This is a genomic window from Arthrobacter sp. BB-1 (genome assembly GCF_006151685.1).
Lineage (GTDB): Bacteria > Actinomycetota > Actinomycetes > Actinomycetales > Micrococcaceae > Arthrobacter.
This window is the reverse complement of sequence record NZ_VDEV01000028.1, coordinates 1-55,492: the sequence shown is the minus strand read 5'-3', so window position 1 is coordinate 55,492 and position 55,492 is coordinate 1. Positions and strand designations below refer to the sequence as shown.

General features: G+C 68.3%; 55 protein-coding genes (1 of these 55 cut by a window edge). 24 read left to right on the top strand and 31 right to left on the bottom strand.

The annotated features are described in order from the left end of the window. Nucleotides 1-426, bottom strand: partial view of a PaaI family thioesterase gene (locus FHJ30_RS16010; protein ID WP_139030262.1) — the 5' portion only. 18 nt of this gene lie to the left of the window's left edge; the window shows 426 of its 444 coding nt (coding positions 1-426); its start codon is at nt 424-426; its stop codon lies off the left edge, out of view. 162 nt (nt 427-588) lie between these two features. Here FHJ30_RS16010 and paaZ point away from each other — a divergent pair, with 162 nt between their 5' ends. Next, nucleotides 589-2,700, top strand: a complete 2,112-nt coding sequence (paaZ, locus tag FHJ30_RS16005) for a phenylacetic acid degradation bifunctional protein PaaZ (RefSeq protein WP_139030261.1) — start codon at nt 589-591, stop codon at nt 2,698-2,700. 175 nt (nt 2,701-2,875) lie between these two features. Beyond that, nucleotides 2,876-3,271, top strand: a complete 396-nt coding sequence (locus tag FHJ30_RS16000) for a VOC family protein (RefSeq protein ID WP_240793732.1) — start codon at nt 2,876-2,878, stop codon at nt 3,269-3,271. Between the two features lie 85 nt (nt 3,272-3,356). Here the strand turns inward: FHJ30_RS16000 and FHJ30_RS15995 are convergent, their stop codons facing one another. From FHJ30_RS15995 to FHJ30_RS15985, 3 genes are all read right to left on the bottom strand, one after another. After that, on the bottom strand, nt 3,357-3,662 hold the full coding sequence (locus tag FHJ30_RS15995) for a hypothetical protein (RefSeq protein ID WP_139030259.1): 306 nt from the start codon (nt 3,660-3,662) through the stop codon (nt 3,357-3,359). A gap of 12 nt (nt 3,663-3,674) precedes the next feature. Then, nucleotides 3,675-4,790, bottom strand: a complete 1,116-nt coding sequence (locus tag FHJ30_RS15990) for a S1C family serine protease (protein ID WP_139030258.1) — start codon at nt 4,788-4,790, stop codon at nt 3,675-3,677. A gap of 211 nt (nt 4,791-5,001) precedes the next feature. Continuing rightward, nucleotides 5,002-5,610: a TetR/AcrR family transcriptional regulator gene (locus FHJ30_RS15985; protein WP_139030257.1), complete on the bottom strand. Its 609-nt coding sequence runs from the start codon at nt 5,608-5,610 to the stop codon at nt 5,002-5,004. A gap of 139 nt (nt 5,611-5,749) precedes the next feature. Here FHJ30_RS15985 and FHJ30_RS15980 point away from each other — a divergent pair, with 139 nt between their 5' ends. Further along, nucleotides 5,750-7,582 carry an MBL fold metallo-hydrolase gene (locus FHJ30_RS15980; RefSeq protein WP_139030256.1) on the top strand — a complete coding sequence of 611 codons (1,833 nt, stop codon included), beginning with the start codon at nt 5,750-5,752 and terminating at the stop codon, nt 7,580-7,582. Between the two features lie 4 nt (nt 7,583-7,586). On the opposite strand, the gene paaK is transcribed toward FHJ30_RS15980, so the two are convergent. Next, entirely contained in the window at nt 7,587-8,954 is a 1,368-nt protein-coding gene (paaK, locus tag FHJ30_RS15975; protein WP_171059103.1) for a phenylacetate--CoA ligase PaaK, read from the bottom strand. Nucleotides 8,955-8,960: 6 nt separating this feature from the next. Beyond that, complete coding sequence (locus FHJ30_RS15970) at nt 8,961-9,443, bottom strand: hotdog fold thioesterase (RefSeq protein WP_139030255.1); 483 nt, start codon at nt 9,441-9,443, stop codon at nt 8,961-8,963. A 268-nt stretch (nt 9,444-9,711) separates the two neighbouring features. Here FHJ30_RS15970 and pta point away from each other — a divergent pair, with 268 nt between their 5' ends. The 5 genes from pta (at nt 9,712) to FHJ30_RS15945 (ending at nt 16,365) form a co-directional block, all read left to right on the top strand. Further along, nucleotides 9,712-11,790, top strand: coding sequence for a phosphate acetyltransferase (pta, locus tag FHJ30_RS15965; protein ID WP_139030254.1), 2,079 nt, complete (start codon nt 9,712-9,714; stop codon nt 11,788-11,790). A gap of 62 nt (nt 11,791-11,852) precedes the next feature. Then, complete coding sequence (locus FHJ30_RS15960) at nt 11,853-14,576, top strand: LuxR C-terminal-related transcriptional regulator (RefSeq protein ID WP_205677053.1); 2,724 nt, start codon at nt 11,853-11,855, stop codon at nt 14,574-14,576. A 159-nt stretch (nt 14,577-14,735) separates the two neighbouring features. Continuing rightward, nucleotides 14,736-15,425 carry a hypothetical protein gene (locus FHJ30_RS15955; RefSeq protein ID WP_139030253.1) on the top strand — a complete coding sequence of 230 codons (690 nt, stop codon included), beginning with the start codon at nt 14,736-14,738 and terminating at the stop codon, nt 15,423-15,425. Beyond that, nucleotides 15,422-16,117: a DUF2306 domain-containing protein gene (locus FHJ30_RS15950; RefSeq protein ID WP_139030252.1), complete on the top strand. Its 696-nt coding sequence runs from the start codon at nt 15,422-15,424 to the stop codon at nt 16,115-16,117. The genes FHJ30_RS15955 and FHJ30_RS15950 overlap by 4 nt, the downstream gene beginning before the upstream one ends. Continuing rightward, the gene (locus FHJ30_RS15945; protein WP_139030251.1) at nt 16,114-16,365 is read left to right on the top strand and encodes a hypothetical protein; all 252 of its coding nucleotides are present in this window, start codon (nt 16,114-16,116) and stop codon (nt 16,363-16,365) included. Before FHJ30_RS15950 ends, FHJ30_RS15945 begins: the two co-directional genes overlap by 4 nt. A 31-nt stretch (nt 16,366-16,396) precedes the next feature. Here the strand turns inward: FHJ30_RS15945 and FHJ30_RS15940 are convergent, their stop codons facing one another. Further along, a complete protein-coding gene (locus FHJ30_RS15940) occupies nt 16,397-16,702 on the bottom strand; it encodes a hypothetical protein (protein WP_139030250.1) in 306 nt (101 codons plus the stop codon). A 137-nt stretch (nt 16,703-16,839) separates the two neighbouring features. Between FHJ30_RS15940 and FHJ30_RS15935 the strand changes: the two genes are divergently transcribed. Further along, entirely contained in the window at nt 16,840-17,994 is a 1,155-nt protein-coding gene (locus FHJ30_RS15935; RefSeq protein ID WP_139030249.1) for an acetate kinase, read from the top strand. Between the two features lie 126 nt (nt 17,995-18,120). Here FHJ30_RS15935 and FHJ30_RS15930 read toward each other — a convergent pair whose 3' ends face one another. From FHJ30_RS15930 to FHJ30_RS15915, 4 genes are all read right to left on the bottom strand, one after another. After that, the gene (locus tag FHJ30_RS15930) at nt 18,121-19,317 is read right to left on the bottom strand and encodes an NAD(P)/FAD-dependent oxidoreductase (protein WP_139030248.1); all 1,197 of its coding nucleotides are present in this window, start codon (nt 19,315-19,317) and stop codon (nt 18,121-18,123) included. A 120-nt stretch (nt 19,318-19,437) separates the two neighbouring features. Beyond that, nucleotides 19,438-21,846 carry a hypothetical protein gene (locus FHJ30_RS15925; RefSeq protein WP_139030247.1) on the bottom strand — a complete coding sequence of 803 codons (2,409 nt, stop codon included), beginning with the start codon at nt 21,844-21,846 and terminating at the stop codon, nt 19,438-19,440. Between the two features lie 5 nt (nt 21,847-21,851). Next, the gene (locus FHJ30_RS15920) at nt 21,852-22,541 is read right to left on the bottom strand and encodes a peptidoglycan-binding protein (RefSeq protein ID WP_171059101.1); all 690 of its coding nucleotides are present in this window, start codon (nt 22,539-22,541) and stop codon (nt 21,852-21,854) included. 189 nt (nt 22,542-22,730) lie between these two features. After that, a complete protein-coding gene (locus FHJ30_RS15915; RefSeq protein WP_139030246.1) occupies nt 22,731-25,301 on the bottom strand; it encodes an AMP-binding protein in 2,571 nt (856 codons plus the stop codon). A gap of 185 nt (nt 25,302-25,486) precedes the next feature. On the opposite strand from FHJ30_RS15915, the gene FHJ30_RS15910 reads away from it, so the two are divergent. Next, nucleotides 25,487-25,939, top strand: a complete 453-nt coding sequence (locus FHJ30_RS15910) for an SRPBCC family protein (protein WP_139030245.1) — start codon at nt 25,487-25,489, stop codon at nt 25,937-25,939. Between the two features lie 94 nt (nt 25,940-26,033). Here FHJ30_RS15910 and FHJ30_RS15905 read toward each other — a convergent pair whose 3' ends face one another. Then, the gene (locus tag FHJ30_RS15905) at nt 26,034-28,265 is read right to left on the bottom strand and encodes a S9 family peptidase (RefSeq protein ID WP_139030244.1); all 2,232 of its coding nucleotides are present in this window, start codon (nt 28,263-28,265) and stop codon (nt 26,034-26,036) included. Between the two features lie 213 nt (nt 28,266-28,478). Here FHJ30_RS15905 and FHJ30_RS15900 point away from each other — a divergent pair, with 213 nt between their 5' ends. The 4 genes from FHJ30_RS15900 (at nt 28,479) to FHJ30_RS15885 (ending at nt 31,605) form a co-directional block, all read left to right on the top strand. After that, complete coding sequence (locus FHJ30_RS15900; protein ID WP_139030243.1) at nt 28,479-29,039, top strand: hypothetical protein; 561 nt, start codon at nt 28,479-28,481, stop codon at nt 29,037-29,039. Continuing rightward, on the top strand, nt 29,036-30,679 hold the full coding sequence (locus tag FHJ30_RS15895) for an FAD-dependent monooxygenase (RefSeq protein ID WP_139030242.1): 1,644 nt from the start codon (nt 29,036-29,038) through the stop codon (nt 30,677-30,679). Before FHJ30_RS15900 ends, FHJ30_RS15895 begins: the two co-directional genes overlap by 4 nt. 114 nt (nt 30,680-30,793) lie before the next feature. Next, nucleotides 30,794-30,985 (top strand): hypothetical protein, encoded by a 192-nt coding sequence (locus tag FHJ30_RS15890; protein WP_139030241.1) that lies wholly within the window; start codon nt 30,794-30,796, stop codon nt 30,983-30,985. Nucleotides 30,986-31,182: 197 nt separating this feature from the next. Beyond that, entirely contained in the window at nt 31,183-31,605 is a 423-nt protein-coding gene (locus FHJ30_RS15885) for an Hsp20/alpha crystallin family protein (protein ID WP_139030240.1), read from the top strand. A 178-nt stretch (nt 31,606-31,783) separates the two neighbouring features. On the opposite strand, the gene FHJ30_RS15880 is transcribed toward FHJ30_RS15885, so the two are convergent. From FHJ30_RS15880 to FHJ30_RS15860, 5 genes are all read right to left on the bottom strand, one after another. Next, on the bottom strand, nt 31,784-32,731 hold the full coding sequence (locus FHJ30_RS15880) for an NAD(P)H-hydrate dehydratase (protein WP_240793731.1): 948 nt from the start codon (nt 32,729-32,731) through the stop codon (nt 31,784-31,786). Beyond that, nucleotides 32,715-33,491 carry a histidine phosphatase family protein gene (locus tag FHJ30_RS15875; protein ID WP_139030239.1) on the bottom strand — a complete coding sequence of 259 codons (777 nt, stop codon included), beginning with the start codon at nt 33,489-33,491 and terminating at the stop codon, nt 32,715-32,717. The genes FHJ30_RS15880 and FHJ30_RS15875 overlap by 17 nt, the downstream gene beginning before the upstream one ends. Nucleotides 33,492-33,631: 140 nt before the next feature. Next, nucleotides 33,632-35,308 carry an alkaline phosphatase gene (locus tag FHJ30_RS15870; RefSeq protein ID WP_139030238.1) on the bottom strand — a complete coding sequence of 559 codons (1,677 nt, stop codon included), beginning with the start codon at nt 35,306-35,308 and terminating at the stop codon, nt 33,632-33,634. A gap of 182 nt (nt 35,309-35,490) precedes the next feature. After that, nucleotides 35,491-36,618: an LCP family protein gene (locus FHJ30_RS15865; RefSeq protein ID WP_139030237.1), complete on the bottom strand. Its 1,128-nt coding sequence runs from the start codon at nt 36,616-36,618 to the stop codon at nt 35,491-35,493. A gap of 119 nt (nt 36,619-36,737) precedes the next feature. Next, complete coding sequence (locus FHJ30_RS15860) at nt 36,738-37,409, bottom strand: low molecular weight phosphatase family protein (protein WP_139030236.1); 672 nt, start codon at nt 37,407-37,409, stop codon at nt 36,738-36,740. 173 nt (nt 37,410-37,582) lie between these two features. On the opposite strand from FHJ30_RS15860, the gene FHJ30_RS15855 reads away from it, so the two are divergent. After that, nucleotides 37,583-38,803 (top strand): FAD-dependent oxidoreductase, encoded by a 1,221-nt coding sequence (locus FHJ30_RS15855; protein WP_139030235.1) that lies wholly within the window; start codon nt 37,583-37,585, stop codon nt 38,801-38,803. Between the two features lie 185 nt (nt 38,804-38,988). Here the strand turns inward: FHJ30_RS15855 and FHJ30_RS15850 are convergent, their stop codons facing one another. From FHJ30_RS15850 to FHJ30_RS15835, 4 genes are all read right to left on the bottom strand, one after another. Continuing rightward, complete coding sequence (locus tag FHJ30_RS15850; RefSeq protein ID WP_139030234.1) at nt 38,989-39,609, bottom strand: DUF305 domain-containing protein; 621 nt, start codon at nt 39,607-39,609, stop codon at nt 38,989-38,991. A 75-nt stretch (nt 39,610-39,684) separates the two neighbouring features. Continuing rightward, a complete protein-coding gene (locus FHJ30_RS15845) occupies nt 39,685-40,215 on the bottom strand; it encodes a hypothetical protein (RefSeq protein ID WP_139030233.1) in 531 nt (176 codons plus the stop codon). Nucleotides 40,216-40,294: 79 nt separating this feature from the next. Beyond that, nucleotides 40,295-42,427, bottom strand: coding sequence for a heavy metal translocating P-type ATPase (locus FHJ30_RS15840; protein ID WP_139030232.1), 2,133 nt, complete (start codon nt 42,425-42,427; stop codon nt 40,295-40,297). 56 nt (nt 42,428-42,483) lie between these two features. After that, nucleotides 42,484-42,819 carry a heavy-metal-associated domain-containing protein gene (locus FHJ30_RS15835; protein WP_139030231.1) on the bottom strand — a complete coding sequence of 112 codons (336 nt, stop codon included), beginning with the start codon at nt 42,817-42,819 and terminating at the stop codon, nt 42,484-42,486. A 284-nt stretch (nt 42,820-43,103) separates the two neighbouring features. Between FHJ30_RS15835 and FHJ30_RS15830 the strand changes: the two genes are divergently transcribed. Further along, nucleotides 43,104-43,772, top strand: coding sequence for a PAS and ANTAR domain-containing protein (locus tag FHJ30_RS15830; RefSeq protein ID WP_139030230.1), 669 nt, complete (start codon nt 43,104-43,106; stop codon nt 43,770-43,772). A gap of 56 nt (nt 43,773-43,828) precedes the next feature. Here FHJ30_RS15830 and FHJ30_RS15825 read toward each other — a convergent pair whose 3' ends face one another. From FHJ30_RS15825 to FHJ30_RS15815, 3 genes are all read right to left on the bottom strand, one after another. Next, nucleotides 43,829-44,485, bottom strand: coding sequence for a hypothetical protein (locus FHJ30_RS15825; RefSeq protein ID WP_139030229.1), 657 nt, complete (start codon nt 44,483-44,485; stop codon nt 43,829-43,831). Between the two features lie 73 nt (nt 44,486-44,558). Next, nucleotides 44,559-45,260 (bottom strand): class F sortase, encoded by a 702-nt coding sequence (locus tag FHJ30_RS15820; protein WP_139030228.1) that lies wholly within the window; start codon nt 45,258-45,260, stop codon nt 44,559-44,561. Between the two features lie 24 nt (nt 45,261-45,284). Beyond that, complete coding sequence (locus tag FHJ30_RS15815; RefSeq protein WP_139030227.1) at nt 45,285-46,061, bottom strand: CHRD domain-containing protein; 777 nt, start codon at nt 46,059-46,061, stop codon at nt 45,285-45,287. A 190-nt stretch (nt 46,062-46,251) separates the two neighbouring features. Between FHJ30_RS15815 and nhaA the strand changes: the two genes are divergently transcribed. After that, a complete protein-coding gene (gene nhaA, locus FHJ30_RS15810; RefSeq protein ID WP_139030226.1) occupies nt 46,252-47,604 on the top strand; it encodes a Na+/H+ antiporter NhaA in 1,353 nt (450 codons plus the stop codon). An 8-nt stretch (nt 47,605-47,612) separates the two neighbouring features. Here nhaA and FHJ30_RS15805 read toward each other — a convergent pair whose 3' ends face one another. After that, complete coding sequence (locus FHJ30_RS15805) at nt 47,613-47,876, bottom strand: GlsB/YeaQ/YmgE family stress response membrane protein (RefSeq protein WP_139030225.1); 264 nt, start codon at nt 47,874-47,876, stop codon at nt 47,613-47,615. A gap of 131 nt (nt 47,877-48,007) precedes the next feature. Beyond that, nucleotides 48,008-48,232, bottom strand: coding sequence for a hypothetical protein (locus tag FHJ30_RS15800; RefSeq protein ID WP_139030224.1), 225 nt, complete (start codon nt 48,230-48,232; stop codon nt 48,008-48,010). A gap of 423 nt (nt 48,233-48,655) precedes the next feature. On the opposite strand from FHJ30_RS15800, the gene FHJ30_RS15795 reads away from it, so the two are divergent. Together FHJ30_RS15795 and FHJ30_RS15790 are read left to right on the top strand one after the other, a co-directional pair. Next, the gene (locus FHJ30_RS15795; RefSeq protein WP_139030223.1) at nt 48,656-49,186 is read left to right on the top strand and encodes a DUF2243 domain-containing protein; all 531 of its coding nucleotides are present in this window, start codon (nt 48,656-48,658) and stop codon (nt 49,184-49,186) included. A gap of 333 nt (nt 49,187-49,519) precedes the next feature. Next, nucleotides 49,520-50,335 carry a carbon-nitrogen hydrolase family protein gene (locus FHJ30_RS15790; protein WP_240793730.1) on the top strand — a complete coding sequence of 272 codons (816 nt, stop codon included), beginning with the start codon at nt 49,520-49,522 and terminating at the stop codon, nt 50,333-50,335. Between the two features lie 40 nt (nt 50,336-50,375). On the opposite strand, the gene FHJ30_RS15785 is transcribed toward FHJ30_RS15790, so the two are convergent. The 4 genes from FHJ30_RS15785 to FHJ30_RS15770 are packed head-to-tail and all read right to left on the bottom strand — an operon-like array spanning nt 50,376 to nt 51,956. After that, a complete protein-coding gene (locus tag FHJ30_RS15785) occupies nt 50,376-50,690 on the bottom strand; it encodes a hypothetical protein (RefSeq protein WP_139030222.1) in 315 nt (104 codons plus the stop codon). Nucleotides 50,691-50,698: 8 nt separating this feature from the next. Then, nucleotides 50,699-51,415 carry a GAF and ANTAR domain-containing protein gene (locus tag FHJ30_RS15780; protein WP_139030221.1) on the bottom strand — a complete coding sequence of 239 codons (717 nt, stop codon included), beginning with the start codon at nt 51,413-51,415 and terminating at the stop codon, nt 50,699-50,701. Next, nucleotides 51,412-51,699 (bottom strand): hypothetical protein, encoded by a 288-nt coding sequence (locus FHJ30_RS15775; protein ID WP_139030220.1) that lies wholly within the window; start codon nt 51,697-51,699, stop codon nt 51,412-51,414. The genes FHJ30_RS15780 and FHJ30_RS15775 overlap by 4 nt, the downstream gene beginning before the upstream one ends. Further along, nucleotides 51,699-51,956 carry a hypothetical protein gene (locus FHJ30_RS15770; RefSeq protein ID WP_139030219.1) on the bottom strand — a complete coding sequence of 86 codons (258 nt, stop codon included), beginning with the start codon at nt 51,954-51,956 and terminating at the stop codon, nt 51,699-51,701. The genes FHJ30_RS15775 and FHJ30_RS15770 overlap by 1 nt, the downstream gene beginning before the upstream one ends. A gap of 399 nt (nt 51,957-52,355) precedes the next feature. Between FHJ30_RS15770 and FHJ30_RS15765 the strand changes: the two genes are divergently transcribed. From FHJ30_RS15765 to FHJ30_RS15760, 4 genes are all read left to right on the top strand, one after another. Beyond that, a complete protein-coding gene (locus FHJ30_RS15765) occupies nt 52,356-52,655 on the top strand; it encodes a hypothetical protein (RefSeq protein ID WP_139030218.1) in 300 nt (99 codons plus the stop codon). Continuing rightward, entirely contained in the window at nt 52,652-52,816 is a 165-nt protein-coding gene (locus FHJ30_RS21415; RefSeq protein ID WP_171059099.1) for a hypothetical protein, read from the top strand. The genes FHJ30_RS15765 and FHJ30_RS21415 overlap by 4 nt, the downstream gene beginning before the upstream one ends. Nucleotides 52,817-52,959: 143 nt before the next feature. After that, a complete protein-coding gene (locus tag FHJ30_RS21885) occupies nt 52,960-53,094 on the top strand; it encodes a hypothetical protein (protein ID WP_257223665.1) in 135 nt (44 codons plus the stop codon). Between the two features lie 53 nt (nt 53,095-53,147). Continuing rightward, nucleotides 53,148-54,305 (top strand): glutamate--cysteine ligase, encoded by a 1,158-nt coding sequence (locus tag FHJ30_RS15760; protein WP_139030217.1) that lies wholly within the window; start codon nt 53,148-53,150, stop codon nt 54,303-54,305. A gap of 69 nt (nt 54,306-54,374) precedes the next feature. Here the strand turns inward: FHJ30_RS15760 and FHJ30_RS15755 are convergent, their stop codons facing one another. Then, nucleotides 54,375-55,124, bottom strand: coding sequence for an ABC transporter permease (locus FHJ30_RS15755; RefSeq protein ID WP_139030216.1), 750 nt, complete (start codon nt 55,122-55,124; stop codon nt 54,375-54,377). Nucleotides 55,125-55,281: 157 nt separating this feature from the next. Between FHJ30_RS15755 and FHJ30_RS15750 the strand changes: the two genes are divergently transcribed. Beyond that, nucleotides 55,282-55,458, top strand: a complete 177-nt coding sequence (locus FHJ30_RS15750) for a CsbD family protein (RefSeq protein WP_139030215.1) — start codon at nt 55,282-55,284, stop codon at nt 55,456-55,458. Nucleotides 55,459-55,492: the final 34 nt, after the last annotated feature.

Genomic DNA, 55,492 nt, shown 5'->3' with positions numbered 1-55,492 from the left:
GAGCAGGTTGGTGATGCGCAGGGTGCAAAGCCGCTGGCCGGCCTCGTTGGTGATAAGCACCTCGTGGGTGGTGAGGGTGCCGCCGAGGTGGATGGGGGTGGCCGTGATGGTCACCAGGCCTTCCCGCGCGGAGCGGTGGTGGGTGGCCGATACGTCCACGCCCACGGCCGTCTTGCCCAGGGTGCTCGCATGGATCACCGCGGCCCAGGACCCCACGGCCTCGCCCACGGCAAGGGAAGCGCCGCCATGGAGCAGCCCGAAGGACTGCCGGTTCCCCTCCACCGGCATGGTGGCCACCACGCGCTGGACGGACTCCTCGATGATTTTCACGCCCATCTTCTCGTCCAGTTCGCCAAGGGTGATCTTCCACAGCTCCTTGTCGCTGGCGTGGTGGTCGGTAACTGCATCTTTCGGCGGCGTGCTCATGTGCTCTCCTTCTGGGCGTCTGGCAAGTGCGCGGGCTTCCAGTGTGCACCAGCCTCCTAGTGTGCAGCGGGGCACATTCATGTATGGTAAATATATTACCGAACGGACGGTCAGTAATCATTGGCCGCTTTCGTCTGTCCCTGTTGGAAGGACCCGTCAACGATGACCACCACCGCCACAGCCCCCCAGGCCACGGTCGACACCGTGGAGACAGTGCCCAGCTTCATCATGGACTCATGGTGGACTCCCGACGCCGGAGCGGCAGGGTCCGCGACTCCAGTCAGGGATGCGAGCACGGGGGAGATCCTGGCCAAGGTGAGCACCGAAGGGCTGGACCTGGGGGCGGTGGTGGAATACGGCCGCACAACGGGGCAGCAGGAGCTCGGTCAGTTCACCTTCCACCAGCGCGCCCTCAAGCTCAAGGAACTGGCCCAGTACCTGAACGCCCGGCGTGAGCACTTCTACACCTTCTCGGCCCAGACCGGCGCCACCAAAGTGGATTCCATGATCGACATCGACGGCGGCATCGGCGTGCTCTTCACGTTCGGTTCCAAGGGCCGGCGCGAGCTTCCCAACTCGCAGGTGGTGGTGGACGGCCCCATGGAGGTCCTGTCCAAGGACGGCTCCTTCGCCGGCGAACACATCTACACCCGCATCCCCGGGGTCGCCGTGCAGATCAACGCCTTCAACTTCCCGGTCTGGGGCATGCTGGAGAAGTTCGCCCCGGCCTTCCTGGCCGGCGTGCCCACCATCGTCAAGCCCGCCACCCCCACCGGCTACGTGGCGGCCGCAGTGGTCAAGGCCATTGTCGAATCGAACATCCTGCCCAAGGGCTCGCTGCAGCTGATTTCCGGCTCCGTCCGCGGGCTGCTGGACGTCCTGGACTACCGCGACCTGGTGGCCTTCACCGGCTCCGCCTCCACCGCACTGTCCCTGAAGGCCCACCCCAACGTGGTGCAGGGCGGGGTCCGCTTCACCTCCGAGACGGACTCGCTGAACGCCGCCATCCTCGGCCCGGACGCGGTGGAAGGGACGCCGGAATTCGATGCCTTCGTGAAGTCGGTGGTTACGGAAATGACGGCCAAGGCCGGGCAGAAGTGCACCGCCATCCGCCGCGCCATCGTGCCGGAGGAGCTGGTTGCCGCCGTCTCTGCCGCCATCGGCAAGCGGATCTCCGAGCGCGTTGTCCTGGGCGATCCGCGGGCTGAAGGCGTCACCATGGGCGCGCTCGCCTCGGTGGAGCAGCTTAACGATGTCCGCGCGGCCGTGCAGTCCATGCTCGACGCCGGCGGTGAGCTTGCGTACGGAACCCTCGATTCGCCGTCGGTCACCTCCGCCGACGGAACCACCGGCGTGGTGGAGGCAGGCGCGTTCATGGCGCCCGTCGTCCTGAACTGGCAGGACCCCGAGGCCGAGGAAGTGCACTCGCTCGAGGCATTCGGCCCCGTGTCCTCCGTGATCGGGTACAAGGACCTTCCCGACGCCGTCCGCCTCGCCGCCCGCGGCGGCGGCTCCCTGGTGGCCTCGGTCTGCACCAACGATCCTTCCGTGGCCCGCGAACTTGTCACCGGGATCGCGGCGCACCACGGCCGTGTCCTGATGCTCAACCGCGAGGACGCGCGCTCGTCGACGGGCCACGGTTCGCCCGTGCCGCACCTGGTCCACGGCGGTCCCGGCCGTGCAGGCGGCGGCGAGGAACTGGGCGGCATCCGCTCGGTGATGCACCACATGCAGCGCACCGCCATCCAAGGCTCGCCGAACATGCTCACCGCCGTCACCGGCCTGTGGCACGCCGGCGCGGACCGCAACTTCACCCTGGAAACCGAGGGGACCCACCCGTTCCGGAAGTCCCTGGAGACGCTGTGGATTGGCGACGCCGTCCGCTCGGACCTGCGCCAGGTCACCCTGGAGGACATCACGGCCTTCGCCAACTCCACAGGTGACACGTTCTACGCCCACACCAACCAGGAGGCCGCGGAAGCCAACCCGTTCTTCCCGGGCATTGTGGCCCACGGCTACCTGCTGCTCAGCTGGGCGGCCGGCCTGTTCGTGGAGCCTGCCCCGGGCCCCGTCCTGGCCAACTACGGGCTGGAAAACCTGCGGTTCATCACCCCCGTGGCGGCAGGCGACTCGATCCGGGTGACCCTCACGGCCAAGAAGATCACGCCCCGCGAAACCGACGAATACGGCGAGGTGGCGTGGGACGCCGTGCTCACCAACCAGAACGACGAGATCGTGGCCACCTACGACGTCCTCACCCTTGTGGAGAAGTAACCCCCGGGACGCTCTCTCACCTGACGCGGGTTTTCCCGGGACGCTCTCTCACCTGCCGGCGATAGGTGCGAGAGCGTTGGTGATTAAGCCGCATTGTGTGAGGGAGCGTTGGATCTTTTCGGCGGGCGGAAGCGTAAAATTCTGCCCGTAGGAGGTGGCCCTTATGAGCCTAAGAATGAACACAGCCACAACGGTCCTGCCAGTGGACGATCCCGCACGCGCCCGTAGGTTCTACACCGAAAAGCTCGGACTCCCGCACCGCGGCAAGGCAGACGATGGCAGCGAATTGCTCGGCAGCGACGGCGGCCCGATGCTGCAGCTGATGCCGGTCTCGGACGGCAAGCACTCAGAGCATACGGCCCTGAGCTTCGAGGTGACGGACATTGAGAGGACAGTCCGGGACATGGAAGCCAGGGGCGTAAGGTTCCAGGACTATGACCTGCCGAACCTGAAGACGGAGAACCACATCTGCACCACGAATTCGGAAAAATGTGCCTGGTTCATGGACACCGAGCACAACATCCTCTGCGTCCACGAGAAGCTGGGCGTCCAGGCCGAGTACGAACTGTAGCGGCGGAGGTTACGTCCCCAATTGCCAAGCAGGGGCGCCCCGGGTTTCCGGGGTGCCCCTGCTGCCGTTCAGGCAAGGAGACGGGTCAGGACTCGGCGCCGCCGTGCAGGCCGTCGTCGCTGCTGTCATCCTCGCGGCCGGTGCCGTGCCCGGCCTCGCTTTGATCGGAAAGGTCCATGTTCCCGCGGGCCTCCGCCATGGTGGGACCGCCGGAGGGGATGCTGTAAGTGTCCGGGCGAATGCCGTGGGACTGTTCCTCGATCAGGGCCTGCTCTTCGCTGAAGCGGATGGCGTTGGCTTCGTCCCCGGCGTCGCCGGGAATGTCCTCGCGGACCTTTGAGGGGTCCGGGATGATGTATCCGGAGTCTGCTTCGTCCTTGGGGTGGCTCATGTTCTTACCTTCCTATCGGGTGTTACTTGTGGGCCGGGCGATGAGGTCCGCCTTGATGTCAAGGCTCTGATCTCCCCGCTTGACCTTGAAGCCTACGGTATCGCCGGGGTTGCGGCTGCGGAGTTCCGCCAGGAGCTTCTCCGGGGCGTTCAGTTCCACGCCTTCCATCGACTCCAGCACGTCGCCGGGCCGGATGCCCGCACGTCCCGCCGGGCCGCCGTCGTCCACTGCCAAAACTACGACGCCGGTGCGGGCGTTAATGCCGAGCTGCTCGGCGATCTGCGGCGTGAGTTCGCCCGGCGTGAGGCCCAGGTAGGCATGCTCGGCGGTGCCGTCCGCCAGCAGTTCCTCCGCCACCTCCACGGCGGTCGCGGCAGGGATGGCGAACCCCAGGGCCACGGCGCCGGCCGACGGCGGGATGTAGGCCTCGCTGATGCCGATGATTTCGCCGCGCATGTTGATGACGGCGCCGCCGGAGTTGCCGGGGCTGATGGGGGCATCCGTCTGGATCAGGTCCACCAGGGACAGGCTGTTGGAGGCGGATCCGGGAATGGACCGGTGCAGTCCGGAGATGATCCCGGCCGTGGCGGTGTTCTCGAAGCCCAGGGGCGAGCCAAGCACCACCGCCCCTTCACCGACACGCGGCAGGTTGGCCTGGTAGACGGGTTTGGGCAGGCCGGTGCGTTTTGCCTGCACCAGGGCAAGGTCGGTCACGGGGTCCGTGGCTTTGACCGTTCCCTCCACCCGCTGTCCGTCGGCGAAGGCGACCTCCACCGTGGTGTTGCCCCGGATCACGTGTTCGTTCGTGAGGATGAGGCCGTCCTCGGAGTAGACAACACCGCTGCCCAGGCCGCCCTCGGTGAAGATGGTCACCACGGACGGTGCGAGGTTCTCCACGAGCTGGGGGATGTCGCCCGCCGCAGCCGGGGCCGGGGCCGCTGCAGTGCTGCCTGGCGTGGAGGTGGAACCGGAAGTGGGGCCGGCGGTGGAGGTCCCGGTGGGCGCGGGAGGAGTGGTGGAACCCGTGCAGGCCGTGAGGGCCAGGGAAGCCGCCAGGACCAGGCCTCCCGCAGCTGTGCGGAAACAACGGGCCGGACGGCGTGATGCCCGGCTGGTGGTGGTGCTCATGGGAGGCCTCCCTGCGGATCCTGGCTGGTCCTTCAACGGTAGCCGGGAAGCGGCTTGAATACCAAGCACCCTTATTATTCCCAAGGGCGAGTATTCTTGGGGCGCGGTTTCGAGCGAGGGGGCTCAACCGGGACGGTCAGCCCAAGTAGGTAGCGCTAAGTGTCGTTTTGAGGGTCCAAAACGACACTTAGCGCTACCTGGTTGGGGAGGGTCAGGGCTTGGTGGAGTGCAGGCCGTCGAACGCCATGGTAATGACGTCGTCGGCCAGCCGTTCGGGTGAGAGGGAGCCGCCCGGCTTGTACCACTCCACGATGGAGTTGATCATGCCGAACAGCAGGCGGGTGACGGTCCGCGGATCGATGTCCTGGCGCAGGGTGCCTTCGTCCCGGGCCGCGGAGATGAGCCCGGCAACCTTGTGGTCGAACGCGCGCCGGCGCTCCAGCGCATCCCGCTCGATCTCGGTGTTGCCGCGCAGGCGCAGGAGCAGGGTGACGAACGGCAGCCGGTCCACCAGCACCGCCACTGTCTGCCGGAGCACAAACTCCAGGCGCGCGTCCGCCGCCCCGGACGTCGCCGCCGGTTCCTCCAGAATGGCTTCGAGCCCGCCGAGCGCATGGTCGAGCGCGAGCTTGAGGAGGTCGCCCTTGGAAGGGACGTGGTGGTAGATGGCAGACTTTGAGATGCCCAGGTTGTCGGCCAGGATTCCCATCGAGGTTGCGTCGTAGCCGTGCCGGTTGAAGACGTCGACGGCGATGCGGAGCACCGATTGCTGGTCGTACCCCGGGCGGCCGCGCTTGGTGGGTGCATCAGTTGTGGACATACCGGCATTTTCTCATGAACGTTCGGTAATTTAGCCATTACTTGCGGGGGACCTTGGACCCTGTGGCGCTTTCTCCGGGAGGACCACGCTGGTAGGCAGGCGAACCAGCGCCGCTTGACCCCCAGGAAGGCCGGCCGGGATGAAGCCCAGCAACCCCCAGCCCACCGCTATTGCGGACGGCGTGTACCAGCTGCCCACTGGGCGCGGACGGTTTGCCTCCCATGTCTATTTTGTGCGCTCCGGGCAGGCCTGGGTGCTGGTGGATGCCGGCTGGCCGAACGCGGACCACGCCATTGCGGCTGCTGCAGATTCCCTCTTTGGCGCGGACACCCCTCCCGCAGCCATTGTCCTGACGCACATCCACCCGGACCACACCGGGGCGGCTCGGGGTCTGGCCCGCCGTTGGGACGTGCCGGTTTTCATCCATCCGGATGAGCTGCCGCAGGCGTCAGGGAAGCTGCTGGACGAGTACGCCAACCCCCTCGACCGGCGGCTGCTGCGTCCCCTCCAGAAAGTCCTGCCGAAAGGTGCCATGCCCGCGACGGACCTGACCGCCGTCGTGCGTCCTCTCGATCTGGCGGCCGGCGTGCCGGGGCTGCCGGACTGGAGGTGCGTGCCCACCCCGGGGCACACACCCGGCCACTTTGCCCTGTTCCGCGAGGCGGACGGCGTGCTGCTCACCGGAGACGCGGTGCTGACCACGGACGTGAACTCGCCGCGCGGCCTCCTGGGCCGGACGCCCAAGGCCAGCGGCCCGCCATGGATTGCCACCTGGGACCGGCCGACGGCGGAGGCTTCCATCGGTGCGCTTGCCCGGCTTCGGCCGCGGGTGCTGGCCGGCGGGCACGGGGAGGTGATTTCCGGGCCGGCTGCAGCCCGCCAGTTGGAAGGGCTGGCCGCTGCGAGCGCCGGCGCGGCTTCAAACGCGGCGGTGCCCGAGGGGCCTGCGGAGTACCGCAGCGTGGCCGCTGTCCGCGTGGGCGGGCCGGAAGTGATGGAGGTTGTACGACGGCGGCTGAGGACGCCGCGCCGGGGCGAGGCCAGGGTGCGGGTCGAGGCGTGCAGCGTGAGCGCCGTGGACGTGCAGGCCAGGAACGGGCTCTCCACCTACCCGCCGACGTTCCCCTTTGTTCCCGGCTACGCCGTGGTGGGCGTCGTGGATGCCGTAGGCGCCGGCGTCACCGCAGTCAGGCCGGGGGACCGGGTGGTGGTGATGACGGAAAAGGGCGGGTACGCCGAGTACGTTTTCGTGAGCTCGCACCCCATGATGCGGGTTCCCGATGAACTGGACGCCGGCGAGGCGGTGGTTGTTGCCCTGAACTACCTCGTGGCCCACCAGGCACTCTCCCGCGTGGCCCGGATCCGGCGCGGCCAGGCCATCCTTATCCTCGGCGCGGCCGGCGGGATCGGTACGGCGCTCGTCCAGCTGGGGCAGTTGCTGGAGCTCAGGATGTACGGGGTGGATCTCCCCGCCAAACACCCCTGGCTCGTTGAGCACGGGGTGGTGCCCCTGGACGCGAAGCGTGAGGACGTGGCCAGTGCCCTGCAAAGGCTGGAACCTTCCGGCGTCGACGCGGTCCTCGACGGGGCCGGCGGGGACTGGGCGGACACCGGCCTGGCCGTGCTGCGGCCCGGCGGGGTGCTGGTGGAGTATGCCAATCCCGGGAGCCCCAGGGCAACCCTGCGCCTCCTGGCCCGGGCCGCCCGGCAGAACCTGGTCCCGAAAGGCAAGCGGATCCGGCTCTACGGGACAACATCCTGGCGGCTGGACCGGAAGCCGCTGATGGACGCCTGGGCAACGCTGTATGGACTCCTGGAAGCCCGGCGCATACGCCCGGTCATCGCGGACCGGTTTCCTTTGGCTGGGGCAGGGCAGGCGCACGCGCGGCTGGAGCGCGGGGACGTGGTGGGGAACCTTGTCCTCATGGTGCCCGGAGAAGCGCCGGCGGCCGAAGCCGCCGGCGCCACCTGAGCGGCTACCCCTTCGGCCGCAGGTCGTAGATCCTCCGGAGCTTGCCGTTGGACCGCTCAAGCGAGCCCGGCTCCACCACGTCAACCGTGCAGGAAGAACCCACGTGGATCTTGATCTGTTCCTTCAAGGTGCGTGCCGCCGTCGTGCTCTGCTCAATGGTGACCGAATCCCGGCGCTCGATCTTGACCGTCATCTGGTCCATCCGCTGGCCCTCGGGACGCGTGAGCTCCAGCTGGAAGTGCGGGCTCAGCTCGGGGATCCGCAGGGCGATTTCCTCGATCTGCGACGGGAACACGTTCACGCCGCGGAGGATGATCATGTCGTCGCTGCGGCCGGTGATGCGTCCCATCCGGCGGTGCGCGGGGCGGGCCGTGCCGGGGAGCAGGCGGGTGAGGTCCTTGGTGCGGTACCGGATGATGGGCAGCGCTTCCTTGGTCAGCGAGGTGAACACCAGTTCGCCGTGCTCACCGTCGCCCAGCACGTTCTCCTTGCCCACCACGGGGTTGAAGGCGTCGATGATTTCAGGGCGGAAGTGGTCCTCCCAGATGTGGCTGCCGTCCTGGGTCTCCACTGCCTCGCCCGCCACGCCCGGGCCCATCACCTCGGACAGGCCGTAGATGTCGCAAGCCTTGAGGTTCATGGTGACCTCGAGCTCGTGCCGCATTTCCTCCGTCCACGGCTCGGCGCCCAGCACCGCGTACTTCAGGGAAGTGGACGCGGGGTCGATGCCCATGTGGGCCATGGCGTCGGCGATGGTGAGCAGGTACGTGGGGGTGGCCAGGATGGCGTCCGGCTTGAAGTCCTGGATCAGCTGGATCTGGCGTTCGGTCTGGCCGCCGGAGATGGGGATGACGGTGCAGCCCAGGGCTTCGGCGCCGGCATGGGCGCCCAGGCCGCCGGTGAACAGGCCGTACCCGTAGGCGTTGTGGACCTTCATGCCGGGGCGGATGCCGGAGGCACGGAAGCTGCGGGCCACCAGCTTGGCCCAGTCGGCCAGGTCCTGCTTGGTGTAGCCGACGACGGTGGGCCGGCCCGTGGTGCCCGAGCTGGCGTGCACGCGGGCCACTTCGTGCTGCGGCACGGCAAACATGCCGAACGGGTACTCTTCGCGCAGGTCGTCCTTGGTGGTGAACGGGAAGTTGCCCAGGTCGCTCAGTTCACGCAGGTCGTTGGGGTGGATGCCGGCGTCGTCGAACTTCCGCTTGTACAGGGGCACCCGCTCGTAGGCGTAGGCGACGGTGTGCTGCAGCCTGCTGAGCTGGAGGGCCTCGAGCTCGTCGCGGGAGATGGTCTCCTCGCGGTCCAGTCCGGCGCCGGCTGCTGTGGCGGCTGCAGTGGTGGCTGCGGGGGATTCGGGGGCATGCAGGGTCATGGTTTCCTACTTCTTGGGGATGGTGCGGCTGCGTCCGCGGAACTCGGCAATGAGTTCGCCGGGCTGGTTCGGGGTGGGCTGGCCTGGCTCGGCGGACGTCTGTGGCTCCGCGTCAGTGGCGAAAATCTGGATGTCGTACAGGCCGCTGCGTCCGGCGCTGGAGCGGCGGTCCGCGACGGCGGTGAGCACCTGGCCGCGGAAGGCGGGCTTCAGGAAGTTGATGTCGACGCCGGAGGCCACGGTGATGCTGTTTTCCTCGCCGGGGGCGGGCACGGCCGGGTTGCACGCGAGCGCGAAGGCGGTGTCCCCGAAGGCGAAGATCATTCCGCCGTGGGCCATGCCGAAGCCGTTGAGCATTTCCTGCCGGAGGGTCATCCGGATGGTGGCGTGCCCGTCGCTGATGGCGAGGACCTGGATGCCCATCCACTCGGAGGCGTAGTCGTTCTCCAGGATCTGGTGCGTGGGCCCGGAAAGGGTGGTCTCAGCCATGCGTCATTGCCTCCAGCTTTATTTACCGAATGTTCATTAGGTAATCCCATGGAGGGGTCCCGTGTCAAGGGGATGCGTGCGTTCCTGCCCGGTTACTTCGGCCGTCCCACGCACCAAGGCGGGGGCACGCCGTCGTACGCGGCGCGCCGCACGGTGACCGGAAAAGCAACCGGGCTGGAACGTACGACGGCGGCGCGCACCTTTGCCATTTGGGGCGCCCGAGGTGCAAGGATGGAGGGACCGGCACCAGCACAGCAAAGGGCGGACCATGGGCATAGGCATTTACGTCAGCGCAACCACCCCGGGCTCGGGCAAGTCACTTGTTGCCCTGGGCCTGGCGGACACCCTGCACCGGCACGCGGACAGGATCGGCTTCTTCAAGCCGGTGGTCCACGGCCCGGATGCGGCGGCCGATCCCATGGTGGCGCTGATGAAATCCCGCTTCGCGCTGGAGGATGAGCGGTGCCGCGGGGGCCTGACCTACACCGAAGTCCGTGACCTGCTGGCGGAAGGAAACCGCGCCGAGATCGATGCCCGCTGCGTGGAGATCTTCGCCGAGATCTCGCGGCACTGCGACGTGGTGATCGTGGAGGGGACCGACCTGGTGGGCCAGGACTCCGCCGTCGAATTCGACCTCAACGCCCGCCTGGCAAACAACCTGGCCACCCCCGTGGTGGCTGTGGTGGGCGCGAAGGGGCGGACCGTGGCGGAGGCTGTGGCCGCCGTCGAGGTTGCCCGGAAGGAACTTGCCGCAGAACGGTGCTCGTTGCTGGCCATCCTGGTGAACCGTGCGGACCCGGAGGACGTGGAAGCGATCGGGGCCGCTGTGAAGCCCGGCGCGTCCAAGCGCCCCGTCTATGTCCTGCCGGAACTGGAGGAGATCGCCCGGCCCACCACCGGCGAGGTGGCCACGGCGCTGGGGGTCCGGCAGATTGCCGGCCGTCCGGACATGGAGCGCGACGTGAAGGACATCAAGGTGGCGGCCATGAACGTCGGCAACTTCCTGAACGTGCTGGACGAGGGCGCGCTGGTGATCGTTCCCGGGGACCGGGCCGACGTGATGGTGGCGTGCCTGGCGTCGTCCTTTTCGCCCGAGTTCCCGGTGGCGTCGGCGCTGATCCTCACCGGTGGGCTTGCGCCGGACGCCAACATCTACCCGCTCCTGGCGCAGGCACCGTTCCCCGTGTTCGCCGCCAAGGAGGACACCTACACCACCGCGCGCCGGGTCTCGGAAGTCCGCAGCGAGATCTGGTCCGGGCACCGCCGCAAGGTGGCCTCCGCTTTGGGGCTGTGGTCCCGCCGGGTGGATGAAGCCGAACTCGTGGAGCGCCTGCACCTGCCGCGGGCCGAGCGGATGACGCCGCTGCGCTTCCTGCACGACCTCATCGAACGAGCCCGCTCGCAGCGGCGGCACGTGGTCCTGCCGGAGGGGACGGACGTGCGGATCCTGCGCGCGGCGGAGATCCTGCACCGGCGCGACGTCTGTGACCTCACCGTGCTGGGACCGGAGCCTGACGTCCGCGAGCTGGCCGCAGCGAACGGCATCGACCTCACCGGCATCAACATCGTTGACCCCGCCACCTCCGATCTCCGGCAGAAGTTTGCCGAGAAGTACGCGGAGCTGCGGGCGCACAAGGGCGTGGACCTGGCCAAGGCACTCGAGATCATGCAGGACGTCAGCTACTTCGGCACCATGATGGTCCAGCTGGGCGTGGTGGACGGGATGGTTTCCGGCGCCGCCCACACCACGGCCCACACCATCCGGCCGGCCCTGGAGTTCGTGAAGACCCGCCCGGGCGTGAAGATCGTGTCCTCGGTGTTCCTGATGCTCATGCCGGACCGGGTGCTGGTGTACGGCGACTGCGCGGTGAACCCGGACCCCAACGTGGAGCAACTGGCGGACATTGCGCTGGCTTCGGCGGAGACCGCCGCGCAGTTCGGGGTGGAGCCGAGGGTGGCCATGCTGTCCTACTCCACCGGCGGCTCGGGCTCCGGCGAGGCGGTGGACGAGGTGCGGCAGGCCACCGAGCTGGTCCGTGAGCGCCGGCCGGACCTCGCCGTCGAAGGCCCAATCCAGTACGACGCCGCCGTGGACGCCTCCATCGCCGAGTCCAAGATGCCGGGCTCGTCCGTTGCAGGCCAGGCCACCGTGTTCATCTTCCCGGACTTGAATACCGGCAACAACACGTACAAGGCGGTGCAGCAGAGCTCTGGGGCGGTGGCTGTGGGGCCTGTCCTGCAGGGGCTGCGGAAGCCCGTCAACGACCTCTCCCGCGGCTGCACGGTGGAGGACATCGTGAACACGGTGGCCATTACCGCCATCCAGGCGCAGGCGCCGGCCTCCTAGATTAAGGTTCGACGGCGGCACCCGCCAGGGGTGCCGCCGTCGCGTGGCAGGAAGGGGCACCCGTGAAACGTGCCACGATGGCGACCAAGCTCTACCTTCCAGCGCCGCGGCGGGGATTTGTGGCCCGGCCGCGGCTCAGGGACCTCCTTGACCGCGGGGCCGAGCCCGGCCTGACCCTGGTGGCTGCCCCGGCGGGATTCGGGAAGACCGCGCTGCTGGCTGACTGGTTCAGTGAAGGCTCGGGCAAGGGCCGGTGTGCCGCCTGGCTGTCCCTGGATCCCACGGACAGCGAGCCCGGCGCCTTCTGGGCTTATGTCATCGCGTCGCTCCGAACCGCTGCTCCAGGCGTCGGGTCCGCGGCGCTGGAGCTCCTGGGGTCCTCGCCATCGGCGACCGAGCTGATGCTCACTTCCTTGGTGAATGATCTCGTTGCAGTGCCTCATGACGTGTGGCTGGTGCTGGACGATTACCACTCGGTGGACAGCGGCGCCGTGAGCACCGGAGTGGCTTACTTCCTGGAGCACCTTCCGCCGCAGGTCCATGTTGTGCTGAGCACTCGGGCCGATCCGGACCTGCCCCTGTCCCGCTGGCGGGCCCGGGGGAGACTGGCGGAGATCCGTGCCGCTGATCTCCGGTTCACCCCTGACGAGGCCGCGGCCTATCTGAGCGCGGCAGGCCTGGAACTGACTGACGCGGACGTGGCTACACTGGAGCAGCGGACTGAGGGGTGGATTGCGGCGCTCCAGCTCGCCGTCCTCTCGCTCCGGGGCCGCCCGGACCCAGCCGGGTTCATCGAAAGCTTCGCCGGTAATGACCGGTACATCGTGGACTACCTGGTGGACGAAGTCCTGGAGCATCAGCCAGCCGCCATCCGCCAGTTCCTGCTACACACCGCCATCCTGAGCGCGCTCAACGGGCCCCTCTGCGATGCGGTCACCGCCGGCGGCGACGGGATAAACATGCTTGTGGCACTGGAGCGCGCCAATCTTTTTGTCATCCCGCTGGACGATCAACGCGAGTGGTACCGGTACCACCACCTGTTCGCCGATGTCCTGCGGGGGCGCTTGCTCAGCGAGGAGCCGGGGCAGATTCCGCAGCTGCATCAGCGTGCCAGCCGCTGGTATGAGTCCCAGGGGCTCTTGGAGGACGCCGTGCGGCATGCCATGGAAGGCCGGGACTTTGACCGCGCGGCGCACCTGGTTGAGTCTGCCGTGCCCATGCTCCGGCGCAGCCGCCAGGACGCGTTGCTGTTCAGCTGGCTGAAGATGCTCCCGGACGCTGCCATTCGGCGCAGCCCGTTACTCAGTGTCTTTTATGGGGGGATGCTGATGGTTTCCGGAGACTTCCCGGGAGTGGAAGCGCGGCTTGCCGACGCCGAACGCGCCCTGGCGGACACGGGGCGGGCACCCGCGGAAGCGCCAGCTGGGGCCATGCTGCAGCCCGGTGACCAAGAGTGGCGGATGCTGGGTGCCACCATCGCGATCTACCGCGCCTCTTTGGCGCAGGCAAGGGGCGATGCCGCCGAAACGTCGGCGCATGCGCGGAACGCCCTCGATCTTGCGGGCCCGGACCACCACCTGGTGCGGGGTGCTGCGGGCGGTTTCCTGGGGCTCGCCGCATGGGCGGACGGTGACGTGCACGAAGCGCTCCGCACTTTCACTGAGGCTGTGGCGAGCCTGCACGCTGCCGGAAACCTGCTGGACGAGCTCAGCAGCACGGTGATCCTCGCAGACATGTGGCTCTCAGCAGGCCGGCCCGGCCAGGCGCGCCGGATCTACCACAACGCGCTCCGGCAGGCCGAGTCCCTGGGCGACTCCATGGTGCGGGCGAGCTCAGAGCTGCATGTGGGGCTGAGCGAGGTCTGCCGGCAGTCGGGGGACCTCAACGGGGCCCGGCTGCATCTTGAGGCGGCGGAACCGTTCGCGGAGCGGGAACCCATGACCGAAAGCCTTTACCGGTGGTACCTGGCCAAAGGACTCGTGGCACAGGACGAAGGCAGTCCAGAGGCAGCCCTCAGCTACCTGGACCACGCGGAGCAGCTTTTCCGGCCCGGGTTCTTCCCCGATGTGCGCCCCATTCCGGCGGTCAAGGCCAGGATCCGGGTACGGCGGGGCGACCTCGCCGAGGCCGCTGGCTGGGCACGGGCCCAAGGGATCTCCGTGACCGATGAAGCTCGCTACCTGGACGAGTACAGCCACCTCACCTTTGCCCGGTTGCTTATTGCCCAGCAGCGCGCCCAGCCGGATTCCAGCACGGCCGAAGGAGTAGTTGGCCTGCTGGACCGGCTGCTTGCCGCCGCGGCGGCGGCCGGACGGGCCGGCAGCGTGCTGGAAATCCGGATGCTGCAGGCTCTCGCGCAGGATGCTTTGGGTTCGCACCTCCTGGCGCGGGAGATGCTCGGCACCGTGTTGGCGGGATTGTCCGAACCGGACGAGTACGTGCGGTTGTTCCTGGACGAAGGCCCGCCCATGCTAGAGCTGCTGCGTGCGGCAACGCACGACGGCGGTGCTGCCGCCGCGCACCGGCTGCTTGCCCTGGAGGCGTCTATGGAGCCGCCGCCTGCCGCCCACGGTGGCCAGCCGCCGTCAGGCGTTGAACCGCTCAGTGCGCGCGAGTTGCAGGTCCTCAGGCACCTCGACAGTGAGCTGAGCGGGCCGGAGATCGCCCGCGCGCTGTTCATCTCGCACAACACGCTGCGTACGCATACCAGGCACGTCTTCACCAAGCTTGGGGTCACCAGCCGCCGCGCCGCAGTCCGCACGGCCCACGACCTCGGCCTGCTGTAGTCGGCTGGCAGTGGTTCTCGGCCCACAGCTGATCCGTCCGGAACTGCCGCGCATTTTTCACCCTGGCAGTCACATCACCGGGTGAGGCGGCGTCACCCTGCCGGCCCCTACCTTTGAGTTGCCGGCAGGGCGTCGACCAAATATGCCAAGGAGCCAAACATGTCCATCAGCACCACCAAACTCATGAGCTGGGCAGGGCTGAGCGCAGTTGCAGCAGGCCTGTTGTTCATCGGTGTCCAGATCAACCACCCGCACCTGGATGCGTCCTTCGCCACCACTACTGAGTACATGGTCCGCCAAACCTTGAAGGTGCTCATGGCGGGACTGTCGCTGGCGGCCATCACCGGGATGTACCTCCGGCAGGTGGCCGAGGCCCGCCTGCCGGGGCTGGTGGGCTACCTTGTGTTCGCCGCCGGCTACCTCATTATGATCAGCATCGAAGTCATCGGCGCCGTTGTCCTGCCCACTCTCGCCCGCAGTACGCCCGGGTACGTCAACGACGTTTTCGCCACCGTCACGGGGGACGCTGTCTCCGGCGACATCGGCCTGATGCAGGGCCTGAACCTGGCCGCCGCGGCCAGCTTCCTGGGCGGCGGCCTCCTCTTCGGCATTGCGCTCTTCCGCGCAAGGGTACTTGCCCGCTGGGCCGCTGCGCTGCTCGCCTCCGGGTCCGTGGCCACCCTCGCCCTGCCCCTGCTGCCGCAGGTCAATGACAGGCTGTTCGCCGTTCCCATCGGCGTAGCCCTGATTGGTTTGGGGTACTCCCTGTGGAGCGGGCTCCGCACCCCGGCCGCCGGGACCACTCCGGGTACCGTCGGCACGCCGCTCCATCCGGAAGGTGCCAGGTGACCACCCGGACAGCTGCGCGGTCCCGGCCCACCGGCTGGCTACCGTTCGCGCTGCTCGCCCTCGTACTGTTCCCAGCCATCGCCGGAACCCTGCGGCTCGTGGAACTGGCGGGCGGACCACACCTCTTGCCGGAAAACCCGCGCATGACAGCCTCACCCGTCCCCGTTGTGGTGCACATAATCTGCGCCGTGGCATACGCGCTTCTCGGGGCATTCCAGTTCGCTCCGGGGATCCGGCATCGCCATCCGGGCTGGCACCGCATAGCTGGCCGGGGCGCGGTAGGCCTCGGGCTGGCAGTGGCGGCCTCTGGGTTGTGGATGACGCTGTTCTTCGCCCGCCAGCCGGGTACGGGGGAGTTGGCGTTCGTTTTCCGGATCGCGTTCGGGTTCAGCATGGCCGCCTTTATCCTCGTGGGGCTCTCAGCGGTCCGCCGAGGTGACGTCAGCCGGCACCGGGCCTGGATGGCCCGGGCCTATGCCCTGGCCCTCGGCGCCGGCACGCAGGTGTTCACCCAGGGCTTCGGGGAGGCCCTGTTCGGGGTCACCGAGCTCACCAACGACCTGGCCCTGGGTGCAGGCTGGGTGATCAACCTCGCAGTGGCCGAGCACTTTATCCACCGCGGCGGCCACCACGGCGGTGACCGCACCGGCGGCAAGGCCAACGCGCTGGCGGACAAAGTGGGGACATCATGAGTGCGCTGCCAAAACACCAAGTGCCCACCAGATACGAGATCCGTATCGGCGGGCACCTGGACGAGCGCTGGTCGGCCTGGTTCGATCCCTTCACACTGTCGCGCGAAAGGGACGGCACCACAAAGCTGAGCGGTTCCGTCACAGACCAGGCAGCGCTCCACGGGGTCCTTACAAGGGTCCGGAACCTCGGGATCGTCCTGATCTCCGTAGCGGCAGTGGATCCGGTGGACGAGGGCCAGCAGCGGTAAGTGCCAGGGCCGCCGTCGCCGTTTGCATGGGTCAGCTGTTGTCCGGCTTGGCCAGGCTTTCCTGGTCTTCCTGCTTGGCGGGTTCGTCCGAAAGGCCCTGCGGGGTGAGGTCAAGGTCCTCGGTGTTCTCCGGGGCTTCAGGGGCTTCGCCGGTTTCGGCGGCCTTGAGGTTGCCGGTGTCGTCCAGGGCCGGGTTGGCGCCCTCGACGCCGGTGGGGTCCTTGGTCCCGGAGCCGGTCCCGGTGTCCGAATCCGCCTGGGCATTCAGGGGAGCGGTGCTGCTGGATCCCGTGTTGGTGGGATCATTCTCGTCGATCGACGTTGGTTCGTTCGTCATGGCAGTGTCCTCTCGCGCGTGGTCCAGCCTGTCCGCCCCGACTCTAGGCGCAGCCGGGCCCCCACCGCAAGGAAACGGCAGCCGTGCCCACCTATAGTGGGGTTTGAACCGCAGAAGCAAGCCTCAGGAGGCCCCTCATGCTCGTGCTCGTCATCAACTCCGGCTCGTCCTCGCTCAAATACCAGGTGCGCGACGTCGCCGCCGGGAGCGTCCTGGCCGAGGGGCTGATCGAGAAAATCGGCATGGGCAACGGCGGTGACGGGGACGGCGAGATCGAGGGCCCGCGGGACCACGCCGAGGCGCTGGAACAGGTGGACGCCGCCATCCACCAGGAACTGGGGGACCTCGAACTGGGCGCCGTGGGCCACCGGGTGGTGCACGGCGGCGAGCGTTTCGCCGAGCCGGTGCTGATCGACAACGAGATCACCCGGGCCATCGAGCGGCTGAATCCGTTGGCGCCGCTGCACAACCCCGCCAACGTGCTGGGGATCCGGGCCATCACCAAAAAGTGGCCGGACATGCCGCAGGTTGCCGTGTTCGACACCGCCTTCCACCGCACCCTGCCCGAGCACGCCTGGCGCTACGCCGTGCCGGATGAGCTCTACACCAACCACGGCATCCGCCGCTATGGCTTCCACGGCACCTCCCACGAGTACGTTGCGCGACGGGCGGCAGCGCTGCTGGACATTCCCGTGGAAGAGTTCGACGGCGTCATCGCCCACCTGGGCAACGGCGCCTCCGTCACAGCCATCCGGGGCGGCCAGTCGGTGGACACCTCCATGGGTTTCACACCGCTCGAAGGCCTGGTGATGGGCACCCGTTCGGGGGACCTGGACCCGTCCATCCTGGTGTTCCTTGGCCGGGCAGGCTGGACGCCGGAGGACATCGACACCATGCTCAACCGCGAATCGGGGCTGAAGGGACTGGCCGGGAACAACGACATGCGCTCGGTAGTGGAGGCCTCCGAAGCAGGCGATGCCAAGGCCGCGACGGCGCTCGCCGTCACGTCCTACCGGCTGGCCAAGTACATCGGCGGGTACCACGTGGCGGTGGGCGGGGCCAGGGCACTGGTCTTCACGGCCGGCATCGGCGAGAACTCCCACCAGTTCCGTGCCCTGGTGGCGGACAGGCTGGGCGCGCTCGGCATCGAGCTCGACGCCGGCCTGAACACTGAGCGGTCCAAGGAGCCGCGGGTCATTTCCACCCCACAGTCCGCCATTCCCGTCCTGGTGGTGCCCACGGACGAGGAACGCGCCATCGCCGAGGCGACAGCCGCCGTCGTCAGCGGTTAAACCCAGCCCCGCCCCGGACGCTCTCTCACTCGATGCGGGTTTTCCCGGGACGCTCTCTCACTCGATGCGGGTTTTCCCCGGACGCTCTCTCACTCGATGCGGGTTTTCCCCGGACGCTCTCTCAGGTCAGGCGCGGCCCTTGAGGATCATGTTCCAGTACACCTGCGGAAAAACGTCCCGGTCCACCACCCAGGACAGCCTGCTTTCGTTCCAGGTGGGCACCCGGGGGATGGTGGGCATGGGCCGGTAGCGGTCGTCGAACTCGGCAAACACCACGGTGTCGCGTGACACCGTGAAAGGGCACACCGAGTAGCCGTTGTACTTCGCCCGCAGGGGTTTGCCTTTCCGCGCGGCCACCAGGTTCCTGGCCAGGACCTTGGTCTGCTTCCGCAGGGCGCCCCCGGATTTGGAATTGGTGGTTCCAGCCGCGTCCCCCAGCGACCAGACGTTCTGGAACCGGATGTGCCGGAGCGTCTGGCGGTCAACCTCCACGAAACCTCCGGCGTCTCCCGCTGCCGGCAGGTCCGTTGCCTTGAGCCAGTCCGGGGCCGACTGCGGCGGAACGGCGTTGAGGACGTCGTAGTGCAGGTTCTCCTCGGCGCCGGTTTCAAGGTTCCGGATGGTGGCTGCCTGGCCCGCCGCGTCCACGGCCACCAGTTCGCTGTTGGTCCGCAGCTCGATGCCGTACTCCGCGATCTTCCGGTCCAGTTCCCTGTCCACCTCCGGCACCCCGAACACGGTGGGGTAGGGCTGGACCATCACCACGCGGATCCGGTCCAGGATGCCTTGTTCCCGCCAGTAGTCGCAGGCCAGGTACATGGGCTTCTGGCTTGCGCCGCCGCACTTGATGGGGCCGGCGGGCATGGTGAAGACGGCCGTGCCGGACGTCAAAGCGCTCAGCAGGGTCCAGGCCTTGGACGCCAGTTCGAACTCGTAGTGCGACGTGCCGTGGGGCGAGTGCACCGCCTCCGCCATCCCCGGCACGGCGTCCCAGTCGTACTGCAGCCCGGGGCACACCACCAGCTGGCCGTAGGACACGCTGGAACCGGACGCCAGGGTGACGGTGTTCGTATCCGTGTCCACACCCGTGGCCGCGTCCCGGATCCACGTCACGCCCTGGGGCATCACCGATTCCTGCGCGCGGACTGCTTCGGCGGCCGGGGCCCGGCCGCCCGCGATGTGGGAGAACAGCGGCTGGTAGAAATGGTGGTCCTTGGGCTCGACGACGGCCACGTCCTTCACCCCGTAGCGCTCCAGGCGGGCGGCCAGGGACACGCCGGCGTTGCCGCCGCCGATGATGACCACCTCGTGCTGCACGGCCACCGTGCTACTTCTTCCCGGTTTTGGCAGTTTCGGTGAGGGCGGACGCCTTGTGCGCTGCCCGGGCTCCGGTCTTGGCCTGCGGGGTGTTCCATTCCACGGACGTTCCCTTGCTCAATGACATCAGTTCTCCTGGCTGGGGTTAGCGGTGGGGAGCGGTTCGGCAGCGGGGGCCGTGCCCCCAGTATCCGCCGTTGGGACCGGCGTCTCAACGGGCGCGTACGACGCCGGCGCCTCGCCTGGGGCAGGCTGCGTCGCCGGAGCAGTGGCGGGCGCCGTTCCTGCCGGAGCGGTTGCGCCGGTGCCGGGCGCGGACGGGGCCGGCGTCGGGCTTCCGGTTGGTCCCGGTTCCCCCGAAGGGGCGGGAGTGCTTGCCGGAGCGGAACCCTTGGTGGCGCTCGGGTCCGCCTGGATGATGGCCGTGATCTGTTCCTTGTAGGAGGACAGCGTGGCCTGGATTTCGGAGAGCGGCACATTCCGGATGTTCCGGCCGTACTCGGCAATCTCGGCCCACAGGGCCTGCAGTGCCGCCATGCCGTTCTCCGTCAGCGGCCCGTCCAGGGTCAGGACCAGCTGGCTGGCGAGGGCGTACGTGAGGCACTCGAGGCAGTTGTAGTTCGCCGCAGCCGACAGGTTCTCCGGGACCACAACGTCCGCCTGCCCCAGGATGAGGACAACCTGGAAACCCACCGCAATGGCAGCGCAGCCGCTGCAGCTGGCAAAGGCATACGCCTCGTTCCGGGTATCAACCGGCTCCCCGTCCTCAGCCCACACCAGGGCGAACGCCACGCTGTAGGTGACGGAGCCGTCGGTGGTGTTCACGGCCAGCGCCTGGTTGCCGCCCTCTTCGGGAGCGTTCGGCCTGTCGAACGGGAACACCCAGGAGGGCGCTGCTGGACCTGTGGATCCAGCCGGGGCAGCCCCCGCCGGGCTGTCCACCGGCACCAGCACCATGCTCAGCTGCGGGTCCTCCCGGGTGGGCGTTGCCGCGCCTTCGGGCCACAAAGCCACGGTCCGTCCGCTGCCGCCTTCCCGCAGCGTTGCGGCGGAAGCGGAAGCGGGCAGGATCGAGGCCGTCGCATCGGCCAGCGTTCCGCGTTCGTACGGCTGGACCGGACGGTACGTGCCGCCGTCGGGCCACCACGCCCAGGCCAGCCCGGCCAGCAGTGCCGCCACCACGCCCATGGCGGCAGTGCGCCGAAGTGCCCGGCCGCGGGTCTTCCGCCACAGGCCGGTGACCAGCTGCCGCAGCAACCGCACCAGGATGTAGAGCATGCCCACCATGGGAAGGGCCACGGCCGCGATGGCCAGGACGCGCACCGCGGCGCCGGCCAGGTCGCCGTCGGCAAGGCTCCCGGCGAGCAGTTCCTGCTGCCGTGCGGCGCTGCTCCAGGCGGTGGCCAGAAGCCGGGGTAGGGCGAGCACCATCATTGCAAGGCTGAACAGCAGCAGCGGCACGGTGATCAGCACCCACAGGGTCACCACGGCGCGTGCCCACGGTTTGAGGACCCGGTTCTCCGGCCGTCCCCACCGCCACGGAAGCAGGCCAAGCAGGACCGGCTTGATGCGCTGGAACAGATCAGGGACTCCGGTGGCGTCGGCGAGTAGGTGGTAGCCGTCAAACCTCACCAAAGGGAGCAGCTGCCGGACCATCTGGAGGATCTGCGTGACCACCACCAGCAGGAGGGCGTCGAAGCCTGTGGCCCACCACAGCCCCATGATGGCCACGGCAACAATGGCGTTGAAGTACAGGCCACCAAGGTCCGTGCGGATCCGGCCGCCGCGGCCCAGCCGGTAGGAATCCGTGACGTCCGTGAAGAATGCCGGCCAGATCAGGTACAACCCTGCGCCCATGGCCCCGGGCGTTGCCCCGCCCCTGCGGGCCGCGGCGGCGTGACCGAACTCGTGGAACCCTGCCGAAAGGATGGTGACGGCGAAAATCAGCAGGAGCAGGACGGGCTTCTCGAACGCCTCGTGGGTGGCCGAGGCCAGGCCCTTGACCATCAGCACCCACCAGCAGGCTGCCAGGAACCCCAGGGTCACCAAAACCACAATGAGCGGGTTGAACAGAACCGCAAAAGGTGCCGTGATCCTACGGGTGCGTTCCGGATCGGTCACGGTGTAGCGGAAGCGCATGCCCAGCAGCGGGTCGGCCTTCCGGACCTCCGGCTGGGACCCGTCCGCAAGCCGCAGCAGGCCCAGCGGCAGCAGCTGCGAGTCCATCAAGCTGCGGACGTTTTCCGCGCTGACCAGCCTTCCCGACGCCTCGCTGGCATGCCGGGCCACCTCCTCCACGGTCCGGGTACCGTCCACTGCCTCCAGCACCGCGAACAGCAGCGGCGTCAGCTGGAGGGCCTGCCCGTCAGCGCGGCGGACCAGCGCCGGCGGTTCCCGGTAGCCGGAGCCCTCGGCGGGGCCGATGAGCTGCACGCCGTCAGCCCGGGCGGGAGCATGCAGCAGGCGGTGGGCAAGGGGCGCAGCGGACGACGGCGGGCCCGCCTGGGTGCGTGGCCCGCCGCTGGTGTGGGTCATGGGTGTTACTGCCGGAGGTCGGACTGCTGGTCGGCAGTGGCGTTGGCTTCGCCCTCGATGTTCTGGCTGATGATGGCATCCTGTTCCGCCACGGCGTAGGCCTGGCTGTCGATGGAGCCGATGTTCGCCGCAACCGCGGCGTCGATCGGGGCAGCCACGTTGGCGTTGGCGGCCACGGCACCGTTGATCGGGGCTGCGATGTCCGCGTCGGCGGCAAGGTCCACATTGACGTTGAGCAGGTCGCCGTCGAGTGCGGCAGCCGGATCCACGGGCAAAGAACCGACGTCGGGCAGAGCGCCGCCCGCGTCGGTGGTCCCGGCGCCCGCGGCGCCGTCCTCCGTGCCGGCGTCCGTGGTGCCGCCGTCCACAGTGTCGTTCGACTGGTCGATGGTGCTGTCCTGGGCGGATGCCGCATTGGCGTCGGCAACAATGCCTTGCTCGATCATGACCCCCTGGTCCGCCAGAGCCTGGGCTTCGGAGCCGTAGGAGAGGATGTTGGCCGAAGCGGCGGCGTCGATGGGCGCGGCCACGTTGGCGTTGGCAGCCACGGCCAGGTCGATGGGTGCCGCCGCATCGATGCCAAGGTCCAGATCCGCGTTCAGGTCAAGGACAGAGGCAACTTCCTTGTCCGGCAATGCCGTTGCCTGTTCCGCCATCAGTTCGTCGTCGGTCAGGGGACGCATTTCCTGTTCCATGCAAACCTCCACGTGCAGCGCTGGTTCGCCTGCCCCCAGCGGGCAGCCAGCGCGAGACAATAGTAAGCATGATTAGTGTTATTGGGTATATCGGTGTCCGCCGAGGTCAACGCCCTGGATGGGGCCACCTTTAGGGGCGGGGGCGACGAAGGTGACGGACGACGACGGGGGAGGGCCGCCGTCGTCCGCTCACTTCCGTGCGAGCAGGCGGTGCGTGGTCCCGGCAACCCTGTTGCACAAAGCCCAGTAGGCCACCCCGGCCGCCAACGAGGCGGCCAGTGCCAGCGGAAGGCCCAGGCCGGCCAGTGGCGGGTAGACCAGCCAGTGGACAAGGTAGATGTGCATGGAGGCGCTGGCCAGCAGGACCGTCACCCGGCCCAGGACCCGCGGCATGGGGAGGGTGGGCAGCCACGCAAGCAGCAGGACCCCGGCAACCACCGTGGCATCGCGGTTGGCGTCCTCGAAGAACCCCGGAACGGTGAGGACGGCCAGGACGGAAACGATGCAGCGCTGCGCGAGGTTGCGGGACCGCGCCACCGCCCATCCGAGCGCGAAGAGCCACAGGGCAGGGACGGTGTATGGCACGCCGGGTTCCACGATTTCGTAGCGGGTCAGGAGCCCGCCGCCGAACAGGATGAGCGGAAAAACGAACGGGAACCTGCGTTCCGCGCGGTGCAGCCACGGGATGGAGAGCAGGGCGGTCATGGCCAGCAGGATGTAGACGATCACCTCGATGAACCAGAAATGCCACTGCGTGGTGATCTGTTCGTCCCCGAGCATGGAGTTCAGGAGCACTATGTTCACCAGGCCGTAGCGGTCAGTCACCAGGTAGGCGAAGGCGATGAACAGCATGCTGGGCACGGCGATCCGGGCCACGCTGGTGAGCTGCCGGCGCAGGCGGGGAAGCCTGTCGCCGGAGAGCTGGAAGCGGGCGAAGTTGAACCCGGCGGCGGCGATGAGGACGTGGGCCATGCCCTGCCAGTTGAGCAGGCCGATGTGCGTGCCGGCGATCAGCATGATTCCCGCGGCCCGGAGGACCAGGCTGGTGTCCGTGGGAGCGAAGAGCCGTGCGAGCCGGGTCCGGGCGGGACTCCCTGCCCGGCGCCGCTCCAGGTCCCGGATCGGCGTGACATGCCAGTCCGGGGGCAGGTGGCCCAGGGCCTGCTCGAGCCGGACCGAGGCCGCTACGAAGGACAGCGAGTCGCCGCCGAGCGAGACGAACGTGTCCGTGTCCGCGATGTCCGTCTGCTCCAGGGTGTCCTCGTAGATGCGCCTGACGGTGTCCGGACCCGCGGGCTTGCCGCGCTCCTGCTGCGGGCGCTTGTCCGGGGCGGGGTGGGTTTCGTTGTGCGGGGTTTCGTTCTGGGCGGGGGCGTTTGTGGGGGCGTTTGCGGAGAGCGCCGCTACGGCGGGGTAGTCCACCTTGCCGGTGGCCAGGCGGGGAAGTTCCGCCACGGCATGGATGTCGACGGCGGCGCGGGGCAGGCCGAGGCCCTGGGCCAGGACTTTGGTGAGCAGCCGGGTGTCCTGGGTTCCTTCGACCGCCACAACGAGCCCCTGGTCTGTTCCGGCGCTCGCCGCGTGCACTCCGAGGTCCGCCAGGAGGCGCTCCACCTGGCCCAGGTCCACGCGCAACCCGACGATCTTGACGAACCGGCTGCGCCGCCCGCGCACTTCGTAGAGGCCGGCGTCGTTCTTCGCCGCGAGGTCGCCGGTGCGGAGCTCGGTGACGGTGCGGCCCTCCGCCAGGTCCTCCGGCGTTTCGGCGTATCCCAGCATGACGTTGGGCCCGGTGTACACCAGCTCGCCGTCCGCCAGGCCGGGCACGGGTTCAATGCGGAAGTCCCCGCCGGGAACGGGCACGCCGATGGCGCCGGGATGGGCCGCGGCGAGGTCCGGTGGCAGGTAGGCCATCCGGGCCGTGGCTTCCGTGGCGCCGTACATGACGAACAGCTCCCAGCCCTGCCGGCGGCCCAGTTCCGCGTAGTGCCGGACAGATTCCGGGGCGAGCCTGCCGCCGGCCTGGGTGACGTAGCGCAGGCTGGGCAGGTCCATGTCCGCGAACCCCACGCGTTCCAGGAGCTCAAAGGTGTAAGGCACGGCGGCGAACGCAGTGGCGCTTTCCCGCCGGAACAGCTCCCAGAAGCACGGATCCACCACTGACAGTCCTGTCAGGACCAGGCCTGCGCCGCGGAGCAGGTGGCTGTTGATGACGGAGAGGCCGTAGCAGTAGGACATCGGCAGCGTGGTGGCGGCCCGGTCCTCGGCCGTGATCCGCAGATACGTTGCGATGGACTCGGCGTTGGCCTGCAGGTTGGCGTGGGACAGCCGGACCAGTTTGGGGGAACCCGTGGAGCCCGAGGTGCTGAGGAGGAGTGCGAGGTCCGGATGCAGGTTGTGCCTGGTCACGGGCCTGCGTTCGTCCAGGACGCACTTGCCGTTGGCGGACCGGACCACCACGTCGGGGTCGTAGGCGGCTACCAGGGATTGGAGGGCCGCGGGCTTGTCCTCCGGGAGGAGGATCAGCGGGTGCCCGGACGCGAGGGCAGCGAGGTACGCCACCAGGGATTCGACGTCGTTGGACGCCGCAAGGGCAATCAGGCGCCGTTCGGTGCCCAGCCTCCGGGCAAAGCTGTCCACGCGGGCGGCCAGTTCCCGGTAGGTCAGCGTCAGCCCGTCGGCGAGGATGGCAGGCCGGTTTCCGTAGCGCGCAAGATCGGCAGCGAAAGAAACCCGCGCGAAATCAAGCTGCGTGGTCATCGGACGATCTTATTAGCGGAGCCTTACCTAACTAAAATCGGCCGTTAAAGGAAAATGAGTGGAGAAATAATAGCCCCCGCACCGGACCCTTGACATGGGTGTGCGGGCGGTCCACTCTGGCGCTGTGCCTGCGTATCCTGCCGGCAGGCCAAGCCGGCATCAGGCGCCCGTCCAAGGAGACTCCAATGCCTGTTGTAGAAGAAAGTGTTGTTATCGCCCGGCCGCCGGAGGAGGTCTTTGACTTCGTGTCGAAGTTCGAGAACATCGCACTCTTTGACTCCTCGGTCACCACCTCGGAGCAGGTCGGGGACGGCCCCCTGGGCGTCGGTACCCGCGGGCGCGGCACCAGCAAAGTCATGGGGCGGCAGTTCGACTGGACCGTCGAGGTCACAGAGTTCGATCCGCCCCGGCGCATGGTGTCCCGTTCCGTCGAGGGGAAGCTGGATTTCACCATCACCTTCACGCTTGAACCGGCCGACGGCGGCACCCGCCTCACGCAGCGGATCGACGCCGCGAGCGGACTCGGGGGCGTCTTCGGCAAGCTGGCCGACCCGCTCGTGGAACGGGCCCAGGGGCGGACCGTGCGCGCCAACCTCGAAACCCTGGCCGAGTGGCTGGCGGAGCATCCCCAGTCCTGAGCTGCCTGGTTTCCTCATCGATTGCTCCGATATTGCCGTTTTCGGGGCTCTAAACGGCAATATCGGAGCAGTCGATGGATTGCGCGCTCTCTTCCTACTTCAGGCCGGCGCCGGGCAGCAGCTCGATGGCACCCAGGGAATCGGCGATGAAGGCGTAGTCCCAGGCCCGTTCGCGCCACTGTACGTAGCGGCCGGAGGCGCCGCCATGGCCGCCGTCCATCTCGATCTTCATGACGATGGGCTCGGTGCCGGTGGTCTTGTTCCGCAGCTCCTGCACCCACTTGGCCGGTTCCACGTAGAGCACCCGGGTGTCGTTGAAGGACGTCACGGCGGCGATCTTGGGATATGCCGCCTCCCTGACGTTCTCGTAGGGGGAGTAGGACTTCATGTAAGCGTAGGCCGCGGGATCGGTGATGGGGTTGCCCCATTCCTCCCACTCCAGGGCGGACAGCGGCAGCTCCGGATCCAGGATGCTGGTCAACGGGTCCACAAACGGCACCTGCGCCACGATCACGGCGTACTTCTCCGGTGCCATGTTTGCCACGGCACCCATGAGCAGCCCGCCGGCCGATCCGCCCAGTGCGGCGATCCGGGCAGGATCCACCCAGCCTGAACCTGCCAGCCAATCGGTGGCGTCCACAAAGTCGGTGAACGTGTTTTTCTTGGTGAGCTTCTTGCCGTTCTCGTACCAGTGCCGGCCCAGCTCCCCGCCGCCGCGGATGTGGGCGATCACGAACACCACGCCGCGGTCCAGCAGGGACAGCCGCGCGATCCCGAAGCCCGGATCCATGCTCATCTCATAGGAGCCGTACCCGTACACCAGGCCGGCCGCCGTCGAATCCTGCTTCACGGCCTTGTGCCGCAGTACGGACAGCGGAATCCTGGTGCCGTCGGCGGCGTCGGCCCATTCCCGGGTGGCGACGTAGTCGCTGCCGTCGTAGCCGCCCAGGACCGGGCTTTCCTTGCGCAGGAGCAGCTCGCCGGCGGGCTGTTCCGGGGTGGGCAGGACGAAGTCGTACACGCGCGACGGCGTGAAGTAGGACGTGTAGCCCAGCCGGATGACCGGGGCCCCGTAGTCGGAGCCGCCCACGCCGGCCGTGTACAGCTCCTCGTCGAAGGCCGGCTCCACGGGTTCTTCCTGGGCAGGCGTTCCCAACCCCGCCAGCCCGATGAACTGCACCCGCTCGATGGTGTCCTTGCGGATGGAAACCACCAGGTGCGTGGAGGTGACGCCCGCGCCATTGATGCGGACGTCGTCGGAATGCCCGACGACGGTGACCCAGTCCTGCTCCGCCAGCGGCCTGGTGAGCCCGGCCGGGTCTGCCAGGGAGACCATGGAGTTGACGGCACTGCGGTTGTGCGTGAGGAGGATGCGCTCCTGTTTTTCACCGTCCGGGCCGGCGAGCAGGAACGGCTCAGCCTCATAGAGCACGCGTTCGTTCCGGGAGATCACGGTGGTGAGCTCCTGGGCGGGATCATCGAAGCGGAGCAGGCGGGTTTCACTGTACTCGGAGCAGCCGATGCCCAGCACAAGGTGGCGCCTGTCGGCGGAGAGCTCGAAGCCGAGCCACATGGCGGCGTCGTCCTCCTGGTAAATGACCACGTCATCGGCCACAGGCGTGCCCAGGACGTGCGCCCTGACCTGGTACGGGCGCCAGGAATCATCCACCACAGTGTAGAAAATCCGGGTGCCGTCCGGGGAGAAGGCGACGCCGTAGAAGATGTTCTCGATGACGTCCGGCAACAGCTTGCCCGTGCTGAGGTCCTTGATGTGGAGGGTGAAGCGCTCGTCCCCGGAATTGTCCACGGCGTAGGCGTAGAGGGTGCCGTCCACGGTCACTGCAGAACCGCCCACCGAGAAGAAGGGCTTGCCCTCCGCCTCCACGTTGCCGTCCAGCAGGACTTCCTCGCCGGGGATTTCGACGCCGGCCTGCACCGCGGGCGGGGTCCAGTCGGCTATCTTGTCATCGGTGTCCGCGGCCCTGACCCGGCACTGGATGCCGTACTCCTTGCCCTCCACGGAGCGGCTGAAGTACCACCAGCTGTCCTTGCGGTGCGGCACGGAGAGGTCGGTTTCCTGGGTGCGGCCCTTAATCTCCTGGAAGATGGCCTCGCGCAGCGGCTCCTGGTGCGCGGTGACAGCTTCCTGGTAGGCATTCTCGGCCTTCAGGTGCTCCACCACTTCGGGGGATTCCTTGTCCCGCAGCCACTCGTAATTGTCCACAAAAACATCCCCGTGGTGGACACGCTCTGACGGGATCTTCTTGGCAACCGGCGGTGTGGGGGCGGCAGTGGTGGCGGAATCCCGCAGCGGAGTCTGGGTCATTCCTTCAATATATAGATCCCCGCCGGCAATTATCCGGCCGTTCGCTACCGGGGGATCGCACCCGGCGGGGGTGCGGGGTGCCTGGTGCGGGGCTGCGGGCGCCTGCCGAGGGGTAAAGGGCCAAAGACCCTAGGGTCCGGGCCGGGAGTGCGGGACGGTGGAAAGAGCGGGGAGATAGGTCGGGGTACACGCAGGGTGCGGAAGGAGACACCAATGTCCAGCAAATCGGGTCCGGCCCCAAGAGCCCAGGCATGGCGGGCGGTAGCCCGGTGCGTGGGCAGGAGTTTCGTGATGCTGGCCCGGCGGCAGGTCCACCTGCCCCGGGAGAATGTGGGACGCGTCCTGCAATTTGCGGACGGCAGCACGTCCCGGGTGTACCGGGAAACGGCTGTCAGCGCCGCACCCCGGCGGCCGTGTATTCTCGTCGTCGCCTTCAAGCTCAGGCTGGTACGGGGCAGGGCACACCGCCTCTTCGAGGCCGAAAGCCTGCTCAACACCCCGCTCTTCGTCGGGTTTCCTGGATTCGTGTCGAAGCTCTGGTGCGCCCATGACAGTCGTGGAGTTTATCGGGGCCTCTACGAATGGGACGGCCCCGCCCGTGCCCGGCACTACGCCTCCGCCTTGTGGCGGGTCCTGGAACTGGTCAGCGTCCCGGGGTCGATCAGCTACAAAGTTGTACCCGGGCTGCGCCGCGACGAGGTGCTCGCCAACCCGGCGCGGATGGAGGCCGCCGGGGCCGGACAGGCGTGGTGGCGGCTCCTGAGCCACAAATGACAGCCGACAGCGACGTCCTGGTGGTGGGCGCAGGCCCGGCCGGCCTGACAACAGCCCTCCAGGCCCACGCCCACGGGGCCACCGTCCGGATTGTTGACCGGCGGGCCGAGCGCGTCCGCCCCTCGCGGGCCATGATGCTCCATGCCCGTGCGCTCGAAGGGCTCCGGCCACTGGGCGTCACGGACGAGTTGCTCAGCCGGGCGGGCACAACTCCGGAGGCGCGCATCCACCTGGGTAAACGGGTGGTGCAGGCCAGGCTCGGCCACGCCGATCTTCCGGATACGGCCTTCCCGCACCTGACGCTGGTACGGCAGGCCGACGTCGAGGACGTTCTGTGGCGGGCCCTCAAAGCCCGGGACGTGCCGGTTGACTGGGGCGTTGAGTTCCGTGGCCTGGCCGCCTTCGCGGGCACGGAGGGAACGCTGCGCGCCGACCTGCGGCTGGCGGACGGCGACGTCCCCCGTGGGAACGGGCTCCCCGCGAACGGACCGCGGGCCAACCTGGCCCATGCCGGCCAGCCCGGAGGGCTCCTGGAGCAGCACGACTGCCGCTTCCTTGCCGGATGCGACGGCCAATCCAGTACCGTGCGCGGGCTTGTCGGCGCCGACTGGCATGGGGCGCCGTACCGGGTGGAGGCCGTCCTGGCCGACCTGGAACTCGATGGCCCGCTGGACCCCGGGCTCCTCCACGTCGCCGTCGGGAACGGCGGGCTGGCGTTCCTTTTCGCCCTTGGGGAGGGCGCCACGTGGCGGCTGCTCGCCACCCGCCCGGCAGATCCGCATGCCGCCGGCCCGTTCGGCCAACTGGGGCCGGAAGTTGCGGCAGGGGAAGTGGCCCGGCTGGTCCAAGGGTCAGGGCTGGAGGCGACGGTCCGGGACGTGCGGTGGTCCGCGCAGGTCCGCCTGCAGCACCGGCTCGCCAGCAGGTTCCGCAGCGGGAACCTGTTCCTGGCCGGAGATGCCGCACACGCCCATTCACCAGCGGGCGGCCAGGGGATGAACAACGGCATTCTCGACGCACTCAATCTTGGCTGGAAGCTGGGCTTCGCTTCGGGCGGCGGGACGCACCCGGAACTGCTCGGCTCCTATGATTACGAGCGCCGCCTCGCCGCCCGGCGGGTGCTGGCCCTGACGCATGCCATCTTTTTCGGGGAAGCGTCGCCCCACCCCCTTGCCCGCCTGCTCCGCAGGGTCCTGCCGGTTTCCGCGCCGTTGCTGCCGGTGCTCCTGCGCCGGCGCCGGCTCACGTCCGCGGGCATCAGGCTCCTGGCACAGCCTTTTGTCCGCTACCGGAACAGCACCATCTCGGTGGAGGGCACCCCGCCAGCGGCGCGCTGGCCGCGGCCGGGGGACCGGCTGCCGGATGCGCCGGTGGTCACCGGCGGGCGGAGCGTCCGCCTTCACGAGTTGACTGCGGCGCCGGGCGTGCACGTCCTGCTGGAGCACGACGCCGGATGGGATGCCGCGGGCGCGGACCTCACCTTCTCCGGGCGCAAGGTTCATGTGCACCGGCTCAGCAGCCATCCCGGCCGCGGCATCGTTGCGGTGCGCCCGGACGGGCACGTCGGTTTCCGGTGCGGGGAGGCGGACCTGCACCAGCTGCGTGCCTGGCTTCGGCTGGTGGGCGCCGTCCCGGGCTGACCCCACGCCCCGGGCCGCAGGGAACGGCGGGCGCTTGGCCTAGTGGGCTTGAGGTGGCGGGCGTATCCTGATCACGCCAAGGCACGTCCATCAAACGTGAGAGGGGAACGTCACATGACCATCCCGCCAGTGCACGAGCCCGAGCCGTTTCCGCCGGAACCAGGCCCGGACCAGCCAGATCCCACCCAGCCCGGCCACCCCGGCCCGCCGGCTCCCAACCCGTTCCCGGCACCCGAACCGCCGGGCCCGCTGCCGGTGCCCGACCCCGGCCCGGCGCCGCTCCGGCCGGACCCCACGCGGAGCTGACAAACCAGGATAAGAGGGGCCTTCTGCCTGCCGCAGAGGGCCCCTCTTCCGCGTCCAGGGCAGGCCGGAAAAACTCTTAAAAATCCCTCCTGAACCCCTTGCAGACCTGATTCTCCAGTGATAAAAAATCTATATCAGCCAATACAGATCGGCTGGTACCAAAAAGTGTTGGACCGTCTCTTACGAGGAGGGAAGCCATGTTGATGCGAACTGATCCGTTCCGCGAGCTGGACAGGCTGGCCCAGCAGGTCCTCGGCACGGCGGCGCGCCCGGCAGCGATGCCGATGGACGCGTGGCGGGAGGACCAGGAATTTGTAGTCGCTTTTGATCTGCCCGGTGTCGCACTGGATTCTGTGGATCTGGATGTGGAACGGAATGTCCTGACGGTACGGGCCGAGCGCCCCGAGCCCGCGGGCAAGGATACCGAGTTGATCGCCTCCGAGCGGCCGCGCGGCGTGTTCAGCCGCCAGCTGATCCTCGGGGACACCCTGGACACGGACAATGTGAAGGCTACGTACGACGCCGGTGTCCTGACGCTGCGGATTCCTGTCGCCGAGAAGGCCAAGCCGCGCAAGATCGAGATTGAGACGAAGGGGGCAAAGCAAGAGATTGCCGCCTAGTGTCAACACAAGAATCGGGACGTCGGGTATCAAATTGCTGACTGCCTTTTGGGCGGATCGCGAAGTACGCACGCCACAGCGCTTAAAGCGCACCGGCAGCCTACTCCCGTAACTTCCCGATAAGGTGGCCCCCGGCTTCGGCCGGGGGTCGTCCTATGTCCGGGCCTTTAAGGCGGTGTCAGGTGTTGAGCTCCAGCATCAGCGCGGGCAGTTCATCCGCGAGTTCGCGCGCCAGGAAGCCCAACGGTCCCAGCCGGCTGGCAAGCCTGTCCGCGGCAGCCGCATGAAGGTGGGTCCCCCAGCATGCGGCCTGCGCTTCACTGGTGCCCCGGGCGCGGAGGCCGGCGATGGCACCGGCCAGGACATCCCCGCTGCCCGAGGTCCCCAGCCCGCCGTATCCTGTGGTGATTTTCCAGAGCTCCGGCTGTTCCGGGGCATCTCCGGGCGGCCGCGCGATCAGGCCCTGGCAGCTGACCACGGCACGGTAGCGTTCGGCAATCGCGGCCACGTCCGCCTCCAGGTCCTTCACGTCGCGGCCAAGCAGGACCTCGGCCTCCTTGGGGTTGGGGGTGAGGATCAGGCGGCCTTTCCACGGCTCAATCAGGTCCTCCACCTTCACCAGGGCGCCCAGGGCGTAGGCATCCAGCACGACGGCGGGACCTCCCGGGCCGTTCGGCCCGCCTTCTCCTGTCTCCCGCTCGAGCAGCGCCCGGAGCAGCTCCTCGGCCAGGTCCAGGTCATCGAGGCCCGGGCCCACCAGCACGGCATCCGCCCGGTCCAGGTACGTGGAAATACGGTCAAGGCCCTCGGCCGTCACGGACCCGCCAGGGGTTTCCGGCAGCCCCACCGCCCCGCACTCCGGCAGCGCGACGCCCACGTGGACAGCCACGGACTCCGAGACCGCCAGGGTGAGCTTCCCTGCGCCGGCCCGGAGAGCCGCCGCACCGGCCAGCAGGGCGGCGCCGGGAGTCGCCCGGGCTCCGCCCACCACCAAGACCGATCCGCGGGAGTACTTGTCCTCGCCCGGAGAGGGCAGCGGCCAATCGCGCAGGAGCGACGGCGTCACCAACGTCGGCTGCTCGGCCCCGGCCCGCTCGGCCCCGGCCGCCTCACCGCGGGTGGACACTGGTATCCCCGCCGTGTTCGGTCACGGTGACGCCCTGCTCGGTCAGGTGGTCCGCCACATTGAAGCTCTCGAGCGTCCACGGTCCGGCGCCGGAGGGCCGCACATACCGGGTCAGGGAGGCGTTCAGCACCGAGGTTGTGGCTGCGAGGTCCAGGAGTTCTGTTTCGCTCAGCCCTTCGAGCACGTACCGGAAGAGCATGATCACGGCGTCGTGGCACACCAGCATCACCCGGTGCCCGGTGCCCAGGTTGTTCAGCTCCGCCAGGACGGAGCGCAGCCGGAGGGCTACGTCCGCCCAGGATTCACCTCCCGGCGGCCGGTAGTACAGCTTGCCCAGCCATTCGCGGCGTTCCACCTCATCCGGGAAACGCTGCTCCACGCCCAGCCGGGTGAGCCGGTCCAGGATGCCCAGCTCGCGGTCCCGCAGCCTCTCATCAGTGCGCACCTTCATGGGCCAGCCAGCCACCTCCACGGCGATTTCCGCCGTCTGCCGGGCACGCGCGTAGGGCGAGGACACCACGGCGTCCGGCCGGAACTCCTCGGCGATCCGGGCCAGCGCCGCGCCCAGCGCCTTCGCCTGCTCCTGCCCAATATCGGACAGGTTCACGTCGGCGTCACGCGCCGGTACGGCGATGACCTCCGCCCGTGCCTCCCGTGCCTCGGTGGCGGCAACGTTGCCCTCGCTCTCGCCGTGGCGGATCAGCAGCAGCTCCACCGCCCCTGCCTCCTGCACAGCCTCTGTCAGCCCGTCGTCGTTCAAGAGAAATCACCCCGTCTGCGTGCCGTTCCGAATGCAGGAACACTACCAGCGGCGTACCCACGGGGCCGGGAAAATAACGGACGACGGCGGCCGGGCACCCGGGTGCGCGGCCGGATGGAGCGCGCACCCGGGCGAAGAAGCTACCGCTCCGGCGTCAGCACCTTGGTGAACACCGTGGCGCCATTGGCGTTCCGGAGGCTGGCCGTGAAGCTGTTGTCCCCGCCCAGCTGCACGTGCCCGAAGAACTGGTTCTCACCGTTGCGTGGTGACTCTCCGGCGAACTTGCCGGCCTTGGAGAACACCACCTCGGGCCCGAACGTGCCGTCCATCTTGTTCGGACCAAAGGATCCAGCGGCAATCGGCCCTGCCACGAATTCCCAGAACGGGTCGAAGTCGGTGAACGCCGCACGGTCGGGGGAGTAGTGGTGCGCGGCGCAGTAGTGGACGTCGGCGGTCAGCCACACCACGTTCTTAACCGCGTTGTGTTTGAACGCGCTCAGCACCCCGGCGATCTCCAGCTCACGGCCCAGGGGAGCACCCGCGTCGCGGTTTGCCAGGCTCTCCTGGTTCACCGGACCATCCGGCACGATGATGCCCAGCGGCAGGTCCGCTGCGATCACCTTCCACGTGGCCTTGGACCTGGTCACCTCGCGAATCAGCCAGTCCACCTGCTCCTGGCCCAGGATGGCCGTGGCGTACGGTTCCTTGCCGTCCGTGTTGGGCGACTTGAAGGTGCGCATGTCCAGGCAGAAGATGTCCAGCTGCGGGCCGCGGCTGATCTTCCGGTAGATGCGGGCAGGCTGGTACTGGCCGGCGTCGTCGAACGTTCCCGGCCGCCACAGCGCTGCCGAATCGGCGATGGGCATGTTCTCCTGCCAGGCCTGCCGTCCCCGGGCCGCCAGGGTGTTGACGTCGCGGACGGTGTAGCGGGGATCGTCCAGGATTTCGCCGGGGTACCAGTTGTTGGTGGTCTCGTGGTCATCCCAGTTGGCGATGACGGGGACGTTCGCGAACATCGCCCGCATGTTGGCGTCCATCTGGTTGTAGCGGTGCCGGCCGCGGAATTCCGTGAGCGTCTCGGCCACCTTGGACACCTCCTCCGTGACCAGGTTCCGCCATACCTGCCCGTCCTTCTCCACCACGGTCTCCGTAATGGGGCCGTCGGCGTAGACAGTGTCGCCGGAGTGGATGAAGAAGTCCGGCCGGGTCTCGTGCATGGCGCGGTAGCCGCGCATCCCGCCGATTTCCTCGTTGATGCCCCAGCCCTGGCCGGCAGTGTCACCCGTCCATACAAAGCTTTGGGCGGACGACGCCGGCACCTCGCCTCCCTCGCTCGTCCCACCGGTGCGGCCGTTGCCGTTGTATGTCCCGGCGTCGGGAGCTGTGCGGAAGCTGCCGCTGATGGTCTCGCCGGCCGCGCCGCCGTCGTCCTCGAAGCTGATCTCCAGCGCAAAGCGCGTATTGGACGGCAGGTTCCCGGCGTGGATCTTGGCGGTGAAGTCGGAGGCCTGGGTTGCGCGGGGCCCGCGGAGGACGCGCTCAAAGGCGCCGCGGCCGCGGAGGACCTCGCCGCCGTCGTCCACGGCCCGCAGGACTGCCGCCATCCGCCCGGCACCGGAAGCGCGGGACCACAGGACGGCGGAATCGGAGGTGACGTCTCCGGTGGCTATGCCGCTGGGCAGGGTGAGCCGGTTCCGGACCAGCGCGACGCCGGCGGGCGACTGGACTGCGGCGGCCTGGGCGGCGGCGGGTGTGGCCGCCAGTGCGGCAGCGAGGACGGATCCCTTGACGATGGTGCGGCGCGAAATGTCAGTCATGCCGTCCAGCCTCTACCGGCCGGGCGCACGGACGCTTTCCCGCCGGTGAACCCCGGGTGAGCCCCCGTTGAACAGCTTCGGGTTTCGACGCGCAAAATGACCTGCGAAGCGCCCATTCGCTGGCGCACCCGTAATTCGAGGTGCGCCAGGGAATTTGCGCGTCGAGTGTCAGCGGACCCCGGCTACGGAACCGCGAGCTCCCCGATCCGCCCCTCCCGCAGCGCTGCACCAACGGCGTTGATCGCCCCGTAATCCGGGAACAGCACGGACTGGCCCGCGATGAACCCGGAGCCCGCCGTGGGCAGCGTCATGGTGCCGATCGCGTTCGCGTCCAGGTTCCGCAGGCTGTAGGCAAGGATGGCGGCCTGCACGGGGTCGAAGCCCCGGTCCACCGTGAGGCAGCAGGACGCGAAATTCACCAGGCCGCGGACCGCGTTGACATCGTTCAGGCCTCCGCCGCCGGTCAGGCGGGCCAGGATGGCCTTGAGCAGGACCTGTTGGTTGCGCACGCGCTGGAAGTCGCCGTCGGAAAAGGCGTAGCGCTCGCGGGCGAACTCCAGCGCGGACTGCCCGTCCAAGTGGTTGACGCCCGGACCGAAGACGTGCCCCGTGTCGTGCGTGGACTGGAAGGGAATGGGCACGTTGACGTCGATCCCGCCCAGCCCGTCCACCAGGCCCCGGAAGCCGTTGAAGTCCAGCATCAGGGTGTGGTCAATGGTGATCCCGAACAGCGACTGCACCGTCTGGGTGGTCATGTCGATGCCGCCGTACTGCAGCCCGGCATTGATCTTGGCGCCGCCGAAACCGGGGATGTCCACCCACATGTCACGGTTGATGGACACCACGTACAGGGTCCGGCGGTCGGCGGGGACGTGCACCACCATGAGCGTGTCCGAGCGGTGGTCCATGGCCTCGCCGGTTGCCGCCGTATGGGCCGCGGCGTCCCGGGCGTTGGCGCGGCTGTCGCTGCCGATGACCAGGACGTTCATGGGAACCGCGGGCAGGTCCGGGATGGGCTCGGGCGGCGGCGGGGGAGCAGGGGCGGGCGGCGGCGTTTCGGAGGGAGTCTCCGATGGGGTCGGTGACGGTGTTTCGCTCTGCGTTGCGGCGGGCTGGGCCTCGGTGCCGGAGCGGTTGAGGCTGATGACTGCGACGACGGCGGCGGCCACCAGGACCAGTGCCAGCAGTGCGGCTATCCAGCGCCGGCGGCCGTGTGCCACCCAGCTGCCGTTGTGGGGGCCGGGAGCGGGCCCGGATGCCGGCTCGGATGGATTGGGGCCGGAGGGGCCGGAACCGTCAGGCGTGCTCATTGTGCCTCACCTCTTTGTGAATGGGTGGGATCAGTGTCCGCCCGCCGGGCCCCTGCTGGCTACATGCGTATCCAAACTGTCATCTTCCAGCGTGTGCCGGCTGCGCGGATCCCGCTTGATTACGACGGCGGCACGCCGGGCCAGGCCGGCGCGTTAAGGCGCGCGTGGCGGAGGATGGACACAATCGCCGGTGCCAGCTCGTCCTCCATCTGCCGGTACACCTCGGGCGCGCGCCGGTAGGGGTCGATGATGTCGTTCTCGGCGGCGTCGGCGGGCAGGGACAAGTGGCGCACCCCCGCGGCCCGTGCCGGGAGGCCCTTCCAGAAGGCGGCGTTGGCGCCCAGCCGGCCGCCGTCGTCGTGATTATCCGGGGCGGGCGCAGCGGCGGGCACCATGCCGCTGGAAGCCGCCGCGCGCTGGTCCAGGACGTCGAGCATGCGGGCGAACTCGCGGATGGTGAATGTCCGCTTGAGGAGCGAGGCGTCCAGCTGCAGCACCTCGCCGCGGTGGGCGGAGGTCATGGTGAGCACCAGGTCCACGCCGCGGAGGATCTTCTGGTTCAGCTGGCGGGCGGCGAAGTTGTCCGGGTCCCCGCCGAAGGTGCGCACGATGTCCGCGGAGAGCGGCTGCATGGGGTCTCCCACCATGGCCCGGGTGCCCGCGCTGGCCACCTCGAAACCGCCCGGCACCACCTGGTCCAGCCCCGCCTGCAGCAGTCTCTCGGCCACCGGCGAGCGGCAGATGTTGCCGGTGCAGACGGTCAGGATTCTTACTGGTTGGGACGTGTCCAAGGGGATGTTCTCTTTCCAGCCGGTGCGCGGACCGTCCAGCCCGCGGATTTCAACTTAACACGCAACCCCCGCACGCTCTCTCACTTTCGGTGGGTTTTTGGCGCACGCTCTCTCACTTTCGGTGGGTTTTTCGGCAACGATCTCTCACTGTTCCGTGGAGGAGGCACGATGATATGACCGTGGAGAAAGTTATCGAGCGTGACTGCGTTATTGCCGGCGGCGGCCCGGCGGGGATGGTGCTCGGCTACCTGCTGGCGCGCGCGGGGTTGCGTGTAACGGTGCTCGAGAAGCATGCGGACTTCTTTCGGGACTTCCGCGGCGATACCGTGCACCCGTCCACGGTGACACTGCTCGGCGAGCTCGGGCTGCGCCGGAAATTCCTGCAGCTGCCGCTCACCCGGCTGCCCGCCATGGACGCTGTCATGGATGGCCAGCGTTTCACCATCGTGGACTTCCGGACCCTCCCGGAGCCCGACAACTTCCTGGTCCTTGCCCCACAGTGGGACTTCCTGAACTTCCTGGCCGGCGAGGCGTCGGCGTTTCCCAACTTCGAGCTGCGCATGCTCACCGAAGCCACCGGCCTCATCATTGAGCAGGACGAGGTTCGCGGCGTACGGGCCGTTACGGAGGACGACGGCGGCCTTGAGATCCGCGCGACGCTCACCGTCGCTGCGGACGGACGCGTGTCGGCACTTCGTTCCGCTGCCGGAATGATCCCCGACGAGTTTGGGGTGCCGATCGACGTTCTCTGGTTCAGCCTGCCCAAACCGCCGGATCCCCCGCCGGCAACCCTCGGGTACATATCCCGCCAGGGAATGGTCCTCACGATCGACCGCGGCGACACGTACCAGTCGGGCATGGTCATCCGGAAGGGCGGGTACAACGAGCTCCGGGCGGCCGGACTGGAAGCCCTGCATGCGCGGATCAGCCAGGCCGCGCCCGTCCTTCGCGACGTCGTCACCACCCTCGCGGACTGGGACCAGATCAAGCTCCTGTCGGTCCAGATCAACCGGCTCCGGCGGTGGTACCGTCCCGGATTCATCGCGATCGGGGACGCCGCCCACGCGATGTCCCCGATGTTCGGCGTCGGAGTGAACTTCGCCATCCAGGACGCCGTTGCGCTGTTCAACGCCATCTCCGGGGACCTTGCCGCAGGGACGGCGCCGGTTGGAAAGCTGGCGGCGGTGCAGCGGCGCCGCGAGACGCCGGTGAAGGTCATGCAGCTGCTTCAGCGCAACGGGCACAAGGCCATCGCCCGGGCCGCAGCCGGCAACAGCATCGCGCCGCGCTGGTTCATTGGGCTCCTCCGGTTCGCCTCGCCTGTGCTGCGCCGGCTGACGGCCCGGTTCATCGGCGTCGGAATCCGCCCCGAGCACGTCAGCCACCCCGTGTGACCCCCTGGCCGCCACCCCCCAATCGGACGCTCTCTCACTTAACGCGGTCTCCCGACCGACGCTCTCTCACTTTCGTATGGAAAGTGAGAGAGCGTGGGCCGAAAGGGCGCATCAAGTGAGAGAGCGTGGGCCGAAAAGGCGCGTTAAGTGAGAGAGGGTCGCCGGGGGGGGGGGGGGGAGGATGGTTAGAGGCCGGCCAGCATCTCCTTCATCTGGGCGATCTCCGCTTCCTGGGAAGTGACGATGTCCCTGGAGAGCTGGATGGATCCGGGGTGCTTCCCGGCGCCGATCTCCTGCTGGGCCATGTCGATCGCGCCCTCATGGTGCCCGATCATCTGCTCCAGGAACAGCCGGACGGCTTCCGTTCCCTGCGCGGCCTTGAGCTTTTCCAGGCCCTGCGGATCCACCATGCCGCCCATGCCATGCCCGGAGTGGTCGGACATCATGGCGGGAACGTTCCATTCTTTAAGCCAGCCGGTCATGGTTTCGATTTCGGGCGCCTGGGCGTTCTTGATCTTGGTTGCCAGGGCGGTGACCTCCGCGGGCAGGTCCGGCTTGGCGAGCATCATGTCGCTCATCTCCACGGCCTGCGCGTGGTGCGGGATCATCATCTGGGAAAACATGATGTCCGCCTGGTTATGGTCGGCACTGGCGTCCGGCATCATGCTGGACATGGGGCCGGAGCTGCCGTGGTTCATGGGCATGGTGTTTCCGCCGGAGCTTCCGGAACCGGCGGCGCACCCGGCAAGGCCGAGCGAGGCTGCCAGGGCAGCGGCGATGGACAGGGTTTTGAGGTTCGTCTTCATTTTTTCTGGGTGTCCTTCAAGGAAGTAATTGAACTGGGCCGATCCGTGCGTGGGCAGCCACGCGGCACAGTCCGTTTACGTCCGGCTGATGGACAGGTCGCAGGGTGTGGGGCCTGACGGGATGTAGGAATATCCGACGGCGTCCCGGGTGCGGGCTGCGGGTGCGGGCCCGGCGGCGCCGACCGGGGGCGGGACAACGGCGAGCGAAGCGGTTTTGGCCAGCGGGATGCACGGTGCGCCGGCTTCCTGCGCGCCAGGGCAGGCGGAGCCGCAGGACTCCGCGGCGGAAAAAGCTGCGCTTGTGGCCTGATGTCCGGCGGCGTAGGCCGGAGCCAGTGCGGCAGGGCGCGCGACGGCGGCGTCCCCGGCCGTGTGCCCGGCGTGGGAATGCCCGGCGAGGGAATGCCCGACGGCGGCGTCCCCGGCCGACTGCCCGCCGGACGGGTGTGCCGCCTGGGCCTTGACGGTGCCGGCATGCCCCGCGTGCGACGAGTGGTTGGCCGTCATGACGTGCATCCCGAGGATCCCGGCCATGACTGCCAGGACCGCCGCCAACAGCCCCGCGCGGAGGAGGGCTGCCGACAGGACGCGGGCGCGTGCGGTCATGCTGTTTCCTCCTTCGTGCAAGTCGTCTGGATGACGCCGGGCCGGGTCTTCCCCGGGAACGGGGTCCTGCCCTGCCCTATCAACGTACTTCGGACGGGTTGAGTTTCACCCGCCGCAGCAGCTGGGCGTTCAACGCCACCACAATAGTGGACGCGGACATCAGGACCGCCGCGGCTGCGGGGGAGAGCGCCACCCCGGCGAACGCCAGGACGCCCGCGGCCAGCGGCACGGACAGGATGTTGTAGCCGGTGGCCCACACCAGGTTCTGCCACATCTTGCGGTAGCTGGCCCTGGACAGGTCCACCATGGACAGCACCGCGCGCGGATCGTTTCCGGCCAGCACCACTCCGGCGGACTCCATGGCCACGTCCGTGCCGGCGCCGATCGCGATGCCAACCTCGGCGCGTGCCAGCGCGGGAGAATCGTTGACGCCGTCGCCCACCATGGCCACCTTCAGCCCGCGGGCCTGGAGTTCGGCCACCTTCTTGTCCTTGTCCGCCGGCAGGACTTCCGCGAACACCTCGTCGATCTTCAGGTCCGTGGCCACGGCCTGGGCCACCTGGCGGGCGTCGCCGGTGATCATGCCAACCTTGACGCCGCGGTTCTGCAGGGCAGCCACGGCCTGCCGCGACTCCGTCCGCACTGCGTCCTCCAGGCTGACCGCCCCCAGCACGCGGCCGTCGTCGTCAATGACATGCAGGACGGCAGCGCCGCGGTCCATCCACCCGCGGGTGGACTGCGCCAGGGCGGAAGGTTCGACGGCGCCAAGCTCACGCAGGAGCGCGGGCCCGCCCACGTGCACGGTCCGTCCCTCCACGCTGGCCCGGACGCCCCGGCCGGTCAGGGAGCCGAACTCCGTGACGGCAGGAAGCGTGAGGTTGCGTTCCCGGGCTGCGCGGACAATGGCCCGGGCCACGGGGTGCTCGCTGTCAGACTCGACGGCGGCGGCAAGGGCCAACAGCTCGTCGGCATCGACTCCCTCGGCGGCCGCAACGTCCACCAGCTTGGGCTCGCCGGTGGTGAGCGTGCCGGTCTTGTCGAAGAGGACCACGTCGATGGTGCGCATGCGTTCGAGTGCCATCCGGTTCTTAATCAGTACTCCGGCGCGGGCGGCCTGCTCGGTGGAGATGGCGATCACCAGCGGGATGGCCAGGCCAAGGGCATGCGGGCAGGCGATGACCAGGACGGTGACGGTGCGGGTAACGGCTTCGGGGATGCTGCCCAGCAGGGTCCACGCGATAAAGGTGATCACGCCTGCTCCGGCGGCGAAGTAGAACAGGAAGGCCGCGGCGCGGTCGGCCAGCGCCTGGGCCCGCGAGGACGATGACTGTGCCTCGGCCACCAGGCGCTGGATGCCGGCCAGGGCTGTGTCGTCACCAACCGCCGTCACCCGGACGCGGACGCTCGTATCCGTGGCCACCGTTCCGGCCACCACGGGGTCGCCCGGGCCGCGCGGCACGGTCTTGGATTCGCCGGTGATCATCGATTCGTCGAACTCCGCCTGGCCGTCCACCACGGTTCCGTCGGCCGGCATGCGGGCTCCGGACCGGACCAGGACCAGGTCGTCAGGCCGGAGCTCGGAGACGGGGACGGTTTCGGTGCCGGTGTCCGTGATGCGTTCGGCTTCATCGGGCAGCAGGGCGGCGAGGGCATCCAGGGCGCCCTGGGCCGAACCCAGCGCCCGCATTTCAATCCAATGGCCCAGCAGCATGATGGCCACCAGCAGCGCGAGCTCCCACCAGAAGTCCAGGTCGAACCCGCCGATACCCAGGCTGGTGACCCACGAGGCCGCAAACGCCACCGTGATGGCCATGGCGATCAGGAGCATCATGCCGGGCCGGCGGTCCTTGAGTTCCTGCAGGCCCCCCTTGAGGAAGGGCTGGCCGCCGTAGAGGAAGATGACAGTGCCGAGGACCGGCGGGATCCAGGTAGAACCGGGGAACATGGGCGCCATGTAGCCCAGGATGTGGCCCACCATGGGGCTGAAGTAGACCACGGGAACGGACAGCGCCAGCGTCAGCCAGAACCTGTTCTTGAACATGGCTGTGCTGTGCCCGGCATGCTGTCCGTGCGTGTGGACCGTGTGGTCGTCGTCGGGGTGGGTGTGCCCGCCTGGGCCACCGGCGCCCGCCGGAGCGGCCGCTGGTCTGGTGAGGGTCCCTTGTGCGGGATGGTCGTCGTCGTGATGGCGCATGTGCTGGTGGTCCTGCATGTGTTCCTCCTTGGAGGGCTCCGCAATCCCGGGGCCAGCAGCCCCGGGCGGGAAAGTCAGTTGGAAGCCAGGGAATACCCGGCCGAGGTGACGGCCTGCCGGACAGCCGCGTCCGGAGCGGAACCGGCCACCGTGAGGCCGGAACGGCCGCCCGGTACCAGGTCAACCGACGCCGACTCAACGCCCTCGAGGGCGGAGACGGCCTTCTCGACGGTCCGGACGCAGTGCCCGCAGGTGAGGCCCTCCAGGGTGAACGTCCGCCGGGAGCCTGTGCCGGCGTCGTGATTTACGACGGCGGACTGCGCCTTGGGTGCGTGTCCGGCGGGGGAGCAGCAGCTGCAGCCGGCGCTGGAGGCAAGGGGGAGCGCGGTCCGGTTTTCAATGTCAAACATGTCAGTTCCGTTCCTTGTAAAGGATGATTCCTTGCTGGAGAAGCAGGGTGCTGGGGTTGAACGGCTGTGATGGCGGTGCTTGCACCGGCCTGGACATACCACTTCACTGACAACACTTTGAATATACCCCTAGGGGGTATAGCGGTCAAGGCCTTCCCCGAATCTCCCGCGGCGCGGAAGGGGGCCATCGGCCCTATCCCGGCAGTCGCCGGGCGGCCATACTTAAGGCAGTGCGTGTGTGCCACAGGCCCGCGGATGTGTCGGATGCTACAAGGAGGTGGCCTGTGACGGAGCTGACCGGCCCTTACACCTACTCGAGCGCGCTGGGGGACAGTGTCTGCGGTGCCGGAACGTTCCACGTGGACCTTGGATCCGGGAAGATCCACTGGTCCGACGGCATGTTCCAGCTGCACGGATACACCAGGGGCGAGGTTGTGCCCACCATTGAGCTGCTCTTTTCCCACAAGCATCCGGAGGACAGGCCCCGGTGCGAAAACATTGTTGCCCAGGTTGTCCAAAACGGCGGCTACTTCTGCATGTACCACCGCATCATCGACGCCCAGGGCCGGACCCGGCGGGTTTTGACATCCGGTGACGCGATGATGGACGGCGGCCAGGTCACAGCCTTGGAGGGGGTGATGATCGACCTCACCTCGACGCTCCAGCGCGAAACCGAACAGACCGCCCGGGATGCGGTGATCGGCGCAACCTCCACCCGCACCGTGATCGACCAGGCGCGCGGAATCCTCATGGGCCAGCTGAAGATGGGCTCGGACGAAGCCTTCCAAATGCTGGTCAGCACCAGCAGCCACCGGAACGTGAAGCTGGTGGTAGTGGCCGCGGAGCTCGTTCAGCTGGCAAATTCCGCGGAATCCGGCAACTACCTGGAGGCGGCCGTGAGGGCCATTGCCGCCGACGGGCAGGGCAGGCCGGTCCGGCAGCGGGCGGGATAGCGCTGCCCGCACACGCCACGCTGTCCCCGCACTTCCCGGGCGGATACACCGCGCCGTTAGTGGTGTTCCACCCAGCACGCCAGGATGGTGGTGGACAGCTGGTAGGCCAGGGCGTTGCGGCTGATGGCGTCCGGCCCCAGCGTTCCCGGCAGGCCTGACGCGTCCACCTGCAGCACGAAGCTGTCCTTCTGGAACACCGCCGAGCCGTCTGCGGTTTCATAGGCAGGAAAACCGAGGTTGGCCAGTCCCTGAATGGGCGTGGCACCCACCGCAAGGGCCTGCATGGCGTCGAAGTATGTCAGCGCAGCCGCCCGGTCCGGCGCTTCCCTGACGGAGATCTCCAGGGCGCCCTCGTCCAGGTGGTACGTGCAGGTGAACGTGCTGTCGGCCCATGTTTCGACGGTATGGGGGTCCTGCCCAAGGTCCAGGATCATGGTGAGCCGGTCCATCGGCTGCTCCCGGCACACCATCTTTGCCGCCTCGCTGGGGCCTTTGACCGCGGTGCGTGGTGACATGGCACCGCCGCCCTGGTGGCCGGCGTGGCCGCCGTGCCGGGGCGGGGATGCCTTCGACGGCGCGGCAGCAGGGGAAGGGGCGTCCGATGACGGCGCTGCCGCCCCCGCAGGGCCCGGCGATCCGGCCGCCGCGGCGCAGCCGGAGAGCAGCAGGGAGGAGAGTGCCAGGGCGGCGAATAGTGGAAAACGGGTGGTCATGACTCTTCCGTCCTGGCCGCATCCGTTCCGGATCCTGCGGCCGTTTGGGGTGGCGTTTGCCTGGAGGCCCCGGTCAGGCTTTGAGCTTGGCGTAGATCACGTAGTTGTCGTCGAAGAGCCCGGTGGCGGGATCGTAGCCGTCACAGGTAATCAGCCGGAGTTCGGGCCCGGAGGTGTTTCCGTAGACCTCCAGTGTGGGGAAGCTGTCCTTGCCGTAGAGCTCGCCGCGGTCAACGGTGAAGACGGCGGTTCTGCCGTCAGCGCGGGAAACGGCGATGTCCATCCCGGGGGCAAGCTTGCGGAGGTCCGCGAAGACGCCGCCGCGGCCGTTGGGCGAGTTGACGTGGCCCAGCATGACGGACGGGCCGCGTTCGCCGGGGGTGGGTGAACCGTTGTACCAGCTGGCCGGTGCGCCGTTCCCGCTGTCCTGGGGGACCTCCAGCGATCCGTTCTCCCGCAGGCCGAGCTTCAGGAGGTCGGTCCGCACCCCGATCGCGGGGATTTCCAGGGCCACCGGCTCGGACCGGGGCAGGGCTGCGGGCCCTGCTGCGGAGGGCGCGGCCGCGGGAGTGGACGCGGAAGGTGCCGCCACGGCCGGGGCGGGCGGAGGAGAGACGACCGCCGCGGAAGGGGCGCCGGAAGCGGAAGGTGGGGCGCCGGCGTCGGACGTTCCGTTGCTGCCGGAGCCGCAGCCGGCAAGGGCCAAGGCGAGCAGAAGCCCGGCCGCCGTGGAGGCCCAAAGGCCCCCGCGGCGGCCGGAATCCGTGTCATTCACAGTGCTGATCCAGTCGGCCTGTTGCTATGCGGCTGATCCGGAGCTGCGGCGGCGGACCACGTAGGCGCCGCCGGCGAGGGCAACCAGGGCGAGGCCGCCGCCGACTGCCAGGGCTCCGGTGCCGGTGCCCGTCTCCTGGGTGATGCCGGTATCAGCGCCGCCTGCCGGCATCTTCATCTGCCCGGCCACCAGGGTCCCGCACAGGGCCGGGGATGTTGCGGCCAGCGGGAGGGTGGGGGCGAGGTCGCTCTTTGCGGCCTGGCCGGCTGCGCTGAGGGTGGCCGGGTCAAGGCCGTGGACCACCACCACCGCGGTGCCTGCCTGGAGGGCCGCCTTGGTCTCGGCGTTCAGTTCAAACGTGCGGTCAACGGTGTAGGCGGCGCCCTGGCCGCCCACCTTCAGGTCAAGGCCCGCGGCGGGGCTGGTGTCGCCGCTCGTGGAGAGGGTGGTGACGATGCCGCCGTAGGACGGGGCGCCCTCGGTGGTGGAGATGACCTGGTCGCCGTCCTTGTCGGCAGAAGGAGCCGGGCAGGCGCCCTGGGCTCCGCCGTGGATGTGCTGGACGTGCGGGTACGGGGCGTCCATGAAGGTGGCGGGCATGCCCGAAACCTTCAGGACAACGTGGGCCTGGTTGCCCGTGACGTCAAGGGTGATGCTGCCGGAGCCTGCGCTGCCGTTGAGCTGGCCCAGGGTGGACTGGTAGTGGTCGGCCCCATCATGGGCCGTGGCGGGGGCGCCGGAAAGGGCAAGGGCGCCCAGGGCGAGCGTGGGAACAGCAAGGTAGCGAAGTGTTTTGTTCATCGGAAAGCAGTCTCCTCATACAAGTGACGTGGTCGTCCCAGATGAGGGACAGCAGTGATTCGGCGCTGCTGCTGTTCCGGATGGGACAAAAGTGAAATGGAGCACAAAGCGGTCCCTGTAGGATGGACAAAGGTGCGCCGGGAAGTCTGGTCGGCATGATTTTGTCGAACCCAGATCCCGGGAGCCCCCTATGAACCATCCCTCGCCCGCCACACCGCCATCCCCGCCGCGGAAGCCCGCCGTTTTTGCCCGCGGCAGCTATGCCGAGGCGCTCCGGATCGGGGAGATTCTCCGCAAGGAAACGGTTGGCGGGGCCCTGCTGGTGTCCGCTGCGCTCATCGCCCTTGTCTGGGCCAACTCGCCGGCGTCGGACAGCTACTTTGCCCTCCGCGACTTCAAGGTTGGCTACGAGCCCTGGCACCTTGACCTCAGCCTTGGCGCGTGGGCCGCCGACGGACTGCTGGCCATTTTCTTCTTCCTGGTGGGCCTGGAGCTCAAACGCGAGTTCGTGGCCGGGGACCTGCGCCAGATCAGCAAGTCGATAGTTCCTGTGGCCGCAGCCGTGGGCGGCGTGCTGGTCCCGGCAGTGATCTATGCGGCAATCAATTTCACCAGCCCTGAAACCCTGCGCGGCTGGGCCATCCCCACTGCCACGGACATCGCGTTCGCCGTGGCGGTGCTGGCCATCATCGGATCACACCTGCCCAGCGCACTGCGCATCTTCCTGCTGACCCTGGCCGTGGTGGACGACCTCATCGCCATCAGCATCATCGCGTTCTTCTACACCAGCGACCTGCAGCCCGTACCGCTGCTCCTGGCCCTCATTCCGCTGGCCATCTACACGTTCCTGGCCCAGAAGTTCCGCCACTTCTTCGGCCGCAAGGTCTTTGCGTCCTGGGTCATCCTGCTGCCGCTGGGCGTGGCCACCTGGGCGCTGGTGCACGCTTCAGGCATCCACGCCACCGTTGCCGGGGTGCTGCTGGGCTTCGCCATCCCCGTCGTCCGGTCCCAGGCCGGCGGCGGCCCGGAGGCAGGACCCGGCCTGGCGGAAATCTTCGAGCACCGGTTCCGGCCCATTTCCGCCGGCATCGCGGTTCCCATCTTCGCGTTCTTCTCCGCCGGCGTGGCCGTGGGCGGCCTGGAAGGACTGGGCTCGGCGCTCGCGGATCCGGTGGCGCTGGGCATCATCGTGGCGCTGGTGCTGGGCAAACCGGTCGGCATCCTGGGCACCACGTGGGTCCTGACCAAGGCCACCAGGGCACGGCTGGATGAGTCCTTTAAGTGGATCGATATTTTTGGGGTGGCGCTCCTGGCCGGCATCGGCTTCACGGTGTCCCTGCTGGTGGCCGAACTGAGCTTCGGGCAGGGCAGCCTGCACGACGACCATGCCAAGGTGGGCATCCTGGCCGCGTCCCTGCTCGCCGCGCTGCTGGCGACGGCGGTGCTGAAGACCCGGAATCGGCAGTACCGGGCCGCCGAAGAGCTTGAGAGGGTGGACGCTGACCAGGACGGCATCCCGGACGTGTACCAGGGCAGGGCCTAGAGCCAGGCTTAGCGGCGGACTGAACTCCGCCGGCCGGCCACTGCTTCGGCCGTACCCACCAGGAGCACCGAGGCGATGACGGCCACGATGAAGCCCAGGAAGTTCAGCTCGAAGATGTCCCCGGTGCCCAGGAGCGAAGCCACCACCCCGCCGATGACCGAGCCGGCAAGGCCCAGCAGGAGGGTGGCCAGCAGGCCCAGGTTCTGCTTGCCCGGCTTGATGAGGCGGGCAAGCGCGCCGATGATGAGGCCGGCGACGATGAATCCGATCACGGTGTGCTCCTTCGTGGTGGTTGCGGGCGGAAATCGCCCGGAGTGCCGCAGCGGTGCCGCAATGGGTCCATTCTATGCACGCGCCGGTGCCGCCCCCTTTGCCCGGGACGGCACCAGCCGCTCCGCGAAAATCAGGCCGGTGCCAGCGGCTTGGCCTGCTCCTCCACGTGCCGGATCTCCAGCGCCTCCGGGTCCAGCAGCTTCCGCGCGCCCGTCCTCGCGTCCAAAATCCAGAAGAGTTCCAGGGCGGGAACGACGTCGGTAACGCGCCCCCGGTGGAATAGCTTGCCGTTGTGCCACGCCTCGATTTGGTCGCCGATGCGGAGCTGGGCCGTCAGTACTTTTTGTGCCTCCATGATGCGCCTCCTGCTGTTGTGTCCCCGTACGCACAGCTTGCCGTGGCGAGGTTGCTGAATTGTTTCAATCGGGTGTTTTTCCTGTGACCTTCAGCTCCGGCGAACAGGGCCTCTGCCGCACGGGCGACGCGCATCTTTGCCTGCGACGCACATCTTTGCCCGCGACGCACAAAATCGGCGGCGCCCCCATATACGGGCCGCGTCAGGGAACGTGCGCGTCACCAGTGGATAACCGTGTCGAAAACAGGGGCGAGGAACGTCCGACGGCGGGCGGACGGCAAGCACCGCCTGCCCTACGTTTCACCTTGTGCCGGCGTTGGGCAAGGGTGTCCCGTTACATCACCTGTGGCGGCTCGCTGCGCTTAGAGCGGACGACGGCGGGTAGGGACAAGCTGAAGGTCGCACCGGCGGAGGGGGCTCGAAATGTCACGGGAACGCAGTAGGCCGGCGGCTGCCGGGGCAGTTGGCAGCGCGGCTGGGACGGCGGCGCGGGCGCCCGCCTTCCTGTTCGGGATGGGGGTGGGCGGTTTCGTGGACGGGATTGTCCTGCACCAGCTGCTGCAATGGCACCACATGCTCAGCCACACCGAAAGCGGCAGCACCAGGACAGTGCCCGGACTCGAACTCAACACCCTGGCGGACGGATTGTTCCACAGTGCCATGTGGGTGCTGGTGGTGGCGTCGGCCGCGTTGGTGGTGCGGGCACGGCGGCAGGGCCGGCTGTCCCCTGACTGGGAGTTCCACGGGGGCCTGGCCCTTGCGGGATGGGGCGGCTTCAATATCGTCGAAGGCCTGGTCAACCACCAGCTGCTGCAGATCCACCACGTCAGGGACGATCTTGGCGGGCCGCTGGCATGGGACCTCGGCTTCCTGGCCGTCAGCGTAGCCCTGGTGGTGGGCGGCTGGCTGCTGTACCGGGGCAGCCAAACGTCCGGTCAAAAGGTGTTTGAGTAGCGCAGGATGGCAGGCATGCTGAATAAATCAGCTGAGGCGCGGCATCGGCGGAAATCAGCCCTGTTGAACTCATCGGCACCACCATCGCCCAGCTCCTGGACGCCTCCCCGCGCTACCAGTCAACCAAGGCAACCGTCCGGCGTCGTAGCCTAAGAATTTTTCGCGTGTACCCACGGGGGATCCCTCCGGAACGCTCCAGAGGCCCCTGCACGAGCCCGTGCCTACGGCCAGGGGCGGGAGGCTTGTCTGGCAACCCTTGCACGGGCAGGATGCTGGTGGGAAGGGGTTGGGCGGCAACCGGGAAAACATGGCCGGCCGCTTGGAAGGAGCAGCATGATGCGCGTGGCGGCAGGCCAGTTCAGTGCAGGCACCAACGCCGGTGAAAATACGACGGCGGTGGGCCGGCTGGTGGAGGCGGCGGCGGGTGCGGGAGCGGACCTGGTCCTTCTTCCTGAGTCCAGCCTCTACGGCAGCAATGAGGGGTCCAGGGCAATTGCGGCCGTGGCGCAGGACCTGGACGGCCCCTTCGTCGCCGCCGTCGCCGCCCTCGCCAGGCGGCACGGAATCGCCGTGGTGGTGAGGACCTATGAGAGGAACCCGGACGGGCTGCCGCACAATACCCTGGTGGCCTTGGACAGCCGCGGCGTCATGCTGGGCTGCTACCGGAAGGTCCATCTCTACGATGCCTTCGGCTACCGGGAAAGTGAGGGAATTGCCCCCGGCAGGCCGGGGGAACCGCTGGTGTTCAGCCTGGGCGGCTTCGGGTTCGGCGCGTTCACCTGCTACGACCTCCGGTTCCCGGAGAGTGCCCGGGCGGCGGTGGACGCCGGAGCGGACGTGCTCCTGGTTCCCGCCATGTGGATAAGGGGTCCGGGCAAGGAGGACCACTGGAGCACCCTGCTCAAGGCAAGGGCCATCGAGAACACGGCCTACGTCCTGGCAGCCAACCAGACCGGGCCGCTGGCCACGGGATACTCCATGGCGGTGGACCCGGCGGGCGTGGTGGTGGCCAACGCCGGGGAAGAAGCGGGACTCATCGTTGCGGACCTCAGCCTGGACCGGCTCAAGCGTGTGCGCAGGCAGGTGCCGGTGCTGGACAACCGCCGCTTCGCCGTCGTCCCCTGCCCGGTGCCGCGTCCCCACCCCTGACCCGCCCACCGCCCGAGGTGGGCGGGTCAGGGGTGGGCAGTCAGTCGCTCCCGGACCGCTCGCCCTGCGTGGAGCCGTTCAGCTGGTCCGCGTAGGGTGCCAGCAGCGGCGGAGCGCCACGGATGAGCCGTTCCGGTGCCTCGCGGATGAGCTCATTCGCCGCCATGGCCAGCAGATCGCGCTCACTGGGCGGCAGCGAAAGAAGGCCCTCAAGGTATGCCTGGACCTCATACTCGCCGGCAGAACCGCTCATGCCGAAGTACCGGAGCCAAAGCTCGCCCGCGGTGACGTCTGCCGCGGCCAGGGCCTGATTAAGCCGGCTGCGCTGCTCTGGTTCGTGCGGATCGAAGCCCACAGTCCGCCCTAGCCTTCGGCAGGGGGCACCTTGGTGACCAGCTTTTCGCTGATCTTGACCAAGGGGGCACCGGCCGCCCGCGCGTTGTTGATCATCTGTTGCAAGGCCTGGTCATGGCTGATGCCGTGGCGTTCCATCAGCACCCCGCAGGCGCGGTTGATGGTGTCCCGGCTGGCCAGCGTGGCCTTGAGCTCCTCGGACATCCGAAGCGGCGCCTCGCTGCCTTGGATGTGTGCCAGGAGAGTCGCGGCAGTTCCGGCGAAGAGGGCCAGGGTGCTTCCGGCGTCGTCGTCGTACTGCCCGGGCAGGGCCGAATAGATCTTCAAGGCTCCGATCGCTTCCTTTCCGGCCAGCAGGGGCGCGCTGACCACCGATCGGACGGGCAGCCCGGCAACCGCCGACGTCCAGCGGGGCCACCGCCCCTCCGTGTGGACGTCCTGGATAATGACTACTTCTTCCGCGGCCCACGCCGTGAGGCAAGGGCCCTCACCCAGTTCGTACTGAGCGGTGTCGGCCTGCCGCACCACGGCATCCGTGGAGCCGCTGCTCACCAGGCCGCCGGCCGGGTCCAGGAGCGATGCTCCTGTTCCGGTGGCGCCAGGCATGGCCTGCTTGATCGCCTGGGCCAGCAGGCTGACGGCCCTGTCCGCTTTTTCCTGGCTCAGCAGCAACCCGCGGATGCGCGCCACAGCCACAGTCAGGTCGTCCAGGGGCAGGCTGCTCACTCCGCCGGCTCCTGGTATGGGTCCGGGTTCCCGGCGTGGCCGTGGTCCGGAATCTCCATCTGGAAACCGCAACAGCAACGGAGCACCCGGGTGGCGAGATAGACCGCCAAGGGGTCCGGCCGGTCCTTTTCCTCGTATGTACTGGAGATGCGGCGCACTTCCGCTCCGGCGCGCGTCATCGGCTGCCCGCAATGGATGTAGTTGCCGCCGAAAGCCAGGACGTCCGAAGGGTTGTCCGGCCAAGGGGCGGACTCTGCGCCCACGTCGTCCCAATAGAGCGACATCAGGCGACAGCCGGATAGCTGTAGAGGATGTAGTCAGCCGCGGCCGGCCCCGTCATCCGGAGCCTGCTGTCCCCCAGGTCGACGCCGCAGCGGTGCATTCCGGCGCGGAATGCCTGGTCTGATCTGGGCTGCAGCCCGTGGAGTTCGGCCCAGCTGACGTACAGGCCGTAGAGGCAGTCGGGCCCCAGGCCGCCGTCGTTGGACGGATCGAAAACTGTGGCTTGGTGGAGGAACTGCTGGAAGTGCGAGGTTGCCATGGTTGGCCCCGTTCCGCTTCTGCATCATGTGCCGCCGGTTTACTCCAGCGGCTGCTCCTGGGGCCTGTGCAGGGGGCCTGGAGGGGAAGGGAAATGATTCCCGTCACACTCCTGAGATTACGCGTCACATAAAAGGAAGTACAGCCGGAGCAGCCGGCGTGGCCGCAGCCAGCACACGCCTGCGTACGCCCGGCTATCGCCCACAGGGCCCGGGCAGCGCCCGCACAGCGTCCCAGCGCCAGACATCATGGCAGGCACCTCTTCCCGGGCATTGGTAAGTGTGCTTATCATGTTCTTCACTCGGCGGTATGCAGAGCCCGTCCACGCCAGTTCCGGTTGGGACTGCCGCGTCCACGCACGTGCCGCAGCAACCCGCCGAATACAACGGAGGACAACGCCATGAATGATCCCCTGATTGAGGCTTTGCAGGAGCACGAGCCGCTGGCCGACCCCCTGGAGGAGGTCCACCTCCGGCTGGCCGTAGCTGCCTCGGACATCGCCCAGCTGCGGGCGGAAATCGCCCGGCTGGACCGGAGCCTGGATGACTCGCGCAGGCTGAACCAGAGGGCCGCGGAGCTGCTGGACCTGGTTTACGACCGCCTGGCACAAGGCTGGGGCACGTCGGGCGGGCCATCCACATCCGGGCGGACGGGCTCGCCGGACCGCTCCGGCTCCGCGCAGGGGGCTCCGCAGTCATGACCGATGCACCCCAAAACACCGTGGCACCCCTGCACAAGGAACCGCCCCTGCCGGACCACGGCCACCTCCCGGCGGGCACGCTTCCCACCCGGATTTACGGCCTTGCCGAGGGGGAGATGCCGCAGCTGGTCAGCTGCTGCCATCCTGCCCGGCCGCGCTGACCGGTCCGGCGGCGGGAGAGGGGCAGGGGAGCGGGCATGGACGGCCGTGGCAGCGCCCGGGATCACGACGGCGGCGCGCGGCTTCACGCCTTTGTCCGCTCGCGGCGGGGCGCGCGGAGGGGCAGCTGGCCGAGTGGGTGCGCGTGCCCGGCGTGCTGGGGGTGCCGGAGCACGCGCAGGTCCTGCTCCGCTCGGACAACTGGCTGGCAGACGCCTTCCGCAGCGTGGGCTTCCCGGTGGTGGACGTGCAGTCCACTGCTTGCCGCCTTCCGGGATGAACTGGCGCGGATGGAACGGAGTGGGCGGGTTAGGGGATCAAAGGACGACGGCGATGGGCAGCTTGGGCAGTGACGGCAACGGAGTAGGCGGCAGCGGCAGTGCACGGACGACCCGGACCTTCGGGATCGAGGAGGAACTGCTCCTGGTGGACCCCGCGATAGGGGAGGCGGTGCCGATGGCGGCTGCCCTCCTTGACCTGTACGTCCGGCCGCTGGATTCGAGCGCCGGTCCCGTACTGACGGCCGAGTTCCAGCAGGAAATGATCGAGGTGGTCACGCCGCCGCACTCCACCATGGCTGCGCTCCAAGCGGACATCATTGCGGGCAGGGCCATCGCCCGCCAGGCCGCCGAGGACGTGGGGGTCAGGGTGGCCGCCCTGGCAACGTCCCCGTTGCCCTGCGACCCGCATCCGGTGCAGCTGCGGCGGTTCGCGGCCATGGCCGAGGAGTACGGCCTCACCGCCAGGGAACAGCTCACGTGCGGCTGCCACATGCACGTGTCGGTTGACTCGGCGGAGGAGGGGGTGGCGGTGCTGGACCGGATCCGGACCTGGCTCCCGGTGCTGATCGCGCTCAGCGCAAACTCCCCGTTCTGGCACGGCGAGGACAGCGGCTACGCCAGCTACCGCTCGCAGGTCTGGAACCGCTGGCCGTCCGCCGGGCCCCTGGAAATCCTGGGTTCGCCGGATGCCTACCACCAGCTGGTGCATGACATGGTGAGCACCGGCGTGGCGCTGGACGAGGGGATGATCTATTTCGACGCCCGGCTGTCCCGGCACTATCCCACGGTGGAAATCCGGATCGCGGACGTGTGCCTCCGGCCGCAGCACACCGTACTGCTCGCCGGGATAGCCCGCGGGCTCGTGGAAACGGCGGCCAGGGAATGGCGCGAGGGCGTCCCGCCCGTCGCAGTACCCACCGGGCTGCTGCGGCTGGCCGGCTGGAAAGCGAGCCGGTGGGGGCTGCGTGCGGAACTCCTGGATCCGGTGACCAGCCGCCCCGCCCCGGCGCTCGCCGTCGTCAATTCCCTCCTGAACCACATCCGTGAGGCGCTGGAGGACATTGGCGACCTGGACCATGTGGAGGAACTGGTGGACGAGGTGCTGCGCACCGGGACGGGAGCTGTACGGCAGCTCGAGGTGCTGCACCGGACGGGAGACCTGGAGGAGGTGGTGGCCGACGCCGTCAACTGCACGGTCCGCGTCCCCTGAACCCCTCCCCGCCAGCCCAAACTAGGTAGCGCTAAGTGTCGTTTTGACCGCCCAAAACGACACTTAGCGCTACCTAGTTGGGTCCGGGCGGACCTTGACTGCGCCGAGGGAATGGACGAGCGCGACGGCGGTGACGGCGCCCGCCGCCATGATGGACGCCAGCACCACCACCTGGAACCGGCCGGCCTCCAGCGGTGACGCGCCGCCGAAAATGGCGCCCACGAACGCGCCGGGCAGCGTCACCAGGCCCGTGGTCTTGGTCTGGTCGGTCGAGGGGATCAGGGCTGAATGCACGGACACGCGGGCCTGGAACAGCGTTGCGCGCCTGGGTGCCGCGCCCAGGGCCAGCCAGCCTTCCACCTGGTCCCACTGCTCGTGGACGGTTTCGAAAAACCGGCGCCCGGCCAGGACAGCGATCGTCATGCAGTTGCCGATCACGATCCCGCCCACGGCAAGCACGTACCGCGGTGCGAGCTCCACGGCCCCGGTGCCGAACACCACCACCAGGGTCATGGTGATCCCCGCGGCCATGGTGGCCGCCACCGCCCCGAAGCGCCGCCAGGACCAGGACAGCCGGCGCGCTGCCGTCACCGCGGCCACCATGAACATGACCAGCAGCGCGGCCCCCACCCACATCGGGTCCGTGATGATGCCGCCCAGCACCAGGCTGATGAGGGCCAGCTGCGCGGCGCCGCGCAGGATGGCCAGGGCAGGGGCAAGGAACGACGGCGAGCGGGCGCCCCAGAGCACTGCCGTGGCCAGGGCCATCAGGATGGCAACAGCCCACAGCGTGGGGACCAGTGCGGCGAGGGATGGCACAGGTCCAGCCTATCGACGTCGGCGCCTGGCGGCCGCTCGGTGACCGGCAGCCGGCGGGTGGCCATCAATAATCAGCACCCTTAGTGATTTGTGGTTACGATGGGAGGGCAAGCCGCTGGCGTTACGCAGGCGGGAGCCGACCGTAGGGAGAAACACCATGGGTTTGGATGACAAGATCGAAAACACCGCCGAAAAGCTGGGCGGCAAGGGCAAAGAGGCCGCCGGTGAAGCAACCGGTGATGATCGTTTGAAGGCTGAGGGCCAGACTGACCAGGCTAAGGGTGACCTTAAGCAGGCCGGGGAAAAGGTCAAGGACGCCTTCAAGAAAGACTAGGTGCCTTGTGGCAAGCGGAAGGGTGCGGCTCCAG

Bases quoted from the DNA above. Each gene is read 5' to 3' on its own strand.
- paaZ (WP_139030261.1), top strand. From the start codon at position 589: ATGACCACCACCGCCACAGCCCCCCAGGCCACGGTCGACACCGTGGAG.
- FHJ30_RS16000 (WP_240793732.1), top strand. From the start codon at position 2,876: ATGAACACAGCCACAACGGTCCTGCCAGTGGACGATCCCGCACGCGCC.
- FHJ30_RS15995 (WP_139030259.1), bottom strand. From the start codon at position 3,662: ATGAGCCACCCCAAGGACGAAGCAGACTCCGGATACATCATCCCGGAC.
- FHJ30_RS15990 (WP_139030258.1), bottom strand. From the start codon at position 4,790: ATGAGCACCACCACCAGCCGGGCATCACGCCGTCCGGCCCGTTGTTTC.
- FHJ30_RS15985 (WP_139030257.1), bottom strand. From the start codon at position 5,610: ATGTCCACAACTGATGCACCCACCAAGCGCGGCCGCCCGGGGTACGAC.
- FHJ30_RS15980 (WP_139030256.1), top strand. From the start codon at position 5,750: ATGAAGCCCAGCAACCCCCAGCCCACCGCTATTGCGGACGGCGTGTAC.
- paaK (WP_171059103.1), bottom strand. From the start codon at position 8,954: ATGACCCTGCATGCCCCCGAATCCCCCGCAGCCACCACTGCAGCCGCC.
- FHJ30_RS15970 (WP_139030255.1), bottom strand. From the start codon at position 9,443: ATGGCTGAGACCACCCTTTCCGGGCCCACGCACCAGATCCTGGAGAAC.
- pta (WP_139030254.1), top strand. From the start codon at position 9,712: ATGGGCATAGGCATTTACGTCAGCGCAACCACCCCGGGCTCGGGCAAG.
- FHJ30_RS15955 (WP_139030253.1), top strand. From the start codon at position 14,736: ATGTCCATCAGCACCACCAAACTCATGAGCTGGGCAGGGCTGAGCGCA.
- FHJ30_RS15945 (WP_139030251.1), top strand. From the start codon at position 16,114: ATGAGTGCGCTGCCAAAACACCAAGTGCCCACCAGATACGAGATCCGT.
- FHJ30_RS15940 (WP_139030250.1), bottom strand. From the start codon at position 16,702: ATGACGAACGAACCAACGTCGATCGACGAGAATGATCCCACCAACACG.
- FHJ30_RS15935 (WP_139030249.1), top strand. From the start codon at position 16,840: ATGCTCGTGCTCGTCATCAACTCCGGCTCGTCCTCGCTCAAATACCAG.
- FHJ30_RS15925 (WP_139030247.1), bottom strand. From the start codon at position 21,846: ATGACCCACACCAGCGGCGGGCCACGCACCCAGGCGGGCCCGCCGTCG.
- FHJ30_RS15920 (WP_171059101.1), bottom strand. From the start codon at position 22,541: ATGGAACAGGAAATGCGTCCCCTGACCGACGACGAACTGATGGCGGAA.
- FHJ30_RS15915 (WP_139030246.1), bottom strand. From the start codon at position 25,301: ATGACCACGCAGCTTGATTTCGCGCGGGTTTCTTTCGCTGCCGATCTT.
- FHJ30_RS15910 (WP_139030245.1), top strand. From the start codon at position 25,487: ATGCCTGTTGTAGAAGAAAGTGTTGTTATCGCCCGGCCGCCGGAGGAG.
- FHJ30_RS15905 (WP_139030244.1), bottom strand. From the start codon at position 28,265: ATGACCCAGACTCCGCTGCGGGATTCCGCCACCACTGCCGCCCCCACA.
- FHJ30_RS15900 (WP_139030243.1), top strand. From the start codon at position 28,479: ATGTCCAGCAAATCGGGTCCGGCCCCAAGAGCCCAGGCATGGCGGGCG.
- FHJ30_RS15895 (WP_139030242.1), top strand. From the start codon at position 29,036: ATGACAGCCGACAGCGACGTCCTGGTGGTGGGCGCAGGCCCGGCCGGC.
- FHJ30_RS15890 (WP_139030241.1), top strand. From the start codon at position 30,794: ATGACCATCCCGCCAGTGCACGAGCCCGAGCCGTTTCCGCCGGAACCA.
- FHJ30_RS15885 (WP_139030240.1), top strand. From the start codon at position 31,183: ATGTTGATGCGAACTGATCCGTTCCGCGAGCTGGACAGGCTGGCCCAG.
- FHJ30_RS15870 (WP_139030238.1), bottom strand. From the start codon at position 35,308: ATGACTGACATTTCGCGCCGCACCATCGTCAAGGGATCCGTCCTCGCT.
- FHJ30_RS15865 (WP_139030237.1), bottom strand. From the start codon at position 36,618: ATGAGCACGCCTGACGGTTCCGGCCCCTCCGGCCCCAATCCATCCGAG.
- FHJ30_RS15855 (WP_139030235.1), top strand. From the start codon at position 37,583: ATGACCGTGGAGAAAGTTATCGAGCGTGACTGCGTTATTGCCGGCGGC.
- FHJ30_RS15850 (WP_139030234.1), bottom strand. From the start codon at position 39,609: ATGAAGACGAACCTCAAAACCCTGTCCATCGCCGCTGCCCTGGCAGCC.
- FHJ30_RS15845 (WP_139030233.1), bottom strand. From the start codon at position 40,215: ATGACCGCACGCGCCCGCGTCCTGTCGGCAGCCCTCCTCCGCGCGGGG.
- FHJ30_RS15840 (WP_139030232.1), bottom strand. From the start codon at position 42,427: ATGCAGGACCACCAGCACATGCGCCATCACGACGACGACCATCCCGCA.
- FHJ30_RS15835 (WP_139030231.1), bottom strand. From the start codon at position 42,819: ATGTTTGACATTGAAAACCGGACCGCGCTCCCCCTTGCCTCCAGCGCC.
- FHJ30_RS15825 (WP_139030229.1), bottom strand. From the start codon at position 44,485: ATGACCACCCGTTTTCCACTATTCGCCGCCCTGGCACTCTCCTCCCTG.
- FHJ30_RS15815 (WP_139030227.1), bottom strand. From the start codon at position 46,061: ATGAACAAAACACTTCGCTACCTTGCTGTTCCCACGCTCGCCCTGGGC.
- nhaA (WP_139030226.1), top strand. From the start codon at position 46,252: ATGAACCATCCCTCGCCCGCCACACCGCCATCCCCGCCGCGGAAGCCC.
- FHJ30_RS15800 (WP_139030224.1), bottom strand. From the start codon at position 48,232: ATGGAGGCACAAAAAGTACTGACGGCCCAGCTCCGCATCGGCGACCAA.
- FHJ30_RS15795 (WP_139030223.1), top strand. From the start codon at position 48,656: ATGTCACGGGAACGCAGTAGGCCGGCGGCTGCCGGGGCAGTTGGCAGC.
- FHJ30_RS15790 (WP_240793730.1), top strand. From the start codon at position 49,520: ATGATGCGCGTGGCGGCAGGCCAGTTCAGTGCAGGCACCAACGCCGGT.
- FHJ30_RS15775 (WP_139030220.1), bottom strand. From the start codon at position 51,699: ATGTCGCTCTATTGGGACGACGTGGGCGCAGAGTCCGCCCCTTGGCCG.
- FHJ30_RS15770 (WP_139030219.1), bottom strand. From the start codon at position 51,956: ATGGCAACCTCGCACTTCCAGCAGTTCCTCCACCAAGCCACAGTTTTC.
- FHJ30_RS15765 (WP_139030218.1), top strand. From the start codon at position 52,356: ATGAATGATCCCCTGATTGAGGCTTTGCAGGAGCACGAGCCGCTGGCC.
- FHJ30_RS21415 (WP_171059099.1), top strand. From the start codon at position 52,652: ATGACCGATGCACCCCAAAACACCGTGGCACCCCTGCACAAGGAACCG.
- FHJ30_RS15760 (WP_139030217.1), top strand. From the start codon at position 53,148: ATGGGCAGCTTGGGCAGTGACGGCAACGGAGTAGGCGGCAGCGGCAGT.
- FHJ30_RS15750 (WP_139030215.1), top strand. From the start codon at position 55,282: ATGGGTTTGGATGACAAGATCGAAAACACCGCCGAAAAGCTGGGCGGC.